The sequence below is a fragment of the Guptibacillus spartinae genome (assembly GCF_028610625.1).
Taxonomy (GTDB): domain Bacteria; phylum Bacillota; class Bacilli; order Bacillales; family Guptibacillaceae; genus Guptibacillus; species Guptibacillus spartinae.
The window spans coordinates 1-57,671 of the sequence record NZ_JAQQWU010000014.1; the positions used below are offsets into that span (position 1 = coordinate 1).

At 40.2% G+C, this 57,671-nt stretch carries 54 protein-coding genes and 1 other RNA gene (1 of these 55 running past the window's edge); 47 read left to right on the top strand and 8 right to left on the bottom strand.

The window, feature by feature from the left end; genetic code table 11:
* Window positions 1-285: 285 nt before the first annotated feature.
* Together PQ511_RS19160 and PQ511_RS19165 are read left to right on the top strand one after the other, a co-directional pair.
* The gene (locus PQ511_RS19160; RefSeq protein ID WP_273853555.1) at window positions 286-633 is read left to right on the top strand and encodes a VOC family protein; all 348 of its coding nucleotides are present in this window, start codon (window positions 286-288) and stop codon (window positions 631-633) included.
* A gap of 32 nt (window positions 634-665) precedes the next feature.
* Complete coding sequence (locus PQ511_RS19165; RefSeq protein WP_273853556.1) at window positions 666-1,715, top strand: PQQ-dependent sugar dehydrogenase; 1,050 nt, start codon at window positions 666-668, stop codon at window positions 1,713-1,715.
* Between the two features lie 67 nt (window positions 1,716-1,782).
* Here the strand turns inward: PQ511_RS19165 and PQ511_RS19170 are convergent, their stop codons facing one another.
* On the bottom strand, window positions 1,783-2,964 hold the full coding sequence (locus PQ511_RS19170; protein ID WP_273853557.1) for an NAD(P)/FAD-dependent oxidoreductase: 1,182 nt from the start codon (window positions 2,962-2,964) through the stop codon (window positions 1,783-1,785).
* Window positions 2,965-2,994: 30 nt separating this feature from the next.
* Window positions 2,995-3,426 (bottom strand): helical membrane plugin domain-containing protein, encoded by a 432-nt coding sequence (locus PQ511_RS19175; RefSeq protein WP_159782750.1) that lies wholly within the window; start codon window positions 3,424-3,426, stop codon window positions 2,995-2,997.
* 334 nt (window positions 3,427-3,760) lie between these two features.
* On the opposite strand from PQ511_RS19175, the gene PQ511_RS19180 reads away from it, so the two are divergent.
* Window positions 3,761-4,111, top strand: a complete 351-nt coding sequence (locus PQ511_RS19180; protein WP_273853558.1) for a nuclear transport factor 2 family protein — start codon at window positions 3,761-3,763, stop codon at window positions 4,109-4,111.
* A 259-nt stretch (window positions 4,112-4,370) separates the two neighbouring features.
* Here PQ511_RS19180 and PQ511_RS19185 read toward each other — a convergent pair whose 3' ends face one another.
* A complete protein-coding gene (locus PQ511_RS19185; RefSeq protein ID WP_420541739.1) occupies window positions 4,371-4,988 on the bottom strand; it encodes an acetate uptake transporter in 618 nt (205 codons plus the stop codon).
* Between the two features lie 346 nt (window positions 4,989-5,334).
* Here PQ511_RS19185 and PQ511_RS19190 point away from each other — a divergent pair, with 346 nt between their 5' ends.
* Complete coding sequence (locus tag PQ511_RS19190) at window positions 5,335-6,402, top strand: branched-chain amino acid aminotransferase (RefSeq protein WP_273853559.1); 1,068 nt, start codon at window positions 5,335-5,337, stop codon at window positions 6,400-6,402.
* A gap of 39 nt (window positions 6,403-6,441) precedes the next feature.
* On the opposite strand, the gene PQ511_RS19195 is transcribed toward PQ511_RS19190, so the two are convergent.
* Window positions 6,442-8,826 carry a penicillin acylase family protein gene (locus tag PQ511_RS19195; protein ID WP_273853560.1) on the bottom strand — a complete coding sequence of 795 codons (2,385 nt, stop codon included), beginning with the start codon at window positions 8,824-8,826 and terminating at the stop codon, window positions 6,442-6,444.
* A 304-nt stretch (window positions 8,827-9,130) separates the two neighbouring features.
* Here PQ511_RS19195 and PQ511_RS19200 point away from each other — a divergent pair, with 304 nt between their 5' ends.
* The 4 genes from PQ511_RS19200 (at window position 9,131) to PQ511_RS19215 (ending at window position 12,632) form a co-directional block, all read left to right on the top strand.
* Entirely contained in the window at window positions 9,131-9,817 is a 687-nt protein-coding gene (locus PQ511_RS19200) for a MerR family transcriptional regulator (protein ID WP_273853561.1), read from the top strand.
* A gap of 39 nt (window positions 9,818-9,856) precedes the next feature.
* Entirely contained in the window at window positions 9,857-10,345 is a 489-nt protein-coding gene (locus PQ511_RS19205; RefSeq protein ID WP_273853562.1) for a hypothetical protein, read from the top strand.
* 111 nt (window positions 10,346-10,456) lie between these two features.
* Window positions 10,457-10,990 carry a hypothetical protein gene (locus PQ511_RS19210; protein ID WP_273853563.1) on the top strand — a complete coding sequence of 178 codons (534 nt, stop codon included), beginning with the start codon at window positions 10,457-10,459 and terminating at the stop codon, window positions 10,988-10,990.
* Window positions 10,991-11,174: 184 nt separating this feature from the next.
* Complete coding sequence (locus tag PQ511_RS19215; RefSeq protein WP_273853564.1) at window positions 11,175-12,632, top strand: helix-turn-helix domain-containing protein; 1,458 nt, start codon at window positions 11,175-11,177, stop codon at window positions 12,630-12,632.
* Window positions 12,633-12,693: 61 nt separating this feature from the next.
* Here the strand turns inward: PQ511_RS19215 and PQ511_RS19220 are convergent, their stop codons facing one another.
* On the bottom strand, window positions 12,694-13,584 hold the full coding sequence (locus PQ511_RS19220; protein WP_273853565.1) for a fructose bisphosphate aldolase: 891 nt from the start codon (window positions 13,582-13,584) through the stop codon (window positions 12,694-12,696).
* A gap of 396 nt (window positions 13,585-13,980) precedes the next feature.
* Between PQ511_RS19220 and hutU the strand changes: the two genes are divergently transcribed.
* From hutU to PQ511_RS19305, 17 genes are all read left to right on the top strand, one after another.
* A complete protein-coding gene (hutU, locus tag PQ511_RS19225) occupies window positions 13,981-15,648 on the top strand; it encodes a urocanate hydratase (RefSeq protein ID WP_273853566.1) in 1,668 nt (555 codons plus the stop codon).
* A gap of 13 nt (window positions 15,649-15,661) precedes the next feature.
* The gene (gene hutI, locus PQ511_RS19230; RefSeq protein WP_273853567.1) at window positions 15,662-16,936 is read left to right on the top strand and encodes an imidazolonepropionase; all 1,275 of its coding nucleotides are present in this window, start codon (window positions 15,662-15,664) and stop codon (window positions 16,934-16,936) included.
* The gene (locus PQ511_RS19235) at window positions 16,933-17,931 is read left to right on the top strand and encodes an agmatinase family protein (RefSeq protein WP_273853568.1); all 999 of its coding nucleotides are present in this window, start codon (window positions 16,933-16,935) and stop codon (window positions 17,929-17,931) included. Before hutI ends, PQ511_RS19235 begins: the two co-directional genes overlap by 4 nt.
* Window positions 17,932-18,003: 72 nt before the next feature.
* The gene (gene hutP / locus PQ511_RS19240) at window positions 18,004-18,444 is read left to right on the top strand and encodes a histidine utilization transcription antiterminator HutP (RefSeq protein ID WP_273853569.1); all 441 of its coding nucleotides are present in this window, start codon (window positions 18,004-18,006) and stop codon (window positions 18,442-18,444) included.
* Window positions 18,445-18,553: 109 nt separating this feature from the next.
* Window positions 18,554-20,071 (top strand): histidine ammonia-lyase, encoded by a 1,518-nt coding sequence (hutH, locus tag PQ511_RS19245; protein WP_273853570.1) that lies wholly within the window; start codon window positions 18,554-18,556, stop codon window positions 20,069-20,071.
* A gap of 548 nt (window positions 20,072-20,619) precedes the next feature.
* Window positions 20,620-21,159 carry a DUF6241 domain-containing protein gene (locus tag PQ511_RS19250; protein WP_273853571.1) on the top strand — a complete coding sequence of 180 codons (540 nt, stop codon included), beginning with the start codon at window positions 20,620-20,622 and terminating at the stop codon, window positions 21,157-21,159.
* 85 nt (window positions 21,160-21,244) lie between these two features.
* Window positions 21,245-23,305, top strand: a complete 2,061-nt coding sequence (locus PQ511_RS19255) for a thioredoxin domain-containing protein (protein ID WP_273853572.1) — start codon at window positions 21,245-21,247, stop codon at window positions 23,303-23,305.
* Between the two features lie 54 nt (window positions 23,306-23,359).
* Entirely contained in the window at window positions 23,360-24,085 is a 726-nt protein-coding gene (locus PQ511_RS19260; RefSeq protein WP_273853573.1) for a nucleotidyltransferase domain-containing protein, read from the top strand.
* An 87-nt stretch (window positions 24,086-24,172) separates the two neighbouring features.
* Complete coding sequence (locus PQ511_RS19265) at window positions 24,173-26,470, top strand: DEAD/DEAH box helicase (RefSeq protein WP_273853574.1); 2,298 nt, start codon at window positions 24,173-24,175, stop codon at window positions 26,468-26,470.
* A complete protein-coding gene (locus tag PQ511_RS19270; protein WP_273853575.1) occupies window positions 26,454-27,695 on the top strand; it encodes a ribonuclease H-like domain-containing protein in 1,242 nt (413 codons plus the stop codon). The genes PQ511_RS19265 and PQ511_RS19270 overlap by 17 nt, the downstream gene beginning before the upstream one ends.
* Before the next feature lie 15 nt (window positions 27,696-27,710).
* Window positions 27,711-29,615 (top strand): DUF294 nucleotidyltransferase-like domain-containing protein, encoded by a 1,905-nt coding sequence (locus PQ511_RS19275; protein WP_273853576.1) that lies wholly within the window; start codon window positions 27,711-27,713, stop codon window positions 29,613-29,615.
* Window positions 29,616-29,617: 2 nt separating this feature from the next.
* A complete protein-coding gene (locus PQ511_RS19280) occupies window positions 29,618-30,340 on the top strand; it encodes a 3'-5' exonuclease (protein WP_273853577.1) in 723 nt (240 codons plus the stop codon).
* Between the two features lie 418 nt (window positions 30,341-30,758).
* Entirely contained in the window at window positions 30,759-31,283 is a 525-nt protein-coding gene (locus PQ511_RS19285) for a CotD family spore coat protein (protein ID WP_273853578.1), read from the top strand.
* Window positions 31,284-31,338: 55 nt separating this feature from the next.
* The gene (locus PQ511_RS19290) at window positions 31,339-31,914 is read left to right on the top strand and encodes an SLOG family protein (protein ID WP_273853579.1); all 576 of its coding nucleotides are present in this window, start codon (window positions 31,339-31,341) and stop codon (window positions 31,912-31,914) included.
* Window positions 31,915-32,004: 90 nt separating this feature from the next.
* Window positions 32,005-32,325, top strand: coding sequence for a cell division regulator GpsB (gene gpsB, locus PQ511_RS19295; protein ID WP_048309322.1), 321 nt, complete (start codon window positions 32,005-32,007; stop codon window positions 32,323-32,325).
* 152 nt (window positions 32,326-32,477) lie between these two features.
* Window positions 32,478-32,875: RNase P RNA component class B (gene rnpB, locus PQ511_RS19300), an RNA gene on the top strand.
* A gap of 193 nt (window positions 32,876-33,068) precedes the next feature.
* Window positions 33,069-34,208, top strand: coding sequence for a THUMP domain-containing class I SAM-dependent RNA methyltransferase (locus PQ511_RS19305; RefSeq protein ID WP_273853580.1), 1,140 nt, complete (start codon window positions 33,069-33,071; stop codon window positions 34,206-34,208).
* 66 nt (window positions 34,209-34,274) lie between these two features.
* Here PQ511_RS19305 and PQ511_RS19310 read toward each other — a convergent pair whose 3' ends face one another.
* Window positions 34,275-34,514, bottom strand: a complete 240-nt coding sequence (locus PQ511_RS19310; protein ID WP_273853581.1) for a hypothetical protein — start codon at window positions 34,512-34,514, stop codon at window positions 34,275-34,277.
* 157 nt (window positions 34,515-34,671) lie between these two features.
* Here PQ511_RS19310 and PQ511_RS19315 point away from each other — a divergent pair, with 157 nt between their 5' ends.
* Window positions 34,672-34,980: a hypothetical protein gene (locus PQ511_RS19315; protein WP_273853582.1), complete on the top strand. Its 309-nt coding sequence runs from the start codon at window positions 34,672-34,674 to the stop codon at window positions 34,978-34,980.
* A gap of 82 nt (window positions 34,981-35,062) precedes the next feature.
* Here the strand turns inward: PQ511_RS19315 and yppF are convergent, their stop codons facing one another.
* A complete protein-coding gene (yppF, locus tag PQ511_RS19320) occupies window positions 35,063-35,269 on the bottom strand; it encodes a YppF family protein (RefSeq protein ID WP_224880550.1) in 207 nt (68 codons plus the stop codon).
* Between the two features lie 163 nt (window positions 35,270-35,432).
* Here yppF and PQ511_RS19325 point away from each other — a divergent pair, with 163 nt between their 5' ends.
* Complete coding sequence (locus PQ511_RS19325; RefSeq protein ID WP_273853584.1) at window positions 35,433-36,959, top strand: carboxypeptidase M32; 1,527 nt, start codon at window positions 35,433-35,435, stop codon at window positions 36,957-36,959.
* Window positions 36,960-36,993: 34 nt separating this feature from the next.
* On the opposite strand, the gene PQ511_RS19330 is transcribed toward PQ511_RS19325, so the two are convergent.
* Window positions 36,994-37,440 carry a hypothetical protein gene (locus PQ511_RS19330; RefSeq protein ID WP_273853585.1) on the bottom strand — a complete coding sequence of 149 codons (447 nt, stop codon included), beginning with the start codon at window positions 37,438-37,440 and terminating at the stop codon, window positions 36,994-36,996.
* A 144-nt stretch (window positions 37,441-37,584) separates the two neighbouring features.
* On the opposite strand from PQ511_RS19330, the gene PQ511_RS19335 reads away from it, so the two are divergent.
* From PQ511_RS19335 to PQ511_RS19430, 20 genes are all read left to right on the top strand, one after another.
* Window positions 37,585-39,216 (top strand): class I adenylate-forming enzyme family protein, encoded by a 1,632-nt coding sequence (locus PQ511_RS19335; protein ID WP_273853586.1) that lies wholly within the window; start codon window positions 37,585-37,587, stop codon window positions 39,214-39,216.
* A gap of 14 nt (window positions 39,217-39,230) precedes the next feature.
* A complete protein-coding gene (locus tag PQ511_RS19340) occupies window positions 39,231-40,769 on the top strand; it encodes an acyl-CoA carboxylase subunit beta (RefSeq protein WP_273853587.1) in 1,539 nt (512 codons plus the stop codon).
* A gap of 103 nt (window positions 40,770-40,872) precedes the next feature.
* Complete coding sequence (locus tag PQ511_RS19345) at window positions 40,873-42,081, top strand: acyl-CoA dehydrogenase (protein ID WP_273853588.1); 1,209 nt, start codon at window positions 40,873-40,875, stop codon at window positions 42,079-42,081.
* 15 nt (window positions 42,082-42,096) lie between these two features.
* A complete protein-coding gene (locus tag PQ511_RS19350) occupies window positions 42,097-42,870 on the top strand; it encodes an SDR family oxidoreductase (RefSeq protein ID WP_273853589.1) in 774 nt (257 codons plus the stop codon).
* Window positions 42,871-42,887: 17 nt separating this feature from the next.
* Entirely contained in the window at window positions 42,888-44,057 is a 1,170-nt protein-coding gene (locus PQ511_RS19355) for a thiolase family protein (RefSeq protein WP_273853590.1), read from the top strand.
* Window positions 44,058-44,068: 11 nt separating this feature from the next.
* A complete protein-coding gene (locus PQ511_RS19360) occupies window positions 44,069-44,821 on the top strand; it encodes an SDR family NAD(P)-dependent oxidoreductase (protein WP_273853592.1) in 753 nt (250 codons plus the stop codon).
* 18 nt (window positions 44,822-44,839) lie between these two features.
* A complete protein-coding gene (locus tag PQ511_RS19365) occupies window positions 44,840-46,456 on the top strand; it encodes a long-chain-fatty-acid--CoA ligase (protein WP_273853594.1) in 1,617 nt (538 codons plus the stop codon).
* Between the two features lie 75 nt (window positions 46,457-46,531).
* Window positions 46,532-47,101 (top strand): TetR/AcrR family transcriptional regulator, encoded by a 570-nt coding sequence (locus PQ511_RS19370; protein ID WP_098443799.1) that lies wholly within the window; start codon window positions 46,532-46,534, stop codon window positions 47,099-47,101.
* A gap of 79 nt (window positions 47,102-47,180) precedes the next feature.
* A complete protein-coding gene (locus PQ511_RS19375) occupies window positions 47,181-48,065 on the top strand; it encodes a 3-hydroxyacyl-CoA dehydrogenase family protein (protein ID WP_273853597.1) in 885 nt (294 codons plus the stop codon).
* On the top strand, window positions 48,065-48,841 hold the full coding sequence (locus tag PQ511_RS19380; protein ID WP_273853599.1) for an enoyl-CoA hydratase: 777 nt from the start codon (window positions 48,065-48,067) through the stop codon (window positions 48,839-48,841). Before PQ511_RS19375 ends, PQ511_RS19380 begins: the two co-directional genes overlap by 1 nt.
* Window positions 48,842-48,859: 18 nt before the next feature.
* Window positions 48,860-49,264, top strand: a complete 405-nt coding sequence (locus tag PQ511_RS19385; RefSeq protein WP_224594064.1) for an acyl-CoA thioesterase — start codon at window positions 48,860-48,862, stop codon at window positions 49,262-49,264.
* A gap of 50 nt (window positions 49,265-49,314) precedes the next feature.
* A complete protein-coding gene (locus tag PQ511_RS19390) occupies window positions 49,315-50,376 on the top strand; it encodes a phosphotransferase family protein (protein ID WP_273853601.1) in 1,062 nt (353 codons plus the stop codon).
* Between the two features lie 8 nt (window positions 50,377-50,384).
* A complete protein-coding gene (locus tag PQ511_RS19395) occupies window positions 50,385-51,140 on the top strand; it encodes a 2-phosphosulfolactate phosphatase (RefSeq protein ID WP_273853603.1) in 756 nt (251 codons plus the stop codon).
* The gene (locus PQ511_RS19400; protein WP_273853606.1) at window positions 51,121-52,869 is read left to right on the top strand and encodes an acyl-CoA dehydrogenase FadE; all 1,749 of its coding nucleotides are present in this window, start codon (window positions 51,121-51,123) and stop codon (window positions 52,867-52,869) included. The genes PQ511_RS19395 and PQ511_RS19400 overlap by 20 nt, the downstream gene beginning before the upstream one ends.
* A gap of 15 nt (window positions 52,870-52,884) precedes the next feature.
* Window positions 52,885-53,652 carry an SDR family NAD(P)-dependent oxidoreductase gene (locus PQ511_RS19405; RefSeq protein ID WP_273853608.1) on the top strand — a complete coding sequence of 256 codons (768 nt, stop codon included), beginning with the start codon at window positions 52,885-52,887 and terminating at the stop codon, window positions 53,650-53,652.
* A gap of 19 nt (window positions 53,653-53,671) precedes the next feature.
* On the top strand, window positions 53,672-54,463 hold the full coding sequence (locus PQ511_RS19410; protein WP_273853610.1) for an enoyl-CoA hydratase/isomerase family protein: 792 nt from the start codon (window positions 53,672-53,674) through the stop codon (window positions 54,461-54,463).
* A 112-nt stretch (window positions 54,464-54,575) separates the two neighbouring features.
* On the top strand, window positions 54,576-55,439 hold the full coding sequence (locus tag PQ511_RS19415) for a branched-chain amino acid ABC transporter permease (protein ID WP_273853612.1): 864 nt from the start codon (window positions 54,576-54,578) through the stop codon (window positions 55,437-55,439).
* Window positions 55,439-56,446, top strand: coding sequence for a branched-chain amino acid ABC transporter permease (locus tag PQ511_RS19420; RefSeq protein ID WP_273853614.1), 1,008 nt, complete (start codon window positions 55,439-55,441; stop codon window positions 56,444-56,446). The genes PQ511_RS19415 and PQ511_RS19420 overlap by 1 nt, the downstream gene beginning before the upstream one ends.
* Entirely contained in the window at window positions 56,446-57,225 is a 780-nt protein-coding gene (locus PQ511_RS19425; RefSeq protein ID WP_273853616.1) for an ABC transporter ATP-binding protein, read from the top strand. The genes PQ511_RS19420 and PQ511_RS19425 overlap by 1 nt, the downstream gene beginning before the upstream one ends.
* On the top strand, window positions 57,203-57,671 hold the 5' portion of the coding sequence (locus tag PQ511_RS19430) for an ABC transporter ATP-binding protein (protein WP_273853618.1). It continues 239 nt past the right edge of the window; only the first 469 of its 708 coding nucleotides appear in the window; the start codon lies at window positions 57,203-57,205; its stop codon lies off the right edge, out of view. The genes PQ511_RS19425 and PQ511_RS19430 overlap by 23 nt, the downstream gene beginning before the upstream one ends.

A 57,671-nucleotide genomic window follows, 5' to 3' on the forward strand; every position in this document is an offset into this window, starting at 1 on the left:
CTTAGCCATTTACTCACTCCGTTCCTCTGCTTTGTTTCATTATAAACGGGTTTTATTTCTAGAAACAGAAATAACCCGAATAACGGGGCACTTTTTTATAAGTGTCCATTATTCGGGTTACAGTTCAACGTAGATAGGCTTTTTCTTTATTTAGAACCATTTCCACATCCATTTAAAAACAAATGTGTCATCTTTCGATTTTATTCTTCCTGAGCAGGATCTACATAATGAATCAAGAAGAGATATCATTGATGAGATATTTATATTGAAAGGAAGGTAAGTCAATTGACCCCAATCTTAAATCAAATTAGTGCGGTCTTTATTCCTGTAAAAAACATTGAGGATGCAAAAGAATGGTACTGTGATTTACTAGGTCTAGAGGCAGATGGCGACATTATCGCTGGACATCTTTATATTGTCCCTATGAATGGTACTGGACTTGTTCTTGACAGTAAAATATATTCAGATGAAACCATATTCCAAACACCTGCATTTCATTTTGATACGAAAGACATTGAAACTGCCTATACTTTTATGAAAGAAAAAGGGATTGAACTTGTGACAGAGATTGAAAACGGGCATTGGTTTAATTTTAAAGACCCCGACGGAAATGTATTAATGATTTGTGAGTGATATTAATTATAGTGAGAGAAGAGGCGTACACCGTGAGAAAAAGGGGAGTGATCGGAGCATTTCTTCTTTTGGTAGCATGCTCTAGCAATGAACCTAACGATCGTTCTAATGAGCGTGTAGCAGAGGAGAATCTTGCCGGGGAATTTATAGAAAATTTGGATGTTCCGTGGGAAATCACACGATCTGAAGGAACATTTTATCTAACTGAACGTTCTGGCATGATGGCAAACGTTACGAATCGTTTGGAACGGCAGTCTCTACAACTTTCAAAAGCGATTCATAGCGAAGGAGAGGGAGGTCTATTAGGTCTTGCCCTATCAGAAGACTTTCAAGAATCGCAAACAGCTTTTCTCTATTACACTTATCTAGAAGATGGCAAAACACTGAATAGGGTAGTTAAGGTTCAATTAAAAGAAGGCGTGTGGACAGAAACTGCTGCGCTTCTTGATAAAATACCAGGGTCACAATTTCATAATGGTGGCAGAGTGAAATTAGGACCTGATGGCATGCTTTATATTACAACTGGCGATGCTGGTGAACCAGAACTAGCTCAAAATAAAGAAAGTTTGGCGGGTAAAATTCTTCGTATGGATGTACAGGGGAACGTTCCAGAAGACAACCCATTTAAAGGCTCCTATGTGTACTCGTATGGACATCGAAATCCGCAAGGGCTTACCTGGAATGATGAAGGACAGCTTTTTAGCTCTGAGCATGGGCAGTCTGGACATGATGAAATTAATCAAATTGATGCAGGCAATAATTATGGCTGGCCTGTGATTGAAGGTGATGAAGTTGCAGATGGGATGACGCAGCCTCTTTATCATTCTGGTACCGACACATGGGCTCCATCAGGAATGGTTTTTTTGAATGATCAGTTGTATGTCGCTTGCTTACGAGGTGAGGCGATTCGATCGTTTCAGCTTAGAGGACAGGGGACAACAATTGTGAAAGATGGAATTGGACGAGTTCGATCTTTATTTTTAGATGAGGAATACTTATATGCGATCACGAATAATAAAGATGGTCGAGGAGAACCGGTTAAGGAGGATGATCGGATAATAAAGCTTATTATCGATAATTAATCCCTGTATAGCTTGAAAAGGAAAGGCCCTGTGAAATTGTTCTCACAGGACCTTTATTTATATTCATTTAGTATGCTAAGGCAAACAAACCTTTAATGTGTGAAAGGTAACGAACGTTACTTGCTTCTTTCATCACAGATGCAGGAAGTCCTTTAAGAGAGGTTGAGTTACCTCCGATTTGAGCAACTGCATCCTTACGACCAAGACTTGCTAATGTACCTGAGTTAACAGGTTCAAATTCTTTGTAGTCTTTATCATAAAGGTAAGCATATAAGTTATACCCGATAAGGTCACCCATCTGCCATGCGATTTGAGCCGTAGGTGGTTGTGGGCGCTCATCTCCTGGTTTGAAGTAAACCGCACTGTCTCCAGCTACGAACACATTCTCATGTGAAGTGGATTGAAGGTAATTGTTCACCGTTGCACGGCCGCGATTGACTTCAATACCGCTTTCGCCAACGAGCGGGTTACCTTGAACGCCACCTGTCCAAACGAATGTGTTTGTTACGATCTTTTGACCGTCTTTTAATTCAACGACGTTACCTTCAACATTTGTAACAGGAAGGTTTGTTAGGAACTCAACGCCGCGCTTTTCAAGACTCGTCATTGCACGGTTAATCAATTCGTCTGGAAGCATTGGAAGAATTTTAGGCATTGCTTCAACAAGCTTCAATTTAATTTTAGCAGGATCTACGCCGTATTTACGAGCAAGCTTCGGTGTTTCATCCGCTAGTTCGCCTACGAGCTCAGTTCCAGTCAAACCGCCACCGCCAATAAGAATGGTAGCGTCCGCTTTGTCACCTGATGCTGCAAAGCTCTTAATGCGTTCTTCCACATGAGCGTGGATACGGTTTGCATCTTCAGCAGACTTCAACACCATGCTGTTTTCTTCAAGTCCTGGAATGCCGAAGTAAGCTGTTTTACTTCCAAGTGCTACGACCAATGCATCGTAAGAAAGGGTAGAGCCATCAGAAAGCTTCACTTCTTTGTTATCAACAGAAAATGAATCAACCGTTGCAACTTTAAGGTTGATGTCGTTTCCTTTTAATAACTTATCGAGTGGAAGTGCTGCAGCATCAGTAGAGATGTTACCAGCAGCTAGACGGTGCAATTCTGTAATGATTTGGTGTGTTGGTGTTTTGTTGATTAATGTAACAGTTGCTTCTGATTCATTTAAGTATTGACGTACGGATAAAGCAGAAAGAAGCCCACCATAACCTGCGCCCAAAATGACTATTTGTTTTGACATGATTGTTCCTCCATTTCTAGCAGATCAGTATTATTTTTGGTTACTTTTTTCGCCTGAAACTTTAAGATAGGCATTTACAAATCTGAAAAGTTTTTGAGCTTGTGGATCTTTGAGCATTTTCAAAAGTCCGAAAAGGCCAATCACTTCAGAGCTTTTTTCTGCTTCATCCTTGGCTTCAATGGCATTTGCAGCAACGTCTTTAACAGAATTTTTGACAGGGTGTAGAATTTCAGACATGAATTCGACAGTGTCATTCTTTAATACATCATCTGTTGCGAGCGCTTGTACGGTATCATATGATTTAGACATCATGTTGACAAGTTCTGTTACTTTAGGTAGTTCCTTTACAAGTACGCTTAGTGACTCCTGAACTTTAGGATCTAAAAGCTGATCAAGCAGTTCGCGCTCGTCTTGAGTTGGAACACGTTTTTCGCCTGTTTCGGTTGTGATTGATTCTGACATAGTCACTTCTCCTTCTTTTAAGCAATTACGCTTGTTTGTTCTATCATAAGGCAAAACCATGTTAAGGTATTCAAAAGCCTGATTATATGTAAAAGGCACTAATCAAGCGACAGAAGAAAATTGGGACGTAACTCATTGTGTTTTTCTTTTTAAAGTGTCCATCATCCAGTTATCTTTTATACCTACTCTAATAGGTTAAATTATCCTTGAGTGAATTTCAATGCATAGCCTTTCACTTAACCGCTTACATCAATAAATTCGTTAAAATAATTGATAGTACTGGATTTTTCATGTGGATAAATGGAGGAAAAAGTAAGAAATGGGAGATGAAATTATGGAGATACAGGAAATTAAAAAGCAATTATTCAACTTAGAGAAGGAGTTACTTACACCTCAAGTGAGGAAAAACTCCGTTATGTTAAAGGAGGTACTTTCAGCTGATTTTTTTGAGTTCGGAAGTTCGGGGACGATTTGGAGTAAAAAGGATGTTGTGGAAGCAGGTCTTTCTCTAAGAGAAATGACGTTATCTGAATTTGCCATTCATCCTTTAGCAGAAGACGTGATGCTTGTTACATATCGCGTTCATGATAGAACAAGAAATCAACATACGCTACGAAGTTCAATTTGGAGAAAAAAAGAGCATCAATGGCAACTGTTCTTTCATCAGGGCACAATAGCTACCTAATGAACTTACTAAATTTATCTTTTTTCAATTATGAAGATAAATCTAATATTCTTTGAATAGTTTACAATAATATTATTATGTATCTTATGGATCGTATTATGAATAATTAAGCGCAAGTAGAGACTTCGAAAAAACAAAGGAAGCTTCCTATTTATGATGTTAAAGCTAGTAGCTTTGCTTAATTAAGCGCGTTTAAAAGCACCTTGTGATATAGAAAAGACAGATGAAAGTTAACTTTCATCTGTCTAATAAATGATGCCTACTTGAAAATACCAAAAGGTTTTCCAATAGGAAGTGTCACCTTGCCGAAATGGGTATTTAATACGCTAGCCGCTGAACCATAGAAGCTTAAGATGGCAATGCAGAACTCAGCAATGGCAGCTAAGAAGTGCATGCCTTCAGGGAAGATTCCTAAAGTAGAGAATGTAAGTCCGATAAATAAAAAATCAATAAAAACAAAAATAAAGAAAAGAACTTTATGTGTTTCCATCGCACCTACTGTCATAAAGATGCTGAAGATCAAATATCCGATATATGCAATGCCTAATTGTTTTGGATCAACCGCGGCCGCTGCTGCATCGCCAAAGACACCAAATTGTATTAACCAGGATGTACCGACACCTAGCCAAAATAGTCCAAATGCTGCAAAGGCAGTGGTTCCAAACGTGTTATTGTGTTTCGCATCGAGGAAACTTGCAATAAGCTGAGCAATTCCTCCGAGAAAAATCGCCCATGGTAGAACAAAGGATACGCCATCTGTCCAACCTAGTTTCGCTGATGATGCTACGAGCGTAACCATTGCCAGACCAAACAGTCCAATAGCTGATGGATCTGCTGTTACCATTTGCACGTGCTTTGTGTTTTGTGTTTGATTCATGATGAGACCTCCTATTAAACATACTTGATCAATTTACGTGAAAATGAGACCACTTGCAATAGGAAAATGGATCATCGAGATAAGAAACCACCTACTCTTGAAAAGAAAACCGTTGTGAGTATTCGTTTGATATCGTTTCCAAAAGAAATAGAAAACTTTTTATTGCGAACGGTTAAAGCGTGAAGCAAACTGATTGAAAGTATCTTTTACTGAATTTTTTCATCTTTCTGTACTATAATGCTTTAATTCAATACTGTTTGGCAGTACAATAGATAAATAGTGAGCTGCCTTCAAGTGGAAGGAGCGAAAGTTGTCTTAATTATTTTAATCGTAAGGAGTCCTGGCCATGAGTACTGACTTAGAAATTGTGAAAAGTACGAATTTAAAAGCGAAACCTGAAAAGGATCAAATCCCATTTGGAAGAACATTCACTGATCACATGTTTGTAATGGATTATGAAACCGATAAAGGGTGGTTTGAACCACGCATCATCCCATACGAGCCGGTTACACTAGATCCCGCTGCAATGATTTTTCATTATGGTCAAACTGTTTTTGAAGGATTAAAAGCCTACCGTACTGACGATCGAATCCTTTTGTTTAGACCTGAGAAAAATTTGCAACGTTTGAATCTGTCAAGTGATCGATTGAGCATTCCTCCAATTGACGAGGAACGTGTGATGGGTTACTTAAAAGAATTGATTCACCTTGAGCAAGATTGGGTTCCATCAACGCCGGGAACATCGCTTTATGTCCGCCCGTATATTATTGCAACGGAGCCAAATTTATCTGTTGCACCTTCCAATACGTACAAATTAATGATCATTCTTTCACCAGTTGGCTCTTATTTTTCTGGTGGCTTAACACCGGTGAAAATCAGCGTTGAAGATAAATTCACTAGAGCCGTCAAAGGCGGAACTGGAATGGCGAAAACGGCTGGAAACTATTCTTCCGCTTACCAGGCACAAGCCAAAGCCTATAAAGATGGAAATGCAGATGTTCTTTGGCTTGACGGCGTAGAAAAGCGTTATATTGAAGAAGTGGGAAGTATGAATATCTTCTTTAAGATAAATGGAGAAGTGATCACCCCTGAATTAAACGGTAGCATTTTACACGGCATTACACGAATGTCAGTTATTGAGTTGTTAAAGAAGTGGGATATCCCTGTAACTGAGCGAAAAGTGTCAATCGAAGAACTTTATGAGCTATCTCAAAAAGGACAGCTTGAAGAAGCGTTTGGAACTGGAACCGCAGCCGTCATCTCACCGGTAGGAGAACTGAACTGGCAAGGTAAGAAAATGGTCATCAATGATCATGAAATTGGAGAACTTTCTCAGAAGTTGTATGACACCATTACAGGGATCCAAACAGGAAAATTAGAAGATACACAAAATTGGACAGTATCTGTAAAATAGCAAAAAAAAGGCTCTCTCATTTATTTGAGAGAGCTTTTTCTATGGTTTAAGAAGGAGATGCTCTGCGTTTTCTTTATATCCGCTCATGTTTGTTTCGTGATAACGTCCATTTACCCAATCATCAATTTGGTTATCGTACCATTTGCTCCATACGTAGCCGGATTGACCGGGGGATATGACATTATAGCTTGTTTCCATATGAGCTAAATCCGTGATACCTCTCCACGGGGCCCCGTGATTAACCGTGCCGGTTGATGAGTTCCAACCTGCAGCGCCAACCGTTACGCGACTACCGCCCATGGCATTCACTTCAGGATTGAAGAGAAGATTTAAGGGCTTGATCGCACCGAGAGGATGTTCAAAAGGCACAGAGTGGAACGTGCCCCACACCCATTTTTCTGGTGCATGTCCTTGTAAGGAAACAGCGCGTTCAACGGCAGCTTGGTAAGATTTTGTTACGACAGATTGAAATCCTCCAGAATTCTCCATCCAGGGTCCTTTTTCCCCATTGGCTGCTCTTCTAATTAGCTGATCAATCACTTGACTTTTCCCATCAAAAAGCGGCATCATTTCTTTGTCAATTTTTCCATCAAATAGCACTTTATCCATTTCTACTAACCATAAATGAAAGAGAAGAGGAGCGGCTTCATCTCTACCATCCATATAGTTCCACTCTTGAAGAAGCGAGAGTGCGTCTTTTTCAATAGAGGTTAAGTTCTCACTGTTGAGTTCCTTCGTTAACAGAGGAGTAAGCTCTTTTCCTTGCAAATTCATGAAATCATTTTGAAGATTCATCATATCCTTGGCCACTAGGTTATCACCGGCAATCAATACTTCTCGAATGCGATTCTGACGATAAGGTTGGGCCCACGTATGGGTAATGTGGTAAGGGTAGTCATCTGTGGTGATTTTATTATTTGCGGTAGAAATGAACCCTTCATCCGGATTGACGATTGTCGGAAGTTCTTCCCAGGGAATATAACCTTCCCATTCATAGTCATCGTTCCAGCCTGGAACTGGGACCATGCTATCTCCATTTTTACGAATCGGAATGAGTCCATTTGCTCGGTAAGCAATTGTTCCGTCAGTGGAAGCAAATACAAAATTTTGAGCTGGCGTGTGAAAAGAAGTTAGCGCTTCCTTAAATTCTTCCCAGTTCGACGCTTGATCAAATTTAAGAACCGCTTCTAATTCGGTTGAAGGATCTAGGGCAGTCCATCTAAGGGATAAAGCCGTATCCGGTTGTTCGTCATGGGCAAATTCAGAGAGAATAGGACCATGTCGTGTAATGACAACTTCATATGGTATCGGTTCACTGTCTTTTACAGGAATGCTTTCATCAAGAACTTCTGCTTCTTCCCACTGATCATTGTACTGAAATTCAGTAGGGTTATCAGGATTTCGTTTTTCAATATAGAGGTCCTGAACATCAGGTCCTACATTTGTAACTCCCCAGGCGATCGAGTCGTTTCTTCCCACGATAATACCAGGAACGCCGGCAAAAATAACCCCGCTGACATGAAAGTCAGGAGAATTTAAATGTGTTTCGTACCAGATAGGAGGTGTACCAAGCCCAAGATGTGGATCGTTGGCTAAAAGTGGCTTTCCAGAAGCGGTTTTTTCGCCAGATACGACCCAGTTATTACTTCCGTTAAATGGATCTGGGATGACCGCATTAGCAAAACTTTTTGAGATATCTAACTGACTTTCTTTTATTTCTTGAATAACAGTGGACCCATCTTCAGGGTAACTAGGGAACAAATCCATTGCCTCTTCTTCAGAGAAGTTCTGAAGTAGATAGTAACGAAAAGCTTGACCTTCCCAATGTCCGCCTAAATCAAATGCCATGTACTTACCAATGGTGAGAGAATCAATAGGTGTCCATTCATTTGGTTCATATCCAGCAAGTGTAAATTCAATCGGCAGTGTATTTTTCGATTTTGCTTGAGATATATAAGCATTAACCCCGTCTGCATACCATTCTAATAGTTGCTTCGCCTCATCAGAGTAGGCAGAATAGGAATTTTCTGCTGCCCTTCTTAAGCCAAGCGTCCGAAAAAACTTATCTTTGTCAATTGTTGACTCACCAATCACTTCACTAAGTGTGCCGGATGCTTGACGACGACTTAGGTCCATTTGAAACATACGATCCTGAGCTGTTACAAATCCTTGAGCCATAAATAAATCCTTTGTTGAGTTAGCCTCAATATGGGGGGTACCTGACTGATCCCGATAAATGGAAACAGAACCTTCTAATCCTGATAAAGTGATTTCCCCATTTGTTTCAGGAGCTGTTCTTTGAACAAACCAAAAGCTAATGGCTAACGCGAGAATGATTAGCAATAAAGTAATGCTAGTAGCGTAATAGGGCCATTTTTTCTTTTTCAACTTAGGGTGTTTTACAGGTGTGACAACCGTGCTCATAACTTCCCCCATTTCTTTTTAACTATATATTACCATAATTATCTTTTTTGGTAGCGCTTTCTTAAGGTGCTTTTATCCGCAAAGAAGCTGTCGGCATAAATGACTTTTGAATGATCTAAACACGCCAAGATTCGAGAAATGCACAAATTCCATTTCAAAACATTACATCAAACGAGTGCTTTTGTAGATTAGCACGATTTCCTGAGAATCTCTGACTCTTTTTAAGAACCTTTGTCATCTTGCAGGAAAATAGATAGCTCGCCATGGAATAACTTTATTAAATCAACGGGGAGGAATGATGAAAATGAATAATACAATGATGATCTCCAGGGTGGCTTCCATGTTGAATGTGTCTCGTCATACATTGAAATTATGGGAAGAGCAGTTTGCACCATTTCTAACGATTCCACGTGATGAAAACAACGCTCGTACGTATACAATTGGCGATATTGAAGTCCTTCAGTTAATTAAAAACATGAAAGAAAGTCATGCGGCCGATGAAGTGATTATTAATACGTTAGAACTTCAGGGAAAAGAAGCAGAAAAAACGCCGCCTAGCGAGCCTATTGATCAGGTGGATATTCAAACTTCCTTATCTAAAATCGTTTCTTTTGTTGAATCAGAAGAAGTAAAAAAACTTCTTAGCATGGATGAAACCGTTAAGCGATTAGAAAAGGATATCGTTCATCAAGTTCATGAAATTGTTCATGAAGAAATTGCCACTGCATCCGATGCACATGCATCCATTAACCAAATGGAGCTTAGTGCTATTGGTAAAAAAATCGATCACCTTGCTGAAGTTTCAGTCGACGAACGTGAATTTTATCAATTTGAAGTAACCAAAGAAAGACAAATTGCAGATGAACAGATGTCAGCTCGAGAAGAAAGGTTAATGGCCGTTGTGCAAGATCGTTTCAGGGATGAAAGCAGAGCACATGATCCGAAGTGGGGGGTTACGAAAATCAAAAATATTTTCGGGTTTGCTAAATAATGAAGTAGAGTAGAGAGAAATTCGAATGGGGGAAGATGAATGGATCAAGCGAAAGTGATGTTTTCCATAATCAGTCTCCTCGTTGCTGCAACATTCGCGGCTCTCTATATTTATATTTTCTCACTACACACCGAAGTAAATGGAACTAAGGTGAAGGGGGAAGAACATCTCGTATCTGCCGCTACTTTTCCAGCAGAGTACGAGCATGTAGAAGATTTTGTTGCGGATTTTCATGAATTTTACAATCGAACAACGGGCTACGGTATGATTGACCGTCCAATGGATTTAGAAGCACAAGAGCGTCAAGCAACTGCTGCTGTAGCCTATATTGATGTGTTTATAGAAAATGGGGTAGTGCATGAAGATCTCAAAAAAGATTTATTATCGATAAAGGAACTTTCTAACCAATCCCTCACGAAAACGGAGATTCGTGCACTTCATCGGTACTTTCATGATCTCGACAAAGCCCTGAATCACTATGACCATGAGGATACGTTTGGGGTTACCGAAACCTATGGGGAGCAATAAGGTGGAAACGTTCTTTGGTTTCGCATAAACAAAAGCGATATCTACAGTGATGAGATATCGCTTTTGTGACGTTAAAACAACGTTTCTTTCTATATGAATGGGGAGGGGATTGTGATTAAGACAAAAACAAAATTCGTCCTGCTTGCTCTAGCAACGGCTGGTAGTCTTGCCATTACTATTTATGTCCTTGTTTCCATTAACGAACGTGCTATTTCAACAAGTAGCGATTGGATTACTCCAGTTTTAGTGGAACGGCATGTTTACACAAAAGAAGAAATAGATGAAATTGAATCTAGAGTATCGGCGAATCCTGAAAATGTAAATGCGTTTGTTGCTTCGACCCATGCTTTTTACAATCAAACGACTGGTTTTGGTGAAATCTCAAAGCTTAATCATAATGATCAAACCGAAAAAGCGATTGAAATTGTATCAGTTGTAAATGTATATAAAGAAGAGGAAAAAGGGAAGATCAACGAAGATTTGCGAGATATCAAGGCCATTGCCTTACAATATATTGAGGATGGTAAGACAGGAGATGTTCAAAAGTTGCATCGTTATTTCCACGACCTGGATATTGGATTGAATGGATATGATGCATACGATAAGGTGTGGGGCGTTACAGCTGTTCTTGGTAATGGTGAATAACGAAAACTAATGATCGTGATAAGGATCATTGCTACTTAGCAAGTCCTTTTTTTGTTTTTAAAAAAGGGTGACAAAGATAAATATTGAGGTTTTAAATACATTTTGACAAAATGAAAGAGGATAACAATCAAAAAACTAAGAGTGGAAACAAATAAGAAATAGAGGAAGTCGAGGCAAATGGCTCATGTATAAACTAGTTATTGGAGATCGTGACACTCAGGAGCTGACCGGATTAAGATGGTTAATTTCAAAGTATTCCTTTCCTATTTCTATAGTAGAAACGGTTAGTGAGTTAGCAGAGATTATGAGGGTTTTAGAAAAAGAATTACCTGATATCCTTTTCATTGAATTGGACATGATCCCACGGGATAAATGGACTCTTATGAAAACATTTATTGATCGTTACTCTACAGAAGTGATTGCAGTAACAGCTGAGCCAACTTTTGAAAGAGCCACAGAAGCAATTGAGATAGGGGCTTTAGACTTAATGGTGAAACCGTTATCACCACTTAAAATAAAAAACTCTCTTCAAAAAGCATGCAGAAATGTGTCAGATTTCAAAAGGAGAGAGAAAGGAGAAGAATCACGCCAAACATTGTGGTATAAATCCTTATTTATTGACGATGAACTAGCTTACCATGCTCCGGTCTACTTAATGAAAACGGAAGAAAGAGACGTTCTCAATGAGTTACGACACTTTATTGGTCAGTTTAATTTTTCATCTACTCCACTTGTTTTTTCAACAACAGATCGGATTGTAGTTGTTTTTGAGAAACAGATACCTGAACCAATACAACAGGCACGGCGGTTTTTACGAGAGTGGGAGCATATAAGTGAAGAGTCGATGGTTATTGCCGTTCATCAAGGGACGACGGATCATTCATTGCATCAAATTTATATGAAACTAAGAAAGGTAATGGAAGTCTCTTTTTTTACTGGATATCAACAAGTTCTTCAATCAAATAATGAAGAAGAATGGTATGACATCGATCCCTTTTTAACGTTAACGGAACAGCGTCACTGGATTTATATGCTAGAAGAAAGTCGAATGGATGAATTGAAAGGTTGGATGTATGAGCATTTTTACGGGATGAAACCCCCTTATCCAGAACCTGGGCTATTGCGAACGCGCTTAACGAGTATCCTGGCCCAAATAAGAAGATTTATGATTCGCAAAGGAAGGACTGATAAACATAGTGAAGTCTTATATAAAGAAGTGTTTGAATCGATTTTATACAGTCCCATTCTTTATCGGATCGTTCAGGATCTCATCTTATTCCTTACCCATCTTCTTAAGGTATCAGTCGACTTTCGTTCTGTTTCCAAAAGAAACGTCATTGAAGAAACCTTAACTTATATTGATGAGCATTATAGTGACCCGGCACTTAATTTAAAAGAAGTAGCTGACTATGTGTTACGCAATCCAGCTTACTTAAGTCACACGTTGACTCAAAATTACGGTCAATCATTTCGTGAAATAGTAGGTGAAACCCGGATCTATAAAGCAAAAGAGCTCCTCACCTCAACGGAAGAATCCATTCAAGCTATTGCAAGTCATGTAGGATTTAAAAGTCCGAATTACTTTAGTCGGGTTTTTAAAAAATCCACTGGTAAAACCCCCGGTGAATATCGAAAAGAGTGATAATGCAAATAAAATGGGTGAGGATAGACGGTAGTATCCTCACCCATTTATATAATGTTTCTTATTTTTTATTTACGGAAGCGTCGTAAATAGAATCCACCGCGCTCTGTAAAGCGTCATTAAATTCTTGCTCAGTCTGATTGGCATTTAGATCTGCCGCAAGCGCTCTTGAAAAGCTTGCAATAAGACCATGGTTTTCTTTTAGTTTCTCATTTGCTTCATCACGAGAATATCCACCTGACAGTGCTACGACACGCAACACGCGTGGATGCTCAATCAGTTCTTTATACGCATTTGCTCTTGTCGGAATCGTCAATTTAAGCATTACGTTTTGATCTTCTGATAAATCATTTAGCTGTTTAAGGATTTCTTCTCGTAAAATTTCTTCTGATTTTTCTTTGTTTTCACTATGAATGTTGACTTCAGGTTCAATAATTGGCATTAGATCAGCAGCAAGTATTCGCTTACCGATATCAAATTGCTGCTCAACAACCTTCTTAATACTGCTTTCATTTGGTTCATGAATCACTGAGCGCATTTTCGTACCGAAAATTTTTCGTTCACTTGCGCGACCAAGGGTTTCATCTAAATCGTGAATTGGTTTCATAAGCTGAACACCATTTTCTTGATCAGCTAGTCCTTTATCAACTTTTAGGAAAGGAACAATTCCCTTATCTGCTAAATAGTCGGCTGTATACTTGCCTTCTATTTCGCGATCCATAGTTTGTTCAAATAGAATAGCACCGAGTATTTTTTCACCACTAAACGCAGGTGAAGTAATGATTCTTGTTCGCATCTGATGAACGCGATCGAACATTTCGTCTTCGTTAGAGTAGGAATCTTCAGGAACACCATATTCTGCAAGAGCCTTTGGTGTACTACCACCACTCTGATCTAGCGCTGCAATAAATCCTGTTCCGTTTTTGATTTTGTCGAATTGATTGTTGTTCATGTTTTTCCACTCCTTTTGATTCTAATCTTCATTTTGGAACCATCTATACTCTTCCCATTATTCCATCAAAATTAACAACAAATTTTGTTTCGTTTCATAAATGAACTGCTCTTATTTATGAAAATGATCTCATCTATTCCCTTATTAAGTTTTAAAGAGTATGGATGTTCCTTTCTTTATCCCATCATATATACGCATTACCCATGTTCCTCTTCCTTCAATCATAAAATAGTTTGATTTTCTTTTCTAAAATAAAGACTATGAAAATTTTAGGTTTTATCAAGATAATCTTCTTATTTATCAATAAAATGCTATTATTCGAAATTCGGTAGTCTATATCGTTTCAGGATCAAATGCTACGCTTTTAATAAGAAATGATTGGAAAGGGTGACGTTGATGGCTGGTACAAAGGCAAACAAAGTAGAGCAGTATAGAGGCACCGTTCTGCATACGAAAGGATGGATACAGGAAGCGGCTTTACGAATGCTTAGTAATAATTTGCATCCTGATGTCGCGGAGAATCCAGAGGAACTTGTTGTCTATGGTGGAATTGGAAAAGCGGCGCGAAATTGGGAGTGCTATGAAGCCATTGTTCGTTCATTAAAGGAGCTTGAGGATGATGAAACGCTGTTGATTCAATCTGGAAAGCCTGTAGCGGTTTTCAAGACTCACAGAGACGCCCCCAAAGTACTGATTGCTAATTCGAATTTGGTGCCTGCCTGGGCAAATTGGGAGCACTTTCATGAACTGGATCGAAAAGGATTGATGATGTATGGACAAATGACGGCTGGGAGCTGGATTTACATTGGCAGTCAAGGAATTGTCCAGGGGACGTATGAGACTTTTGCTGAATGTGGGAAGCAGCATTTCAACGGTAGTTTAAGAAATACGATTACGTTAACAGCAGGCTTAGGAGGAATGGGCGGAGCACAACCACTCGCCGTGACGCTTAACGGCGGGGTATGTATTGCGATTGAAATGGATGAAAAAAGGATACAGCGTCGAATCGATACAAAGTATCTTGATACGTCAACTGATAGTCTTGAGCATGCAATTGAGTTGGCAAAGAAAGCTCGAAATAAAGGAAAAGCTCTTTCTATTGGTTTACTAGGTAATGCGGCAGAAATTTTACCTAAAATGATCGATTATCATTTTATCCCTGACATTTTGACGGATCAAACTTCTGCTCATGACCCTTTAAACGGCTATTATCCTATAAACCTGGATATAAAAGCGGCAGAAGAACTCCGTAGGGAGAAGCCGGATCAGTATACTAAATTAGCAAAACAAAGTATTGCCATACACGTTCAGGCAATGCTTGTGATGCAAAAGCAAGGAGCCGTGACATTTGATTACGGAAATAACATTCGGCAAGTTGCGAAAGATGAAGGTGTTCAAAACGCTTTTCATTTCCCTGGATTTGTACCGGCATATATCCGTCCACAGTTTTGCGAAGGAAAAGGTCCTTTTCGTTGGGTAGCTTTGTCAGGAGACCCAAAAGATATATATAAAACAGATGAAGTGATCTTAAATGAGTTTAGTGAAAACGAACACCTCTGTCATTGGATTCGTATGGCGCGCGAGAAAATTAGTTTTCAAGGACTTCCTTCTCGTATTTGTTGGCTTGGATATGGGGAGCGAGCAAAGTTTGGGAAAATCATAAATAACATGGTCGCAAACGGGGAATTAAGTGCTCCGATTGTGATTGGACGTGATCATCTTGACTCTGGCTCTGTCGCTTCGCCGAATCGAGAGACGGAAGCCATGAAAGATGGAAGCGATGCAGTTGCTGATTGGCCAATTCTAAATGCCCTGATTAATAGTGTCGGTGGGGCAAGTTGGGTAAGCGTTCACCATGGGGGTGGCGTTGGCATGGGTTACTCACTTCATGCAGGGATGGTTATTGTAGCTGACGGAACGAAAGAGGCGGAGCGTCGAATTGAGCGTGTGCTAACAACAGACCCTGGAATGGGTGTGGTGCGTCATGTTGACGCAGACTATGATTTAGCGAAGAAAACGGCAGAGGAGAAAGGCATTCATGTTCCGATGCTACGAAAGAAATAGGAGGTAGAGCGAGATGACTGCACGCTTATTAATCAAAAATGCGGCTCAGCTAATCACGATGTCGGGTTACTCGGAACGTCCAGCGATAAAAGAGGAAATGTCGCAAATAGGATTAATTGAGAATGGTGCTCTCTATATAGAAGACGGGATCATCATTGAAGTAGGATCATCAAAAAGAATAGTAGAAAAATACAAAGAGTTAACAGCGTCAACTGAACAAATGGATGCTACTGGTAAAGTAGTAGCTCCGGGCCTAATTGATCCCCATACGCACCTTGTTCATGCTGGAACGAGAGAAAATGAATACGCCATGCGGTTACAAGGGAAGACATATATGGAAATCATGGAAGCGGGCGGGGGTATTCATGCTACGACGCGTGCGACACAAGAAGCGAGTCATGAAGAGTTGTTCGAACAGTCGAGAAAACGTCTGAACCAATTTTTGTTGCACGGAGTAACAACAGTGGAAGCGAAAAGCGGTTACGGTCTCACGTTAGAACATGAAATAAAACAATTAGAAGTTGCCAAACAACTAAATGAATCGCATCCGATAGATGTAATTTCCACATTTATGGGTGCGCACGCTATTCCTTTATCAGAAAAGAGTAATCCCGAAGCGTTCGTGTCAAGAGTGATTTCAGACATGATTCCAGAAGTAGCCAATCGGAAGCTGGCAACATTTAACGACGTTTTTTGTGAACGAGGTGTTTTTACTCCGGATCAATCAAGGCGCATACTAGAAGCTGGAAAAGAATACGGACTTATTCCTAAACTTCACGCTGATGAGATTGAACCTTATGCAGGAGCGGAGTTGGCTGCGGAGGTTGGAGCCATCTCGGCTGATCACCTCCTTAGAGCATCAGAGCAGGGAATAAAAGACATGGCTGAAGCAGGTGTAATGGGAGTATTACTTCCAGGAACGGCATTTTTCCTAATGGCTGATTTTGCTCAAGGAAGAAAGATGATTGATGCTGGAGTGGGTGTTGCGCTATCTACGGATGCAAATCCTGGTTCATCTCCTACCCTTTCTCTTCCTTTTATCATGAACCTTGGATGCTTGAAAATGGGGATGACACCTGAAGAGGTATTAACTGCGACAACCATTAATGCTGCACATGCGATTGGCTGTGCGGATACTACAGGGAGTCTTGAAACTGGTAAAAAAGCGGACATTACAATATTTGATGTACCTAATTACCTTACTCTTTCCTATCAATATGGAATGAATCATGTCGACACTGTGATTAAAGGAGGAGTGACGCTGGTCGTAGGAGGACACCTTTTATGAGCGTATATCCATACCCAATGTTAAATCGCCCAACCATGATTTGGTCAAAGCAAACGGATGAACAACTTGATCTCACGGTGAATGAATGGATTGAAACGATAGGAGAATTAACGCCAAATTGGAAAGACTACGACATTACAATACTTGGCGTTCCCTTATCAAAGTCATCGATTAGTACATCCGCAGCAAGTGAGAATCCTGATGCGATGCGAAGAGCATGGCGTTCATTTCGTACGTATAATCTTGATGAAGACGTTGATTTAGCTCGTTTAAAAGCGATCGATCTTGGTGACGTGAAACAACATGTAACGGATATCGGGTTTACTCATGACCAAATTCAGCAGGCTATGGTCGCGATGAGAGAACATCATCCACATACCATACCTTTAACGCTTGGTGGAGATCATTCCATTACAGCAATGTTAATTAAAGGATGGAAGCAAGCGCATCGCAATGAGACGATTGGAATCTTGCAATTGGATACCCATTTTGATTTACGAAACTTTGCGGAAATAGGACCAGCAAATGGCACGCCAATACGACAAGTAATCGAAAGCCATATAGTTGAAGGAAACCATGTCCATAATATTGGGCTTCACGGTTTTTTTAATAGCTTAGCGTTGAAAAACTATGCTGATGAACACGGTGTTCATTACACGACGATGAAAACTGTAAGAACAAAAGGTATCCATCAGATCGTTCACGATGCGTTAGCTCAGCTTGAAGTTGCGGTTGACACGATATACTTAACGGTGGATATGGACGTTCTTGATATTTCTTGTAATCCTGCAGCACCAGCAGCGACTCCTGGCGGTATGAGAACAGAAGAGTTGTTTGAGGCTGTCCAGATAGCCGGGGAACATCCAAAAGTAAAAGCAATGGACCTCGTTTGCCTCGATCCTAGAAAAGATGTCGGTGAGCTTGGGGTGAAGAGTGCCGTTCATACGATGCTCTCATTTTTAACCGGAGTGTGTAAACGGAAAGAACGATCTTGACCAGAGACTTTGATAGCGCTTACAATAGAAAAAGATATTAGTTACGAGTTGATATGTGGACAGGGGAGAGAAATGACACAAAAGATACAGATTGGTAAATTAGCGATGCTCATCGCATCATTAACCCCTGATGAATTAGAACCATTTTCGCAACAGCTGGAAGATGTGGATTACTGTCAGGGGAAGACTGGGTCAATGAGTATGCAGAAAGTTATCTCAGCTGTTGAAACATCTGCAAAAAGGAATAATATTATTTCAGAAGAGCTTTATCGAGAGACTCATGCCTTATATCATGCCATACTAGAAGCGTTAGAAGGGGTTATGCGTGGCCAGATCGGCGCCGGAGATATGATGCGAACCGTGGGCTTACGGTTTGCGATTGTTCGAGGCTCACCCTACGAGCATTTTGATGAAGGCGAATGGATTGCTGTTGCTTTTTATGGAACAATTGGCGCACCAGTAAAAGGACTTGAACACGAAACGTTTGGACTTGGTATTAATCATATAGGATAAAAGCTGCCTAAAGCGATTAGTGATAAGGAGGCGGCAAAGGAAACGTATGTTCCCTTGGCCCCATCGTTTGTTGTTAGATAATTAATTTCATAGAGAGAAGGCGATAGGTATGGTTTCTTTAAATGGTTCTACCTTAACTGTAAAAGAAATGAAAAGGGTCATTTATGAAGGAGAAGAAGTGACGATTGACCCGCTCAGTATGAAGAAAGTTATAAAAAGCAGGTTAGCAGTAGAGGAAATCGTGGCAAGTGGGGAGACAGTCTATGGAATAAACACGGGTTTCGGTAAATTCAGCGACGTTCGGATTCAGGACAAAGATGTCGATACACTTCAACTTCATCTTATCCGTTCACATGCCTGCGGGGTAGGCGAGTACTTTCCTGAACACGTAAGTAAAGCCATGGTTGTGTTAAGACTGAATGCGTTACTAAAAGGTTACTCGGGTGTGCGCCCATGTGTTGTCGAACGTCTTTGCGATCTTGCAAACGAAGAAATGATTCCCGTTATTCCAAGTCAGGGATCACTTGGAGCTTCCGGTGATTTAGCGCCGCTCTCTCATCTTGCATTAGTTCTTGTTGGAGAAGGAAAAGTTCATTATCGAGGGAGAATTTTACCGACAAAAGGTGTGTATGAGGAACTAGGAATTTCTCCTCTTACTTTAAAAGCAAAAGAAGGTCTTGCCCTTATTAATGGTACGCAAGCGATGACAGCAATGGGGATAATCAACTTCATTGAAGCAGAACGTTTAATGGATCAGTGTGATTGGATCGGCGCGATGACGCTTGAAGCGCTCGAAGGCGTTATCGATGCATTTCATCCTGCGATACACAAAGCGCGAGGGTACCCAGAGCAAATGGAAGTAGCAGAACGAATAAGAGTTCTAACAAGTAATAGCAAGCTGGTGACTCATCAAGGGGAAAAACGTGTTCAGGATGCCTATTCCCTCCGATGCATTCCTCAAGTCCATGGTGCTTCAAGACAAAGTCTAGCTTATGTAAAAGAAAAGCTTGAGATTGAAATGAACGCTGCAACAGATAATCCTCTTATTTTAGAAAATGGTCAAACGGTCGTCTCGGGTGGGAATTTTCACGGTCAGCCCATTGCAATCGCGATGGACTTTCTCAAAATTGGCGTAGCTGAAATGGCCAATATTTCAGAACGGAGAGTGGAACGACTTGTTAATCCGCAGCTAAATGATCTGCCAGCATTTTTAAGCCCTGATCCTGGTCTCCAGTCTGGTGCTATGATTATGCAGTATGCGGCAGCGTCACTTGTATCAGAGAACAAAACACTTGCCCATCCAGCAAGTGTGGATAGCATTCCTTCATCTGGGAATCAAGAAGATCATGTCAGTATGGGCACAATTGGTGCTCGCCATGCTTATCAAATCATACTAAATGCTCAGAAGGTAGTGGCCATTGAAATGATATGTGCGATGCAGGCATTAGAAATTAGAGGCATATCTTTAGCCTCGACTTTCTCACAGAGCTTATATGAAGAAGGAAGAAAAATCGTCTCTTCAATTGAAGAAGACCGCGTTTTTTCAGAGGATATTGTAGCTCTTTCGTTGTGGTTACGTAAAGATCAATTTGAATGGAGCATTCATAGTCAATATGTACTTGACTAGTAAGGTGAAAAGGACAATCCTCATAAAAACAGGATTGTCCTTTTCGGCTGTACGCTTAATCTTCGTAAAATTCGTGATCTGTTTCAAAAACCACATCTTGCTGACACGATACACAATCGTTAAAGCAACGTGTAAAGTCTAAAGGAAATAAACGGCGACAAACATTGGAACAGTATCTTGAACAGCTAGGCGATGTAGCACGACCAGCAGTTTCATTATTTTTGCACCCACAGCCACGGTTTCTAGAACCTCGAGATTCACCTTCCGATCGATGACTCTTTTTCACATATGATCTTTGGTTACCTGCGCTTCGACGGTTTCCCATTTTTCCACCTCCTGTCTTTCAATACTTTATGCATCAGGTGTTGGACATGCTTATCCATTTACCTAAATAAATGTTAAATCGTTCTTTTTTTCTCATGATAATGAGAGAATATGGCGATTCCTCTTGTTTTTATTGAAATGTATGTAAAAATAGTTATAAATATCCTTTCTGTTTCGTATTGTAGCGATTTGAGTGGAATCGATTGATTTAAGGAGCTGTTGTAATGCCTTCAACAAAAACGTTAGTTATTTCAATTACTTCAATGGTAGTCCTGATCCTTGGACTTACGTACTGGTTTATCTCAGATCTAGACTGGAGCTTAAAAGAAAAAACGCAACAAGCTGAAGCGGTAAGTGGTGAAAAGGGTTCATCTGTGGATCCAGAACGTTACGTGGATGAAGGTGAAGAATCCATTACGGCAGATGGTATACCAAGTGAAAGTAAGTTTCAGGATTATATACATGGAATGACGCATCAAAAAGTCATAGCTGAAGATAAGTGGGGAATTTATCAAATTTCTGAGGAACGGATTGATAATATGCTCGAGGTCCTAGATCAAGTAAAAGGAACGCCAGAAGAGTATAAGTACCAGGATTTTTATAAGGAAGCTTTAACAGAATGGGACAAAGGAAACTTTAACAATGCCGTGGACGTCCATAACTACATATGGAATTTAAATGGTGGAACGGTTGGAAAAGCGAAAAGATTAATGACAACAGAAGAAGAACAAGCCTATATTGATAAAACTTACGATAAGCGGTGATTCCGCTTATTTTTGTGTTTAGGATTATACCCTACAATTTGGTACACTGAAGAAAGACTAATACCAAAAAACGGAGGGTGACAAAGTGAACAATATCGATCAACCGCACGAAAATAAGTTAATTCATGAAAAATCGCCCTATTTGCTCCAGCACGCCCACAATCCAGTCGACTGGTATCCGTGGGGAGAAGAAGCGTTTGAGAAAGCGAAACGAGAGAACAAACCAGTGCTTGTTTCGATCGGGTATTCGACATGTCATTGGTGTCATGTGATGGAAAGAGAAAGCTTTGAAGATGAGGAGACGGCGAAGCTTCTGAACGATCGCTTTGTAGCGATTAAGGTCGATCGTGAAGAGCGTCCGGATATTGATTCCATTTACATGAAGGTGTGTCAGGGATTAACCGGTCAGGGAGGATGGCCGTTGAACGTTTTTGTTACGCCTGATCAAAAGCCATTTTATGCCGGAACCTATTTTCCGAAAGAAAGCCGATACAATTTACCGGGATTTAAAGATGCCATCATGCAGCTTTATCAGCAATACAATGAAAAACCTGAACGCATTACAGGAATTGGGGATAAAATCACCGCGTCCTTGCAAGAACGGATGAATGCGGAAGGTGGAGAACTAACAGAAGAGCCGTTACATAAGGCATTTAGTCAGATGCAAAATTCCTTTGATACAATATTTGGTGGTTTTGGCAAATCTCCAAAATTTCCATCCCCTCATATGTTGATGTATTTGCTACGGTATTATCGCCAATATAATCAGGATCTTGCTTTAACGATGGTGACGAAAACGCTTGATGCTATGGCAAATGGCGGCATTTATGATCACGTAGGGTTTGGTTTTGCGAGGTATGCCGTCGATCAGGAATGGCTTGTGCCTCATTTTGAAAAAATGCTGTATGATAACGCCATGCTTGCGCTTACCTATACCGAAGCATTTCAAGTCACTGGTAACGAACGCTACAAACGAGTTGCTTGTGAGATACTCGCATACGTACAACGTGACATGACAAGGAATGATGGAGGGTTTTATTCCGCAGAAGATGCTGATTCTGAAGGGGAAGAAGGCAAGTTTTATGTGTGGACAAAAGAAGAAGTTCACACAATCTTGGGTGAAGAACTTGGCTCTCTGTATTCTGAATTATATGACATCACAACGAGAGGGAATTTCGAAGGCAAAAACATTCCTAACTTAATCAAAACGGATCTTTCAAAGATTGCTAAATCATTCAACCTGACAGAAGAAGACGTCCAAACTCAATTGGAGACAGCAAGAAAGAAACTTTATGCCGAGAGAGAAAAGCGAGTTCATCCGTATAAAGATGATAAAATTTTAACAAGCTGGAACATGTTAATGATAGCGGCATTTGCGAAAGCGGGAAGGGTGTTTCAAAACGTTGAATACACTCAATTAGCTGAAAAATCGTATCAGTTTATTGAAGAATACATGGTGATCGATGGGCGTTTAATGGCTCGTTATCGCGATGGAGAAGTGAAATTCAAAGCGTATCATGACGACTATGCCTATGGACTATGGGCATTAAATGAACTGTATGAGTCTACGTATAACCCTCACTATCTTATTAAAGCGAAAAAGCTCACTGATGATATGTACGAATTGTTTTGGGACGAAAGTTCTGGAGGATTCTACTTATATGGCCATGATGCTGATCGATTGATCGCAAGACCAAAAGATGTTCACGATGGGGCACTACCATCTGGAAATAGCGTCGCTGTACTTCAGCTGCTTCGGTTATCAAAGTTAACTGGCGAAATGAAATATGATGAGTGGGCTAATCGAATGTTTACCGCTTTTTCAGGTGATGTTTCGTCGTATTCAAGTGGCCATGCATACTTCTTAATGAGCAAACTCTATGCACAATCTTCTTCTAAAGAAGTGATAGTTGTTGGTTCAAACGGTGATAAAAATAAAGAAAGATTGATCGAGTATTTACAACAGAGGTTTTTACCTGAACTAACGGTCATTAGCGTGGAAGATCCGACAACCCTAAAAGAAGCAGCCCCATTCGCTGCTAATTTTCTTAAGACAAACGAAACGACCATTTACATTTGTGAGAATTTCAGCTGTTCGCTTCCTGAGACAGACGTAGATAAAGTTATGAAAGAGCTGCAAAAATAAACGAAAAGCTACCGGGCTGAACCTGGTAGCTTTTTGTGATAAAGAGGTGATGTGATGAACGCAATCACAGCAAAGCTTAAGGAGTTAGAAGAAGAGAATAACGTTACGATTTTATTTGCATGTGAAGCAGGGAGTCGCGCTTTTGGTTATGAGCATGAGAACAGTGATCGTGATATCCGGTTTATCTACAAACATGATCTAGATTGGTATTTAACGGTGTTTCCTGAGGCTGATGTTTTGGAAATGAACAGCGAAAAGGTTGAATTCCATGGATGGGATATAAAAAAGACGATTTATTTAATAGGTAAATCGAATCCTTCGATTCTTGAGTGGTTTATTTCACCAACTATTTATAAGGAAGCTGAAGTAGTGAAGATGCTTAGGGAGTTAAGTACCGACTGTTTTTCGGTAAAATCGTTGATGTTTCATTATATTAATCTCGGAAGAACAAATTTAAAACATCAGGCTAATCGATCCGATCATAAAAGGTTGCTGTATGCTTTGAAATCAATCCTGTTTGGAAGGTGGGTACTGGAGAATGAAAGCCTTCCAAAGGGAACTCTCCCTAAGCTTCTCCAAGAATCGGCGGTTCACGATCATATAAAATTGCAGGGAATAACGTTATTCAGAAGAGAGACGCTTCGTGAACCAGAACGCTTAATAGGAAATCTTGAAGAAGAGTTATTTCAATTAGAGAAAAAAGCTCGGCTCTTAAAAGAAAAGCGTGTTATGGATCAAAATAAAATGAATTGTATCTTTCAATCGATCGTTAGAAGGTAATGGAAAAGGGGACTTTCCAATCAAAACGGTATCCATTCGAACGCGTATTCGCTACAATAGACGTACAATAATTTTTGAGGTGATCGGATGGAAAGAAAAAAGAAACTACCCGAGCTTCTGGAGATGTTTCAACAGGAGGAAAAGTATCGGTCGAATATCGTAACCTGGAAAACGATTGACCCGAAAGAACCAAAAACAGCACCCTTTCCAGAAGGACTTCAATCAGAGCTTCAGAAAGCTCTCGAAGAAAGAGGCGTGCAACAATTATATACCCACCAGGCGACGGCATATGATGAGGCTAGAAAAGGAAATAGTTTCGTAGCTGTTACACCAACCGCTTCAGGAAAAACGTTATGCTATAATTTGCCCGTTTTAGATACGATATTGAAAGATCCTTCGAGTCGTGCTCTTTATTTGTTCCCAACAAAAGCCCTTGCACAAGATCAAAAGAGTGAAATCAATGAGTTAATTGATGAGATGGAAGTGGATTTAAAAGGGTATACGTACGATGGCGATACGTCTCCAACGATTAGACAAATCGTCCGTAAAGCTGGACATATTGTCATGACAAATCCTGATATGCTCCATTCAGCCATTCTTCCACACCATACAAAGTGGGTCTCACTGTTTGAAAATCTTAAAGTGATTGTGATTGATGAGCTTCATACGTATCGTGGTGTGTTTGGAAGTCATGTAGCGAACGTGATTAGACGATTGAAGCGTATTTGTGAATTTTATGGAAGTAACCCGATTTTTATATGCACATCAGCAACCATTGCGAATCCGAAAGAGCTTGCTGAGGAATTAACAGGAGAACAGATTACGTTAATTAATAACAACGGAGCGCCTACCGGTCGGAAACACTTTGTTTTATATAACCCGCCTGTTGTCAATCAGGCACTAAATATTAGGCGTTCTGCAACACTTGAAGCAAGAAATTTAGCTGTAGAGCTTTTGAAAAATAACATTCAAACAATTGTTTTTGCCCGTAGTCGCGTTCGTGTTGAAATTCTTCTCACTTATTTGCAGCAATTAGAGCAGCGAGAATTAGGGCCACGTTCCATTATGGGTTATCGAGGAGGGTATTTACCGAAACAAAGGAGAGAAATTGAAAGAGGTCTTCGGAACGGAGATATTAAAGGTGTCGTTAGTACAAATGCTCTCGAGCTCGGTGTTGATATTGGCCAACTTCAGGCATGTGTTTTAACAGGATATCCGGGTACGATTGCAAGCACCTGGCAGCAAGCCGGTCGTGCAGGGCGTCGCCAGGATGAATCTGTCGTGTTTGTTGTGGCGAGCTCAAGTCCTCTTGATCAATATATGATTACTCATCCGGATTACTTTTTTGAACGAAACCCAGAAGAAGCTCGAGTAAACCCAAATAATTTAATTATTCTTGTTGATCACGTAAAATGTGCTGCATATGAGCTTCCTTTTCAGCAAGGAGATACATTTGGTGGAGAAAACATTGAAGACGTGCTGGAGTTTTTAACGGATGAACAACTCCTCCACCATCGGGCAAATCGGTGGTTTTGGATGAACGATGCTTTCCCAGCTCACAACGTAAGCCTTCGTTCTGCGTCGCAAGAAAATGTAGTCATTATTGATCAAACGACAGCTTCGAATGTAAAAGTGATTGGAGAAATGGATCGGTTTAGTGCCATGACATTGCTTCATGAAGAAGCGATTTATCTTCATCAGGGTGTGCAATATCAAGTGGAACTGCTCGACTATGATGAAAAAAAGGCATGGGTCCGAGAAGTGGATGTCGATTACTATACAGATGCAAATCTTGCTGTGCAGCTGAAGGTGTTAGAAGAAGACAAACATGAACCACTGCCACATACCACAGCTACTTATGGAGAAGTGATGGTCAATGCAATGGCAACGATATTTAAGAAAATCAAATTTGAGACGCATGAAAATATCGGATCTGGTCCGATTCATCTCCCTGAAGAAGAGCTTCATACGAATGCATGCTGGTTTGATTTCCCGGAAAGCTTTGTCCAGACAATGGGAGAGAATCGGTTGGAGGAAGGCTTACTCGGTTTAGGGAATGTTCTTCGAAACGTTGCGCCTCTCTTCGTCATGTGCGATGTGTCGGATCTTCATGTAACACCTCAAATTAAAGCGGTGCATTCGAATAAGCCGACTGTCTTTTTCTATGATCGTTATCCAGGAGGAATCGGATTATCGGAAAGAGTCTATAAAGAACTTGGTTTTATTTTAAAGGAAGCGGAGTCGATTGTCGTAAATTGCGAATGTGAGAGCGGCTGCCCATCATGCGTTGGTGTATCAGGAGAAACAGGCGAAAATAGTAAGCAAACTGCCATCTATTTACTTGAATATTTAAGAGGTGAACATTCTCATGTCGATGAAAGCTAAATTAAATCGCATGAAAAAGCATATGAACCTGAAAGAAGGGGATGACGTTAAAGCGAAAGTGGAGCAGCCAACTGTCGAGGTTCCTCACCTTCAAAAATGGAAAGAGCTCCATGCAAGTCCTTATTTTCTAGACGGAGACTATGCGCTTGTGAGAAAAAAGCACTATCCAACTAACTTTCAACATGGTCGTTATGTGTTTCAGGAGCTTGAAAACGTAGTGGAGCGCTGGAATAAGCACCATCGTGCACATCCGCTTTCATCTAAGCACCTTTCTCCTTCTGATTTACTGTTTTTTGATACAGAAACGACAGGTCTTGGTGGTGGCGTTGGCAATACGATCTTTTTACTCGGATATAGTCAGTATACAGAAAATGGAATATCTGTTAATCAGTATTTTCTGCCTGGACCAGGTGCGGAGGTACCGATGTATAAGGCTTTTCTTGATGATGTGAACGAATTGAAGAACCTAGTAACGTACAACGGCAAAGCGTTTGATTGGCCACAGGTAAAAACGCGTCATACATTAATTCGTGAGCAAGTACCGAAGTTACCTCAATTTGGCCACTTTGATCTTTTGCATGGAGCCAGACGGTTTTGGAAAAATGAAATGGAATCTGTTAGACTCGCGAATGTAGAAGAACAGCAATTAGGTTTTGAACGAAAGGAAGACATTCCAGGCTATTTAGCTCCAATGCTTTATTTCGAATTCGTGAAGGATCCTGATCCAGAGCTCATTGAAGGTGTGTTGAAGCACAACGAGGAAGATATTTTATCATTAATTACGCTTTATATTCGTCTGTCTCACCTCTTGCTCGACATGGAGGGGAAGTCATTAACCGCTGGAGAACAGTACCAATCTGCTCGTTGGTGGGAAGCTGTAGGCGAAGAAGATCACGCAGCGTTGCTTTATGAAAAAACAACTGGCCGGCACGAGAAAGAAGCGAAAAAAGCCATTGCACGTATCTACAAAAAGCAAGGTCAGATTCATAAATCGATTGAGATCTGGCTTTCTTTATCACAAGAAACGAATGATGAAGACTGTGATATTGAACTGGCAAAATATTATGAGCATAAAGTGAAAGACTATGAAAAAGCATTACATTATGCTTTATCCGCCTATCAAAAATGGAAAGAAAAGAAGAGGATACTAAAAGAAAAAGAAGAGAATGAGCGATTGTTATTTATGAAAAGAATTGAACGTCTTGAACAAAAAGAGGCGCGTTAATGATTGGAGGTTGTTATGCAGGATTTCTATGATGTACTAAAGAAAAAAGAACCATTCCATTCACTCAGTGATGAGGAAATTGAGAATTTAATGGCATCTGCCAAATTTTCTACTTATCAAAAAGGTGAATTTTTATATCATGAAGATGAAGATGCAAATACCCTTTACCTCCTCGTATCAGGTATTGCAAAAAATATCGTTCATAAAGCCAACGGTCAGCAGGCTACAATGCGATTTTATTACCCTGGTGATCTGGTAGGACTAATGATTATGCTTACAGATGAGTCAATGACATTTTCAGTTCAGGCAAACGAAGACTGTCAAGTGATTCAAATAAAAAAAGAAGTGATGTTAAAGATTATGACGGAAAATCCTGCTTTTTCGCATAATGTTCTTGATACAATTGGGGAACGGATGCGCAGTCTTTATGACGAAATCAAGCAGGAACGTGATCGTGAATCAGATGGAGAAAATATTGCGCTTTATCGAACAAGGGTTAGTTCCATTATGGATTCCAAAGTAACGATCCCTCCAACTTATACTGTACTGGAAACAGCCGATCTTTTTCGAACGAAGAATTATGACGGTGTTATCGTAAGTGAAGACCGAGAGAGTGTATTAGGGACAGTGACTCCTCTTGAAATCATCAATGCGCTGACGATGGGACAATTTCAAGATCCTATTCATAAATGGATGTATCAAAAACCAAATCTCGTTGAAGAAGATGCTTTTAGTTATGAAGCACTTGCTTATTTGAAATTTCACAAGGTATCATTACTACCGGTAGTGAAGCGAGATCGAATCGTGGGGATGGTATCTGCGAAATCTTTCCTCGGTATTCAAGAATCAGCTTATCTTGATTTATCTTATCGTCTCTCAAGAGCAAAAGAGCTAACTGAAATCATGAATCTTTCTCCTCCTATTCATGAAGAGTTTCGTTCATTTATTCAAGAATTACTAGATGCGAATACATTGGGATATGAAATATGTGAAATGATGTCCAATTATAACGATGAAATGCACCGCCGCATCATTTTACTTGCCGAAAAGGAAATGATGAAAGAAGGATACGGAAGAGCCCCTGTGAACTATTGCTTTATTGTGATGGGGAGTGAAGGAAGAAAAGAACAGGCTTTTAGTACGGATCAGGATAACGGTTTAATTATAGATGATTTTGAACATCTTGAGCACAAGTCGGAGATTGAAACGTTTTTTAGAGTGTTTGCAGAAAAAATTAATACAATGCTAACAGCGTGCGGCTTGCCAGAATGTGATGGAGGAATTATGGCCAAAAATGAGAAATGGAGGCGGTCTCTTTCAAATTGGCAAACAGAAGTGAATCGTTGGATTACAGAAACGGACGCTGAAGAAATTCGTAACTTTACGATCTTTATGGACTTTCGACCTGTTTACGGCGATTTTGATTTGGCAAGAGCGCTCAGAAGTCGCATAACAGAACGAATTCGAAAAGCTCATACCTTACAAATGCTGTTAATGAAAGACACCATTCGATTTCGGGTGCCGCTTAACCCCCTAGGGAAATTGCAGCTTCGGGGTAAAGAAAAAACGCTCGATCTAAAAAAGGCTGCGATCATGCAGATCGTTAACGGGATACGGATTTTTGCCATGAAATACGGCGTGGAAGAAGTGAACACAATCAAACGTTTACACGAGTTAAAGAAGAAAGAAGTCTTTCATCATCGTGACGTCATTAACATTGAAACCTCCCTTCATTATTTGTATACCTTTCGAGTAAGACAGAACCTTTATCAATTAGATAAAGGAACGGAAATTTCCAATTTAGTTAGACCGATTGAATGGGAGAAAGAAGAAAGAAGGAAAATGAGGGAAGCCCTCCTTGTTGCGAAAAGAATGCAACAGGTAAGTGAGTTAAGCTTTCGTAGGAATCGGAGTATTTAAAAATGTCGTCCATAGGGTTTAAATTATTGCGTTACTATCTTTATGACCGCTTAAAGTGGCAAAAAAAAATAAAAACAGACAAAACGTTACCAGTATATGAACGTTTGTATGATTCATTGTTGTTTTATCAGGAATCGAGTAGTCGATATTTTACTGTTTTTGATCTTGAAACAACAGGTTTTTATCCTGCGATTGGAGATGAAGTCATTTCAATTGGAGCAGTAAAAGTTGATTTAATTGAAGGGCGTATTCTTGATGAGTCATTTTATCGTATTGTCCGTCCTGTTCAAAAAGTTCCAAGATTTGTTCGACAACTAACTGGTTTGTCTATTGATGAAATTCGAGCGGGTTGGACTTTTATCGAGGCATTTGAAGAATTTCTATCTTTTAGTAAAGGTACAACGCTTGTGGCTCACCCTGTAAAATTTGACGTTTATTTTCTACAAAATTTAATTCAACGATGGGGATTGCCAGACTATTTGCCTCCTTATTTAGATTCTGAAGCACTTGCAAAGGAGTTATTTCCACGGAGCAATCCGCAGCTGGACTCTTTAATAAGGAAATTTAATATTGAACGTCATGAACGCCATCATGCATTGAACGATGCCAAAATGACGGCTGAGCTGCTTTTAAAAATGTTTCACAAATTGGACATGGACCATGGACACGATGAGGAAATAAGACAGCGAATCGCAAGGGATAATCTCGTATTTGGTAGGAAATAGCTTTATTTCTTTAAATTATTCCCCGGGTAAGCGCACAAAGTGCTTTTTTTCGACGCTTTCTTTTAGAAAACTTGTTGAATCACCGTTTACAATTGTCGTCTCTTGTTGTAACTTTGAGTAGTATATTGAAGTTTCTGAGTTTTTTTAGAAATATTTCAGATTGAATGTAATGGAGAGATGGAAATTGAAGCAGGTTATTATGGTCTTATTTTTTATGGTAATCGCGTTAACAGTTGTTGTAATGAGTCAAATTAGTGATTCGGCTCAAATCTATAGTGACAATGAGGTCATTGTTCAAAAATAGGCTTGAAAATATGGTGAGGATTAGGAAAATAAGGACAAAAACACAGTACATGTACAACGGAGTGAACATAGGCTAGTAGGGAAATCACCAAATTAAGAAGGGGGAACCTACACTATGTTTCAAAGACATCATCGAATGGGACCAAATGGAAATATGCCAAATCAGGTGAGTCCAGCCATGCAGGGTCCGAATGCGAATATGCCGAATCAAGTGAGTCCAGCTATGCAGGGTCCGAATGCAAATATGCCAAATCAAGTGAGCCCAGCTATGAAAGGTGGCATGCCTGGCCAAGTGAGTCCGGCCATGCAAGGCCCAGGAGGTCCATGTCCGACAAGTCCTGTTGTTTATCCGACAAAATGTTGTGTGAAGAATCATTACTATAAGCACAATGTGGATCATATTCATCCTACTCATATAAAAAATGTTCATCATCACATGTATGAGCACAATCATAGCTATCCTTTAACTGAGTCAGACGAAGTGTTAGCATCACATATGAATAACTATCCACCACCACGTCCTACAGGTGCTATGCCGGCTGGATACGCACCTACAAATCCATCTCAAGTAGCAGGGGCTATGCAGTGGCCAAATGGAATGAATGGTCAAGTAAGTCCAGCTCAAAAGAGAAGAAAATAATGATTTAATGAAACGAACTGGGCTACCAGTTCGTTTTTACATAGGAGGTGCGGAAGTGGCAAACGTTTTGCTAGTTACGGGTTATAAAGCACACGAGCTGGGAATCTTTAATGATGATCACCCCGGACTACCTATTATTAAAGCAGCACTTAAAGGAAGAATGGTACAGTTGATTGAAGAAAAAGAGGTAGAATGGATTTTAATTAGTGGGCAGACAGGAGTGGAACTGTGGGCAGGGGAAGTTGCTCTTGATTTAAGGGAGCTTTATCCTAATCTTAAGCTTGCTATATTGACGCCGTTTTTGGAACAGGAGAGCAAGTGGAAAGAACCGACTCAAGACTTTTATAACATGATCCTGGCTGAGGCTGACTTTGTTGAGTCCATTACGAACCGTCCTTATGAAAACCCAGGACAGTTGAAAGCAAAGAACGAATTTTTAGTCCGTAAAAGTCACGCTATGCTTGTTTTATATGACGAAGAAACGCCAGGTTCTCCAGATTATTACTTAAAAGAAGCAAAGAACAGACAAAGAACGGATGCTGCATACGAAATTTTTACCATCACGCCGATTGATCTCGATTTATTGGAACAGGATATACGGGAGAGTGATCCTGATTTCTACAAGCAATGAGGCGTTTTAAAGAGATTCCGATTGACAAGAGGGAGCTCTTTTGGAAGAATAAAATAAAGACAATAATTGTATACATACAGAGGTGATAAAATGGCCGAGCAACAACCGACTCAACTAACAGCTAAAGATATTCTTGAAAAAGATTTTAAAAGCGGGTTTCGCGGATATGATCAGGATGATGTTGATAAGTTTTTAGATGTTGTGATTAAAGATTATGAGCGTTTCGAGAATGATATTGAGCAGCTACGTCAAGAAAATACACGGTTACGAAGAGAAATGGATCGCATGTCTGAACAGCAAAAAAGACAGCAGACGCGTTCACAAACGCAACCAGGCAATACGAACTACGACATTTTAAAACGATTATCCAATCTAGAAAAACATGTGTTTGGGAGTAAGTTGTACGAATAAGCCGCCGAATGGTGGTTTATTTTTTATATTCTTTATAAATTTCATTCACCGTACTATAATAATTTTAGGGAAACACCAATACATTTTATTAAGCCAACTTGCATCAATGCGGATTATAAGATATAATTGCTTTTGCTGTCCTAATAATGATAACGTTCGGGTGATCGCTGTATGTTACACATAAGTAACATATAGAGGAAAGTCCATGCTCGCACGATCTGAGATGATCGTAGTGTTCGTGCCTGATGAAACAATAAGTCAGGGTAGTCCAATTTTGGACTAACGGCGAGGAAACGGCCTAAGTTCTTAACGGATACGGCCTGAATACTCTGAAAGTGCCACAGTGACGAAGTCTTAATGGAAACATTAAGAGTGGAACGAGGTAAACCCCACGAGCGAGAAACCCAAATTATGGTAGGGGAGCTTTCTCGAAGGAATTGAACGGAGAGAAAGCCAGGCGGTGAGGACGCGTCTGGAGATAGATGATGACCACTTGAGTACGAGGGGAGACCCGTTCGCAGTACGATAGAACAGAACATGGCTTACAGAACGTTATCATCTTTGATGAAAAGCCCTTATGGGGCTTTTTTGTACGTTAAGGCTATAAACGTGTTTGACTGGAAAACCTAAGAGGAATTCGTGATAAGTAGTGCCTCATTAATTTCAAATAGGATAAACATAACAGTATTAATGACTAAAACAACGATTATTACATAGAGAGCGAAAAGATTGGAGTGGAAAAGATGGCGAAATATGAATTAATTGCAACGGCCACCATGGGGCTCGAATCATTGGTTGCTCGTGAAGTAAAGGATCTAGGTTTTGAAAATGTACGCGTAGAAAATGGCAAGGTTACTTATGAGAGTGATGAAATCGGGATTTGTCGTTCGAATTATTGGCTAAGAACAGCAGACCGTGTAAAACTAAAAGTTGGCGAATTTAAAGTTACCTCGTTTGATGAGCTGTTTGAAGCAACAAAAGCTCTTCCGTGGGGAGAGTTGTTACCTGAGAATGCTGAATTTCCTGTTAGCGGACGATCGGTAAAGTCAACGCTGTACAGTGTTCCAGACTGCCAGGCGATTGTAAAAAAAGCAATCGTTGAAAGTTTAAAGGAAAAATACAATGTTTCCTGGTTTGAAGAAGATGGGCCGCTGTTTAAGATCGAAGTTGCGATTCATAAGGATACAGCTATTCTTACCATTGATACAAGTGGTAAAGGACTCCACCGCAGAGGCTATCGTTACCTTCATAGTGCAGCGCCTCTAAAAGAAACAATGGCGGCTGCTATGGTGATGCTAACAAATTGGAATGCTGATAAACCTTTTATGGATCCGTTTTGCGGTTCCGGTACACTTCCAATTGAAGCTGCGATGATTGGCCAAAATATCGCACCAGGATTTAATCGAGAATTTGCATCCGAAGACTGGTCATGGATCGGAAAGAAACGCTGGGAAGAAGCCATGATTGAAGCGGAAGATTTAGCAAAATATGATCAGCCTCTTCATATCTTTGGTAGCGATCTTGACCCCAAAATGGTTGATCTTTCAAAAAATAATGCTCTGGAAGCTGGATTCGGAGATATGATTCAATTCAAGCAAATGCAAGTAACGGACGTTAGCTCAAGGTTTGAGTATGGGACCCTTATTGGTAACCCACCGTATGGCGAGCGACTCGGTGAGCGGGAAGAAGTAGAAGACATGTATCGAAAAATGGGGAAAGCGTTCCGTGAGCGACTTGATACCTGGTCAGTGTACATTTTAACTTCTCATCCTCGTTTCCAGGAAGTTTATGGTAAACGAGCGACAAAGAATCGTAAGCTATACAATGGTGATATCAAAACGCATTACTATCAATTCTTTGGACCAAGACCGCCAAAAAATTAACTTTAGACAAAAGCACCTCTCCATGAAAGGAGAGGTGCTTTTTGACTTTATTTATAAAACATCTTATTAAACTTTTTCAACGACATACGCACGCTTATTACGGAAATATTTATCGCCATCGTCAGCCGAGTGTTCAAAAAACCCTTCAACTTCATGAACCACTTTATATTCTCGCTCTGGATCAGAAAAAAGTTGCGAAGCGTTACTTGCTAGCAGCACAATATCAGTGGTCGATACAAAGCTATCGAGTTCTTTTGCTTTATAGTGCTCACCAGGTTTTAACGTATTGATTTGATGCTGTCTCATGAAGAAATCCCCTTTCCAAAATTTGATTTACTTTTGTGTTTCCACGTGACTATCGCTTTTAAACGGAATAATGCGGATGGAACATCATGAGTCTGAATCATTTGAGGGAAGTTTGTTTCATAGAGTAAGAAGAGTTGGACAATGAAGGGGTGCATTTATGAAAAAAATGATTTTGGGTATGATTATTTCAATAGCCGTCATAATGTTCCTTACGAATCCAAGCCAGGAAGATTACAGTAGATGGGTTGGGAAGCAGTTAAAGAAAGATCAAAATGCACTGATTGAGTTAGGCATCGATCTTGCAGTTGTTCCCTATGTAAGAGATCAAACATCACGAACGGAAGCATATGTTTTTTCGATTTATCGAACAAAATTATGGAATAATAAAGAAATAGTAGCGATTGGAATGTTTGATTCATTCTACATTAATAAGAAAAACATTGAAAAAATAAAAGAGGTTGATTGAAATGGAAAACGTATAGGAAAAGACATGTATGCCTTTTCCTATACGTATCATACGTAACTTATGGTAGGATAGAACAGAGGGATTAAAAGGCTTTCATCTCTTCATGCGTGAAGTATTCAGGTTTCTTAGCACCCTGAGCATGAAGTTCTTTAAAGTAGATTTGATACTCATTTAAAGAGAGCGACCCTTGTAAATAATTCACCTGGATAAAGTCTAGTAATTCGTCTGCGGTAGCTGGCTTTCTTCCTTTTACCTGATCGAATGTGTGAATCAGATTCTGAATAGACATCTAAATCCCTCCTTGAACTATTTGCTTACCAAAAGGATAACATGAGAACGTTCAGATCGATTATTTTAGAATTTTTTAACTTCCGACAAATCCTTACATAATGAAACGAGATGTGTCGAATTTACTTTGAAGCAACATATTATTAAAAAAGGGGAATGTGAATATGACGACCGAACTGAAGCAAGTAGAAGAACAATTTTTAACATATGTTAAAAAAATGATGAGCTTTAATGAAGCCATTGGCGTTATGTATTGGGACCTACGTACTGGCGCACCAAAAAAAGGCGCTGAACAGCGTTCTGAAGTTATTGGCATGATGTCTTCCGAAGTTTTTGAAATGTCGGTTTCCTCTGAAATGAAGGGATATCTCGATCAACTTACAAAAGAAGATATCCAAGAAAGTTTAAACGAAATCACGCGTAAAACAGTTGAAGAATGTCGCAAAGATTATGAGCGTAATATTAAAATTCCAGCAGAAGAATATTCGGAATACGTGGTTTTAAGTTCGAAAGCAGAAACAATTTGGGAGGAAGCGAAAGAAAAAGCTGACTTTGAGTTGTTTCGACCGTATCTTGAAAAATTAGTGGCATTCAATCAAAAATTTGTCGAATATTGGGGTTATAATGAAAATAAATATGATACACTCCTTGATATGTATGAGCCCGGGGTAACGGTTAAAGTCATTGATCGCGTCTTTAACCAACTTAGAGAGCATATTGTCCCTCTCGTGCAACACGTTGTTCAAGCAAGTGATCAGCCGAAAACCGACTTTTTGTTCGAACATTTTCCAGAAGATAAGCAACAAGCATTTAGTATGGATATATTGAAAAAAATGGGTTATGATTTCGAGGCAGGTCGCCTTGATAAAACGGTTCATCCATTCGCAACAGGGTTGAACCCAGGTGATGTTCGTGTCACAACTAAGTATGACGAAAAGGACTTCCGCACAGCCGTGTTCGGTACAATTCACGAAGGCGGACATGCGCTTTACGAACAAAACTTATCACCGAAATTAATTGGGACGCCTTTATGTACCGGTACGTCAATGGGCATTCATGAATCCCAGTCACTTTTCTGGGAAAACTTTGTTGGCCGCCATTATTCATTTTGGGAAAATAATTACGAAAAGCTTAAAAGCTATTCAACCGGCCAGTTTGATGATGTCTCGATAGAAGATTACTACCGTGCCATTAACGTTGCTGGACCTTCTCTCATTCGCATTGAAGCAGACGAAATGACGTATGCGCTTCATATTATGGTCCGTTATGAAATTGAAAAAGGGTTAATAAATGGCGAAATTGAAGTGAAAGACTTGCCAACCATCTGGAATGAGAAGATGGAAGAGTATTTAGGAATTACGCCAGACAACGATGCAGTTGGCGTTCTTCAGGATGTTCACTGGTCAGGCGGCTCATTTGGTTACTTCCCATCCTATGCGCTTGGCTACATTTATGCAGCACAATTGAAGAATGCTATGCTGAAAGATCTGCCTCAGTTTGATCAACTTTTAGAAAAAGGTGATTTAATACCTATTAAAGAGTGGCTGACAGAAAACATTCATCAGTATGGTAAACTTAAAGATCCAATTGAAATTATTAAGGATATAACCGGAGAGGGCTTGAATGCTGAATATTTAATTCAATACCTTGAAGAGAAGTATTCAAGCGTTTACCGTTTACAAAGTAAATAATTCAAAAATCCTGCCCATGGCAGGATTTTTATTTTTAGTCTGTAGATAACGTATCATATTCATTTTCATTAATACCCACAAATCCATTAAGAATAATGGCAGCAAATAGAGGGGTTCGTTCCTTTAAATCTTCAACTGAATAGAGTCCAGAAAAGTACTGTACAATTAATCCATCGATCATCGCAACAAAGGCGCTAACTCCTTCACGGTAATGTAACGGCCAATATTCTTTGTCCGGGTCGAGCGCAACAAAGCGATCTCTAAGATAAAGAAGCATTTCATCAAATGCTTTTTTGAAAGTTTCTGGGTCTTGTCCTTGGGCCTGTTTACCCATTTCTTCAGTCAGTTTAGGTAGATTTTCCTCATTATAATCCATCGATCCATAAATGAAATTCTCTACGAATTCAGGTACACTTTCTCCTTCACATTCATCCGTAAATGTTTCATATTCACGTGTCAATTGGTATAAGTTTTGATTCATGTTGATCTTCCTTTCTAATATGAATAAAAAATATATTCCCAATTTATATGAGGTAAAACATGAAATTTTTATTGAACTAGGAGAATCAAAAATTGTATGATAGAAGAGAAACATACTAAACGGTTAGTATGAAAGGGTGATAAAGTGGAAAAGCTAACATCATTTTGGCCAGATGGAGTTCCTTCTACATTAACTTATCGATATGGAAAAAGACCCCTCCATGAGTATCTTTCCATTCACGCGGATCAAAAACCAAGCGAAGTTGCCATTGATTACTATGGCTATCAATTAACCTGGGAGAAATGGAATCAACATTCAAATCAGCTTGCAAACTATTTAGAACGGATTGGTGTCAGACAAGGGGATCATATTGCCTTGTTTATGCAGAATTGTCCACAATATCTTATTGCTCACTATGCTATTCAAAAGATTGGAGCAGTTGTTGTTCCGTTAAATCCTATGTATAAAACTTCTGAACTTACTTACTCAATTAAAGAAGCAAACATAAAAGGAATCATATGTGGGATCGAACTTCTACCGATGTTAGAAAAAATTGAGGAAGCTCTTTCCTTTATCGTAACGGTTTCTTATCCATCATTTCTTTCCCCAAAGCAGTCCAAAAGCGTGCCATCTGAATTAGAATCCACTAGTAAATCTTCAAGATTTACGACTTTAGAGTCTCTCTTTGTTACTGAAGAAGTTTCCTTTCAACCTGCCCCCGTCAAATTAGATGATGTGTGTTTAATGGTATTCACATCAGGAACAACCGGCAGACCTAAAGCAGCAATGCTCACTTATGAAAACGCTTTATTTAAAACTGCTGCTACGGTGACATGCAATCAAATTAAACAGGACGACAAATTGTTAGCGATCGCTCCATTGTGTCATATTGCTGGAATGGTAATGGGCGTTAATTTACCTGTATACAGCGGTAATGAAACGGTGCTGCTCAGTCGGTTTAATGCAGAAACGGTCGTATCAGCAATTGAGAATCATCGGATTACAATGTGGTATAGTATCGCCCCGATGAATGGAGCAATCTTGCAAATGCCTGATCTCATCGATCGAGATTTATCTTCGCTTCGACTTAATCTAGCAACAAGTTTTGGTGTGCAAGTAACTCAAGATCTAGCTGAGCAATGGAGAGATGCAACGAATGGATGCCTACTATACGAAGCGTCTTATGGTTTAAGTGAGACACATACATGTGACACATTTATGCCTATCGAAAATATTAAATACGGAAGCTGCGGCATTCCAATTCATGAAACGAAAATAAAAATTATTGATGTGAAGAGTGGAGAAGAAGAAGGTCCACTTGGCGAAGGAGAAATTATTATTAAAAGTCCAGGGGTTTTTAAGGGATATTATAATCGACCTGAAGAAACTGCTGCAACTCTTAATAATGGATGGGTTTATACAGGAGATATCGGCTATCTTGATGAAGATGGATATTTATATTTTCGAGGTCGTCTGAAAGAGATGATTAAAAGTTCTGGTTATAGCGTGTTTCCAGAGGATGTTGAAGCCTTAATGAATGAACATCCAGCTATTAAGCAAACAGCGATTATAGGCATACCCGATCAACAAAAGGGTGAAATCATTAAAGCAGTGGTTGTTTTATACCCTAATCATTCAACCGTATCACCAGAAACATTAATAGATTGGTGTAAAGATCATATGGCTGCTTATAAAGCACCAAAAATAATCGAAATTCGTGAAAGTCTACCTGCTACATCTTCGGGTAAAGTCTTAAGAAGGTTATTAAAGAAGTAAAAAGGAGTGGAATGATGGAATCATATGTAGAAGATTTGAAGAATCGTAGACTTCGTGCGGAACGAATGGGTGGTCAACACAAGATTGATGCGCTTCATGCATTAGGAAAAAAGACCGCTCGTGAACGAATAGCGATTCTTGTTGATGAAGGATCTTTTCTTGAGTTTGGCAAATTAAACACCTCTGAGATTCCTGGACAAGAAGAAAAGAGTTCAGGTGATGGGGTTATTTGTGGGGTAGGGCGTGTAGATGGCCGTCCAGTCGTTGTGCAGGCAGGCGATAAAACGGTGTTTGCCGGTACAGAGGGCGCCGTTCATATTCGAAAAACGAAAGCTGCACATGCTTATGCATTAAAAAGAGGTTTGCCTTTAGTTAATTTAAGTGAAGGAGGAGGGCTACGAATGCCAGATGGAATGGGGTCTGATGGCATTAGCGATAAGCTTTTTCCTCAAGAAATGTTAACCCATCATCGTGAAGTTCCAATGGTAACGGCCATTCTTGGTGATAGCTTTGGAGGACCCACGTGGCTTGCAGTATCTTCTGATTTTGTAACCCAATTAAATGGAACGTGTATGGGAGTTGCTGGACCTAGAATGCTTGAAATGGCGACTGGTGAAAAAATAGAAGAAGAACAATTAGGCGGCGTTGAAGTCCATCATCACTATACAGGACAAATTGATCAATCTTCTGAAACCGAAGAAGAATGCATTGCTCAAATAAAGAGATTCTTAAGCTTTCTTCCATCACATAGCGAAGAAGAACCGCCACTTTTTCTAAATGATGATTCTGTAGAAAGAAGGGTTGATCAGTTGCTATCACTTGTTCCTGAAAAGCGAAATCGCGCTTACAATATGAAAAAAGTCATCGCTGCGTTAGTTGACGATGGGAATTTTTTTGAGATAAAGCCAGAATTCGGCCCTGCACTTCTAACTGTTCTAGCAAGAATCGAAGGGAGATCAGTAGGGATTATTGCAAATCAACCGATGAAATATGCTGGTGCGGCAGGTGTTCAAGAATGCGAGAAGGCTACAGATTTTATTTGCATGTGCGATTCGTTTCATATTCCCTTAATCTTTCTTCACGATATTCCTGGTTTTCGAGTCAGCTCTGAAGCAGAAAAAGGAAAAATTCCAACAAAGATTATGATGTGGAATCAAGCTCTTGCACAATCAACAGTTCCTAAAGTATCAGTGGTAATAAGGAAAAGCGTGGGAGCGGCTTACGGAAATATGTGTGGTCCAACAATGGGAGCCGACTTTGTCGTTGCCTGGCCATCTGCTGAGATTAATTTTACTGGCCCAGAAGTTGGGATCAATGTCGTCTATGGAAGAGAATTGATGCAATCTGAAAATCCAAAAGAGGATCGAGAGAAGCTCTTAGAAAAATGGAGTTTTGATAGTTCACCTTATAAAGCAGCGGCAAAACATTTAATTGATGATGTAATTGAGCCGGGAGAAACGAGGAAGTTTCTTGCTAAAACGCTAGAACTGGCATGTTATAAAAAAGGTTCACTCAGTGAAAGAAAGCTAGCAAATTGGCCAACTGGTTTTTAATTTTTGTTAAAATGTATTGAATATTAAGAATAATAAATTTATACTGGTTGTAAGAACATACCAACCGGTTAGTTAGATATCGGTTAAAAGGAGCGAACAATAGATGAATTTCGATTATTCCGAGCGTTGCCAATCCTACCTTGAAAAATTAACGACATTTATGGATGAATATGTATACCCAAATGAAAAAGTGTATGAAGAACAGCTTTCAGAACAGCACAGTAGGTGGTCAAGCATTCCTCCAATTATGGAAGAATTGAAACAGAAAGCAAAAGATGCTGGATTATGGAATCTTTTTCTTCCCGAAAGTGACTATGGCGCTGGATTAACAAATGCTGAGTATGCACCTCTTTGCGAAGTAATGGGACGATCTATGATTGGACCTGAAGTATTTAACTGTGCTGCCCCTGATACTGGAAATATGGAAGTATTAGTACGTTACGGGACAGACGAACAAAAGAAACAGTGGCTAGAGCCCCTCCTTTCTGGAGACATACGCTCTTGTTTCTCAATGACAGAACCGGATGTTGCTTCTTCTGATGCTACAAACATTCAAGCCCGCATTGAACGTGATGGGGATGAATACGTCATCAATGGAACGAAATGGTGGTCTTCTGGCGCAGGAGATCCAAGATGTAAAATCGCAATTGTCATGGGTAAGAATGATCCAAATGCAGCAAAACACGAACAGCAGTCCATGATTCTCGTTCCACTTGATACGAAAGGTGTTACGATCAAGCGTGTGCTTCCTGTTTTTGGTTATGATCACGCACCGCATGGACATGCAGAAATCGAGTACAAAGATGTCAGAGTGCCAGCTTCGAATATGCTTTGGGAAGAAGGAAAAGGCTTTGCAATTGCTCAAGGAAGGCTTGGACCTGGACGAATTCACCACTGCATGAGGTTAATCGGCACGGCAGAACGAGCGCTTGAAGACTTATGTAAGCGCGTACAAAGTCGCGAAGCTTTTGGTAAGAAAATTTCGGAGCAAGGCGTCGTTCGCGAGTGGATTGCCGATTCTCGTATTGAGATTGAACAGGCGAGATTACTTACACTAAAAGCAGCACACATGATGGATACGGTTGGTAATAAAGAAGCTAAAGCAGAAATTGCCATGATTAAAGTAGTAGCCCCAAATATGGCTCTCCGCGTGATTGACCGAGCCATTCAAGCATTTGGAGGTGCGGGTGTAAGCGATGATTATACGTTAGCAGCTCACTGGGCTAACGCTAGAACGCTTCGACTAGCTGACGGTCCTGACGAAGTCCATCGCAGTGCAGTCGCGAGACAGGAATTGAAGAAATATCGTTGATAAGGGGGATAAGATATGAACGTGATGCAATTATTTGACTTAACAGGAAAGACAGCCATTGTAACAGGAGGAGGAAGAGGGCTTGGCAAGCAAATCGCTGAAGGATTTGCAGAGGCAGGTGCAAACGTCGTGATTTGCTCAAGGAAACGAGAAGCTTGTGAAGCTGTTAGCGAGGAGCTAAAAGCAGCTGGAGTAAAATCACTAGCGTTTGAATGTGATGTAACAAACCAAGAACAGGTTCAGGATGTCGTTGATGCGACCATAAAAGAATTTGGTCGTATTGATATTCTCGTTAATAATAGCGGCGCTTCATGGGGGGCACCTGTAGTAGAAATGCCACTTCAAGCCTGGCACAAAGTAATGGAGGTTAACGTTACTGGTACTTTCTTATTTGCACAGGCAGTTGGGAAAGAAATGATTAAACAAAAAAGTGGAAAGATCATTAACATCGCTTCTGTTGCAGGCCTTGGAGGTGCTGACCCTCGCTATATGGATGCAATCGGTTATAACACGAGTAAAGGTGCAGTGATTACCTTTACGAAAGACCTTGCTGTAAAGTGGGGGAGCTACAATATTAATGTTAATGCAATAGCACCAGGCTTTTTCCCTACAAAAATGTCAAAAGGGTTAATTGAAGCCGGTGGTGAGAGGATGCTAGAAACAACGCCGCTCAATCGGTTTGGGACAGACGATGACCTTAAAGGGGCAGCGCTATTTCTTGCATCGAATGCTTCGAATTATGTAACAGGAGATATCTTAATTGTTGATGGTGGACAACATGCAATGTAGTGAAGGGGGTAATCTAAATGAATCGTGAAGCAGTTATTGTCTCTAGTGTACGAACACCGATTGGAAGACAAGGAGGTGCGTTTGCAACTATTCCAGCACATGAGCTGGGTGCAATCGCGCTTAAGGAAGCAGTAGCACGTATCAATTTAGATGTTGAATCAATCGATGACGTGATCTTCGGAAACGTAATTGGCGGAGGAGGAAATATTGCGAGGCTAACCGCACTGCAGGCCGGTCTTCCTCTATCAATTCCAGGTCTAACGATTGATCGTCAGTGTGGATCGGGATTAAATGCGATAAATCTTGCTGCACAAGCCATTAAATCGGGAGATGGCGACGTTTATGTTGTAGGCGGAGCAGAAAGCATGAGCCTGGCCCCATACTTAATGGAAAAACCGTCTAAGCCATATAGTACGATGCCTCCTCGTTTTATGAAGTCACGCCTTTCTCCTGACGAAATTGGCGATCCTCCAATGGGCATTACGGCGGAAAATTTAGCTGAGAAGTATGAGATTACGCGAGAAGAACAGGATGTTTTTGCTCAAAGAAGTCAAGAGCGAATGGGCAAAGCCATGGCTGAAGGTTATTTTGACTCTCAAATTGCGCCTGTTCACGTACCTGTCCGAAAAGGAGATCCGATTACAGTAACAAAGGATGAACATCCAAGACCTGAAACAACGATCGAACGCCTTGCTTCATTACCTCCCGTATTTAAAAAAGGAGGAAGTGTTACAGCGGGGTCTAGCTCTGGCTTAAATGACGCTGCATCCGCTTTAATTGTAATGTCGCGCGAAAAAGCTGAAAGCATTGGGTTAAAACCACTTGCAGTTGTGAGAGGGTATGCGGTTAGCGGTGTTGATCCGAATATAATGGGAATCGGACCAGTTCCAGCTACGCAAAAATTGATGAAACAAACAGGATTATCTCTTGACGAAATGGATCTAATTGAAATAAATGAAGCGTTTGCCGCTCAGGTACTTGCTTGTGATCGAGAATTGAAAATGAATGAAAATATTGTGAATGTTAACGGTGGAGCGATTGCTCATGGTCATCCATTAGGGGCAACGGGAGCTATTTTAGCAACAAAAGCGATTTATGAGCTTGATCGTCGAGAAGGAAGATATGCGCTGATCACTGCTTGTATTGGTGGGGGTCAAGGAATTGCAACTGTTTTAGAACGCGAATAAGGAGGGATGAAATGAGGCTACAGGATAAGATCGCAATTGTAACTGGAGGCGGTGGAGGTATCGGGCGAGCAACTGCAATTCGCTTTGCCGATGAAGGGGCAAAGGTAGTCGTCTCTGATATTCACGCGGAATCTGGAGAAGAAACGGTCGAACAAGTTCGAAAAATGGGAGGAGATGCCATTTTTTTAAAAACGGACACGGCAAATGAAGGAGAAATGAAAGCGCTTGTAGAAGAGTGTGAACAGCACTATGGTGGCCTCGACATTCTTTTTAATAATGCAGGTGTTAGTAATGAAGAAGTGAAATTAGCTGATATGTCGGTGGATGAATGGGACCGTGTTTTGTCGATTAATTTGAGAGGTGTATTTCTAGGAATGAAATTCAGCATTCCATTAATGGAAAAAAGTAATGGTGGGGCAATTGTTAACACGTCAAGCCTTTTAGGATTCAAAGGAAAAAAATATATGGCTCCTTATAACGCTTCTAAAGGCGGAGTAATTACGTTAACTAAAAATGCAGCACTTGAATACGGAAGTAAAAATATTAGAGTGAATGCTGTGTGCCCTGGTGTAATTGATACGAACATCGTCACACCATGGAAAGAAGATGAACGTAAATGGCCCATTATATCAAAAGCCAATGCGCTTAAACGGATCGGACAACCAGAGGAAATTGCAAACGCCGTGCTATTCCTAGTCTCGGATGAAGCTTCCTATGTTACAGGAACTAGTCTTCTTGTTGACGGAGGCGGATTAACGTTTTAATTACTCGGAGGTGTAAGGATGAACGAGCAAAAAAGTTGGATAAAACATTACCCCGATTCCATTTCCAGCACGATTGATATCCCGAATATTTCTCTACAAGACATGTTAACGAAAACAGTAAAGGATTATCCAGACCAAGTCGCTCTCTCTTTTTATAATAAAAAAATAACGTATCGGGAACTTGGACATCTTTCAACCCTTTTCGGATCAGCTCTTCAACATAATTGTGACATGCAACCAAAGGATCGAGTAGCGCTTATGTTACCAAATTGTCCTCAGTTTGCAATTAGTTATTATGGCGTGTTAAAAGCGGGAGGTACGATTACCCAGATCAATCCAATGCTTGTAGAACGTGAGCTTCAGTACATATTAGCCGATTCTGGGGCGGAAACAATCGTCATTTATGATGCGCTTTATCCAAGGTTGAAAGCTATACAGAACGAAACAAATGTGAAGAATGTCATTGTTGTTTCTCTTCAGCCTACTGAAGCGACTTTCGCTCCTGACCTTACTTTCGATGAATTTTTGCAAAGTTCGTCTAAGGCGTTAGAAGAAGTTTCAATCGATCCTAAAGAAGAGATTGCTGTTCTGCAGTACACAGGTGGAACGACTGGAAGATCGAAAGGAGCTATGCTAACGCACCGTAATTTGATGGCAAACGTAGAGCAGTGCCTCGAATTTTTTAAAGATGAATTCATATTTGGTGAAGAAAAATGTTTAACGGTTATTCCTTTGTTCCACGTTTTTGGGATGACATCTTGCATGAATTTATCAATTCGAATCGGAGCAGAGAGCATCATTTTGCCGAAATTCGACGTTAATGAAGTTTTAAAAACGATTGAAACAGAGAAACCAACTATGTTTCCTGGTGTTCCAACAATGTATGTCGCTTTAACGAATCATCCAGACGCAGAAAAATATAATCTTGGAAGCATCCGAACGTGTAATAGTGGTAGCGCACCGATGCCGGTTGGATTAATGAAAGAGTTTGAACGAAAAACTGGAGCTAAAATTCTTGAAGGATACGGGCTAAGTGAAGCCTCTCCAACTACTCATGTTAATCCTCCTTTTGGTGAGCGTAAGCCCGGGAGTGTCGGGATTGGCTTTCCTTCGACAGAATACAGGATCGTAGATTTGGGGGAAGGAAGTACAGAGGTACCTGTCGGTGAATCAGGTGAGCTGGTAATTAAAGGGCCGCAAGTGATGAAGGGGTATTGGAATATGCCGGAAGAAACGGCAAATACGTTACGGGACGGCTGGTTATACACTGGAGATATTGCGAAAATGGATGCTGATGGGTATGTCTCCATCATAGATCGAAAAAAGGATTTGATAATAGCTAGCGGCTATAATATTTACCCTCGTGATATTGAAGAAGTTCTTTATGAGCATCCAGGCATTATGGAAGCAGTGATTGTCGGTGTGCCTGATCCTTATCGGGGAGAGACAGTTAAGGCGGTGATCGTGAAGAAACCTGGAGCGAGTTTAACTGAGGAAGAAGTCATTTCTTATTGTCAAGACGAAATGGCTCCTTACAAAGTGCCTAAAATCGTAGAGTTTCGTCATGAGCTTCCTAAAACGAGTGTAGGGAAAATTTTAAGACGTTCGATCCGTGATGAAGCCCGACAGGTATAGGTTGGATGCTTCCAAGTAACCTCCATATGATATAATCTAAATCAATGTAGATTGATAGATTGAGAGGGTACTAGCATGAAACACAAACTAACTGTTAAAAGTATTGAACTGTTTGAAAAAAATGGATTTAGTGAAACGTCGATTCAGGATATTGTGGATGCAATCGGTGTAACAAAAGGAACGTTCTATTATTATTTTAAGAGTAAAGAAGCATTGTTAATGGACATCCATTCTTCTTATATCGATGGCATGATTAAGCAACAGAAAGATATTTTAGAAGACGTGTCTAAAAGTTGTAAAGAAAAACTCTACGATATGGTTTATATGCTCATCCATAACGTTGAATTAGAAGGACACAGTGCGCGAGTTTTCTTTCGAGAAATGAAGAATTTAAAAGAAGAAAATCTCGCTGAAATCCTTCCAAAGCGTGATCAAATCCGCTATTACTTTCAGGATTTACTAAAACAAGGTGTCAAAAATGGCGAGTTTAGAAAAGATCTCAATATTGATATCGTCACGTTTGCCATTCTAGGTATTACAAATTGGACCTATCAATGGTACAAGCCGAACGGTCCAGTGTCAGATAAAGAAGTAGCAAGTATTTTTGTTGATATGGTTTTAAATGGGATTGAGGAGAGCAGATAAGCTTTCCTTTTCCCAAAAACATGAAAGCGCTTGCGAATTTTACATCCTAACCGGTTAGTTACTTTGAGGAGGAAATAGAATGAAACTAGAAGAAATCAAAACGATAACAGTACTCGGAGCTGGCTCTATGGGGCACCAGATTGGTATGCTTTGTGCGCTTGGTGGGTATGAAACTATGATTCAGGATATAAATGAAGCTGCTCTAAAAGATGCAGGTGAAAAGCTTGAAGGAATTATGGCAAAGTGGGTTAAGAAAGGCAAAATCACTGAAGATCAAAAGACAGCAGCATTTGGAAGACTTCAATTTTCAACAAATCTTGAAGAAGCAGCGGTAAGAGCTGACTTCATTATTGAAGCCATAGTTGAGAAATTAGATGTAAAGCGTGAAGTGTTTGAAAAGCTCGATCAATTAGCAGATCCCAATACGATTCTGGCAACTAATAGTTCTACAATCGTGAACTCATTAATTGCTTCCGCAACAAATCGTAAAGAAAAAGTCGTTAACATGCATTTCTTCTTCCCACCTCTTGTGATGGACTGTGTAGAAGTGGTCATGAGTGAAGCGACTTCCGAAGAAACAGCCCAGCTTACGATGGCGGTTTGCGAGCGTATTAATCGAACAGGGGTGTTACTAAAAAAAGAAATTTCAGGATTCGTTGCGAATCGGATTTTAGGTGCATTGCAAAAAGAAGCGATGTATCTGTACGAAGAAGGAATTGCAGATTTCCAAGATATCGACTTGATTTGTCGCAAAGCTCTTAATCACCCAATTGGGCCATTCGAATTAATGGATCTATCTGGAATAGATGTTGGGTATTACGTGATGCAGCAACGTTATAACGAAACTGGAAATCCAGAAGACAAGCCCTCAAAATCCATTGAGGATAAAGTGAAAGCTGGAACACTTGGAAGAAAAACAGGAAAAGGCTGGTATGACTATACAAAAGAAGGAGTGAAAAATTAATGAAAATGGTGACGTATGAAATTCATGAAAAGACGGCTATCGTGACGATTAATAATCCCCCTTTAAATGTGATGAGCAAACAAGTATCAACTGAACTTTTTGAGGTTTTTACAGAGTTAGAAGCGAATCAAGATGCTGTAGCTGTGATTCTAACCGGTGCTGGAAACAAAGCATTCATGGCCGGAGCCGATATTAAAGAGTTTCCAGATTGGATTGGACAGACTGGCTTTAAGAATATCGTGATGGAAACTCACCAGGTATTAAATTATTTAGATGATTTTCCAAAACCGACCATTGCTGTGCTTAATGGATTAACATTTGGTGGAGGTTGTGAACTTGCAATGACGTGTGATATGCGAATTGCTGAGGAACATGCTCAGCTTGGACTTCCTGAAATAAAGCTAGGACTTTTCCCAGGTGGTGGAGGCACACAGCGTCTTCCTAGACTTATTGGAGAAGCGAAAGCAAAGGAAATGATGTTCACAGGTGAACCAATTTCAGCTGAAGAGGCAGATCGATACGGTCTTGTCAATCACGTGGTACCATCCGGACAAGGCATGACTTATGCTCAGGGACTCGCTTCAAAAATAACTGGTCAATCTCTGCAGGCTTTATCACGAATCAAAAAAGCAGTGAACAATGGTGCGCACCTGCCTATTGAATCTGCCGTTGAACTTGAAGCAGAATTGTTTGAAGAAGTTTTTCAAACAGAAGATATTAAAGAAGGCGTACAAGCATTTATGGAAAAAAGAAAGCCTGCCTTTACTCACAGGTAATAGAAAAGAGGAAGTTAAATGAGTGTCCATACTAATGTTAGAGTACGATTTTGTGAGACGGATGCGCTCGGCCATGTGAACAATACTAGTTATTTTATTTATCTGGAAGAAGCGCGCGTTCAGTTTTTCGATTATTTGGGTAAGCGAACTGGCACAGACGATTGGCCGTTCATTCTCGTTTCTACGAAATGTGATTTTTTGAAACAGGCCTATTTTAATCAGTCTCTACAGGTTGAGACAACCGTGAAGCGGATAGGGTCAAAAAGTTTCACCCTTATGCATTATATAAAAGATACGGAAAGTAATGCGGTCGTAGCTGAAGGAGAGGCAACAGTCGTTTATTTTGATTTCAAGAAACAAGCGAGTGAAGTGATCCCAGATGATTTACGCTTAAAGCTGGAGGAATCTTATCAGCTCCTCTAACTATTTTTTGAGATTAATGACTGAATATTATGTAATCAGGAGTGTGGCATATGGCTTATTCACACGATACGATCCCTGTCCGAGACGGAGAGGAGCTCGATAAACAGAAACTTGAGCAATTTATCAAGAAAAACATTGATGATCTGAGTGATGATCCTTTACTCGTTGAACAGTTCGGTACTGGGCACTCCAATTTAACTTATCAGCTATCAATTGGTGATTGGGAAGCGGTGCTACGTAGACCACCGCTTGGACCAGTAGCACCGAAAGCTCATGACATGCAGCGAGAGTTTACAATATTAAAAGAATTAAATCCCATTTTTCCACTAGCACCAAAACCGTATCTCTACAATGAGACTTTGCTTGATGCTCCATTCTTTCTTATGGAAAGAAGAAGAGGCATTGTTCTTGATACATCATTTCCTGAAGGCGTTCAACCGACTGAGGATTTGTGTCGAAGCCTTTCCGAAACGATGGTAGATACGTTAGTTGACCTGCACAGCATTGATTACAAAAAGACGAACTTAGCGGAAGTTACTCATCCAGATGGGTTTATGGAACGGCAAGTACACGGCTGGATTAAACGATACAATCGATCAAAAACAGACGATCTTCCAGGTATTGATGAACTTACAAACTGGATGGCGTCAAATATCCCTCAATCTCAAAGTCCTACCGTTATTCATTATGATTACAAATTAAACAATGCGATGTTTGCTCATGACTACAGTGAAATTGTTGGATTATTTGATTGGGAAATGACCACGGTAGGAGACCCGCTTGCAGATTTAGGGGCAGCGATGGGCTACTGGTTACAAAAAGATGACCCAGAGATATTAAAAGCTGGTATGGGGAAAGCACCAGTTACAGTTATGCCTGGTTTTATAACGAGGGATGAATTTATCCAGTCATATGCGAAGAAATCGGGGCGTGACGTGTCTCAAATGAATTTTTACTTAACATTTGCCTACTTTAAACTCGCTGTCATTTGCCAGCAAATCTATTATCGATGGAAAATGGGCCAAACACAAGACGAGCGCTTCCGTCATCTTAATCAATTTGTCGCTAGTTTAATTGCCCATGCACGTGATAATGCCGGAGTAAAGCGTTAGGAGTTCATATGGGAAAAATACATGTGGTTTTGAAAAAGGAAGATATTGATCAAGCAAAAATAAGTGAAGAAAAAATTGCTGTAGTCCTTGATGTTCTTTTAGCAACTTCAACGATTACGGCCGCTCTAGAATTTGGAGCAGAGCAGGTTATTCCTGTGCTCGATCAACATGAGGCGATGCATGTAGCTAAAGCTTTACCTGAAGGAAGTTATTTGTTATCCGGAGAATATGAAGGTCGAACGATAGAAGGATTCCTTGACCCCAATCCATTGCAATTAAAGAAATCGGTTAAAGGAAAAACACTCATTTTATCAACTACGAATGGAACCGTAGCAATTAAGCGAACAAGTGAAGCAAAAAGAGTCTATGTCGCTTCATTACTAAATGGTCATGCTGTTGCAAAGAAGCTTAATGATCATCATTTTAATGAAACGATCGTGATGGTTTGTTCAGGTTCCTCTGGAGAGTTCGCGTTGGAAGACTTCTATGGAGCTGGATATCTCATTGATCAAATGCTTTCTTCAAATCCTAACTGGGAGTTAACCGATTCGTCGCGCGCAGCTCTTTCTTTCTATTCAGGTAGCGCTAATAGTGGTGAGGATGTTTTGCTTTCATCACGTGTCGGTCAAATGATTCAAAAATATGGTTTTGAAGAGGAAATCAGTTTCGTTGCTTCAGAAGGAATTTTTTCGATTATTCCTTTCGTAAAAGGTCAAAAAACAGTCGTTCGAGAGGAGGTTCATCATGACACAAACCAGATCTAGTCGATCGGGAGCCGATTTCTTGTATCAGCATTCTGGTTCTAAAGATATTTTTACACCAGAAGATTTTACGGATGAGCATAAGATGATCGCAAAAACAGCTCATCAGTTTGTGACAAAGGAAGTTGAAGCTCATCGAGAAACAATTGAAAATCAAGATTTTGATCAGGTTGTCACTTTATTAAAAAAGGCAGGGGAACTTGGTCTGCTTGGACACAGTATTCCAGAAAAGTACGGTGGTCTTGGGCTAGATAAGATATCAAAAGGGATTGTAGGAGAAGTTGTTGGGAGGACGAGTGGATACGGCGTTGCCCAATCCAATCATACGTGTATCGCAACGCTTCCAATCACGCACTTTGGAACAAATGAACAAAAGGAAAAATACCTACCTAAACTTGCTTCAGGTGAATATCTGGGCGCTTATTGTTTAACAGAGCCGAATGCAGGATCTGATGCGCTAGCCTCTCAAACAACAGCAGTATTAAATAGCGAAGGCACTCATTATGTTTTAAACGGAACGAAGCTGTATATTACGAATGCAGTATTTTCTGATACGTTTATCATTTATGCCAAAGTTGATGGAAAACATTTTTCAGCTTTTATTGTAGAAAAGAACTTTCCAGGGTTATCTCTAGGACCGGAAGAAAAAAAGATGGGAATCAAAGGATCATCTACACGATCGGTTATTTTAGAAGATTGCCAGGTTCCAATTGATCATCTTCTAGGTGAGGTAGGAAAAGGTCACGTCATTGCCCTTAATGTTTTGAATCTGGGACGATTCAACCTGGGCTCTGCTTGTACTGGTGGAGCAAAGCACGCGCTAAAATTAGCGTTACAACACACAAATGAACGGAAGCAATTCGGCCAAATCATTGCAAGTTTTACGGCTACTCAAGAAAAGGTAGCAGTCATGATGGCTCGAATCTATGCTTCAGAATCGCTCCAATATCGCACAGCATCCCTTCTAGAAGAGGCGATGAAAGATTTGTACAATGAAGAGGACCATCGAATCGTAGGGAAGCAAATGATGGAATATGCAGTCGAATGTGCGATTTGTAAAGTGTTTGGATCTGAAACACTCGATGAGGTTGTTGATGAGTCACTACAGTTACATGGTGGTGCAGGTTTTATTCAAGAATATCCGATTGAACAAATGTACCGTGATTCAAGGATTAATCGCATTTTTGAAGGAACGAATGAGGTGAATCGCTTATTAATCCCAGGTAATTTACTTAAAAAGGCGATGAAAGGTGAAATTCCTTTAGAAGAACTAGTTGAAAAAGCGAAAAGAGAGTTATCTTCGAAGGAAAATCATTCTTTATCTGAAAATGATGCGATTCGAAGCATGCGAAATGTGCTTTTAGTTTGTACAGGACTGGCGTATGAAAAGCACGGTAAGGGCATCATGAATCATCAAGAATCTGTGATGAAACTTGCCAATATAGCCATTACGTTATATGCAGCTGAATCCTCCGTTTTGCGTGCCATAAAGGGAGGATTACAAGAAAATGATGTCAAAACGCTATTAGCACGTACGTTTCTCGAGGATTCGCTATTAAAAGTGGAAGCGTCAGCTCGAAAGTTGATCATGAGTGTCCTTCCTGCTCATGAAAAACGGGAAGTTCTGGATCTGATCATACGTGAACTATCAAGTTATGATTTTGGAAATTCACTTGAACGAAATCGGGAAATTGCAAAGCATAGCTACAATCATTTGAAGTATGAAGTTTAGGAAGCGGTGAGAAAAATGGGTAGATTTTCAGGAAAAACAGCAGTCATAACCGGTGGAGGAAGTGGAATCGGTGCTATGACAGCTAAACGAATAGCATCAGAAGGAGGAACTGTTATTCTTGTTGGTCGGACGGAAGCAAAGTTATTGCAAACAAAAGATGACCTTAAAGGATTAGAAGGAAATGTTCTTACTTTTGTTGCTGACGTAACGAGTCAAAATCAAATCGATCAATTGTCCTCTTTTATTAAAGAAAACACAGGAACAGTTCATGTCTTAATTAATAATGCTGGCGGATCACAAGGATCTCCGATTCTTGAGATGACAGAAGAAAACTGGGATCATGCGCAAAACGCAAATTTAAAAAGTGTTTTTCTCGTTTCAAAAACACTTGGGAAAATGATGTTAGAAAGTGCCAAAGAAGAAGAGAAAATGGACTTCTCGATTGTAAATGTTGCTTCTCTGTCTGGTCATAAAGCAGGGGCGCAAATCCCTCACTATAGTGCAGCCAAAGCAGCAGTTATCAATTTTACAAGAGCACTTGCAGTTGAATTATCACCATATGTTCGGGTGAACTCAGTCTCACCAGGATTTGTTGAGACGCCATTAACAGAAGACGGTTTGAAGAATGAAAGATTTGAAGCTTCTATTAAACGAAATACAGCATTAAAACGAGTGGGACAAGCTGATGAAATCGCAAATGTGATTTCGTTTGCGGCTTCATCTGAAGCGAGTTATATGACTGGTTCAGATTTATTAGTCGACGGCGGTTGGCTCATCGTATAAAAAAGGAGAGTGTTGAATAATGGAAACAACAGTGAAAACGGAACATTTAAAAGTCAATGTACATGGTGCAGTGCTTCACTTGACACTTAATCGTCCTGAGGCGCTTAACGCGTTTAGTCCCGAAATGATTTTAGGATTAACAAAAGCTATTCAAGATGCTAAGGAAAACGATGAAATCCGAGTAGTCATGCTATCAGGAGCCGGACGTTCCTTTAGTGCCGGGGGAGATGTTAAAACAATGGGGGATACGACCTCAACTGAAGTATATGAACACATCGGTAAATTAAATGAGTTGGTCCTCGCCATGAAAGATCTAGAGAAACCTATTATTTCTGTTATTCATGGTTTTGCAGCTGGTGCAGGCTTTAACTTAGCACTAGCTAGTGACATTATTCTAGCAGCTGAAGATAGTAGCTTTGTATTAAGCTTTTCTCAAGTAGGCTTAATTTCAGATGGTGGAGGGCTTTCATTCCTTCCTCGCTTAATCGGTCCATACAAAGCGAAAGAGTTGTTTTTCTCAGCTCAACCAATTTCAGCAAAAGAAGCGAAAGAACTAAATATCGTAAACCAAACTTATCCACTATCCAACCTTGAAGAAGAAGCGATGGCATATGCTGAGAAGCTTTCAAAAGGTCCTGGTAAAGCATATGGTTTCATTAAAAAAATTGCAGATTCTTCGCTAACCTCTTCCTTGGCTGAAGTACTCGAACAAGAGCGGATTACACAGGCATTAATGGTTACGACAGAAGACCACAAAGAAGGAGCAACTGCATTTAAGGAAAAACGCGCGCCACAATTTAAAGGTAAATAAATTTCATGATCTGGATTGAATTTTCAATCCAGATTCTTTTCTACATCTTGAATCCCCTTCATAAGTCCGCCGTCCCCTTTGCCTGGATCTTATTAAATAGAGGAGGAATATGATGGAGCTCCTTTTCCAGCAGATTTTTAACGGACTTACAATTGGAAGCGTTTACACGCTTGTTGCCCTTGGATTAACCCTCGTTTTTGGTATCTTACATGTACCCAACTTCGCTCATGGTGCTTTTTATATGGTTGGAGCCTATATTACGCTGATGATGATGGTCGGATTTGGTTTTCATTATTGGATTGCGATTATAGCATCGATAGCTGTGGTCGCCTTACTTGGGGTTGTTACTCAGCAGCTTATATTCAAAAAGCTTGAAGGCGCTGATGGAATGAGAATGATGGTTGCAGCTATTGGGATCCTTCTCTTTCTAGAAGCATTTGGTCAGTTTATGTGGGGCACTGAATATTACAGAATGGACACTCCATATGGATCGGTCGTAAATTTATTCGGATTAACTGTAACGCTACAACGCCTCTTAATTATTGTAGCTGCAGTAATTCTTATGCTAGCGCTTCATTTTTTCTTAACGAAAACCATGATAGGCGCAGCAATCGTTGCAATGGCACAAAATCGAGAAGGTGCTTTTCTTGTAGGAATTAATGCAAACCAGGTTGCTTGGCTTACCTTTGCGATCGCTGGTGGATTAGCAGCTGCAGCTGCCTCATTAGCTTCTCCAATTAATCTTGTCTTTCCTACTATGGGTAACCTGGTTATTATGAAAGCTTTCGTTATCATCATCATTGGTGGGATGGGAAGCATTCCTGGAGCAATTCTTGGTGGTTATTTGCTTGGCCTAACAGAAAGTATTGGAGCAACGTACATATCTTCTGATTATAAAGACGTTATTGCGTTTCTCTTACTCGTAGTTATTCTTACAGCGAAGCCAACCGGGTTATTCACGAAGGGGGTTCAGTAATGCTGAATGTCTTATCGAAGCGTGTACTGCTCATTATCGTAGCTTTGGCTGCTGTGTTATTCCCTCTGGTATTCCCTAATATGTATGTCCTTCAATTGCTTACGCTGGTCTTTATTTGGTCCATCGCGGTCTATGGCTACAATATTATTTCAGGTTATGTAGGCTATTTGTCACTCGCACACGCAGGATTTTTTGCAATTGGAGCCTATGGCCTTGGTCTTTTGACAACGAAGGCAGGTTTTTCATATTGGCTATCCTTACTATTAGCAGTACTTATTACATCCATTGCGGGCGCTTTAGTTGGGGTTATCGCTCTACGAACGAAATCTCATTTCTTTGCAATTTATACCATGTGCGTAGGCGTCATTGTTTATCTTTTAATTGACAAATGGGATAGCTTAACGGGTGGTGTAAGAGGTTTAATTGGGATTCCCGCTCCAGGAAACTTAGGACCGATAACGTTTGATACGTTAACATCTCAATATTACCTAGCTTTGTTCTTTCTAACTTTTACGATTTTCCTTTGTTATCGTATTGTTCATTCTCTTCTTGGAAGGACGTTTATAGCGATAAGAAACAGTGAAGAACTTGCCAAAACGATTGGGATATCCATTATGAAAAACCAGCTATTGGCATTTACTCTGTCAGCCTTGTTTGCTGGACTTTCAGGTGCGTTATATGCTTCGTTTATCCGTTTTATCGGTCCACAAATCTCAGCGATTACCGTTACGTTTGAAATGCTGATGTATCTTCTAGTTGGGGGCATTGGAACACTTGCAGGACCTATTGTCGGAACGCTTATTGTGATTTCACTTACTCAATCATTACAATTTCTTGAAGAATATCGCATGCTTATTTTTGGACCGGTTGTTGTTTTATTAGTTCTATACTATCCGCGTGGGATTACTGGAAGTATAAATGGCTATTTTCAAAAAAAGAAACAGCAAAGAGTTAAGGTAGCGAATGAAGAACATGATGTGAAAAGGAAAGTAGGTGAGGCAGGGTAATGTTCTTTTCGACAGAAGGAATTACAAAACGTTTTGGGGGACTAGCAGCCGTTGAAGATGTGAGTGTATCGGTTGAAAAAGGAACGATTACAGCCATAATTGGCCCAAATGGTGCAGGCAAATCTACTTTTTTTAATCTCATTAGTGGAATTCATCCACTTTCATCAGGGAAAATTTTATTTAAAGATCACGATATAACAAAAATGCCTCCCCAACAAATTGCGCGGCTTGGAATTGGGAGGACCTTTCAAACAACTAATTTATTTGAGCAATCAACCGTCCTGGATAATGTTTTGATCGGACATAGATTACGAACAAAGTCAGGAATTTGGGATGCGATATTTCGAACGAAAAGAGAAAAAGAGGAAGAAAAACGCTCTTATCAAAAAGCACTTGAGGCGCTAGAGTTTGTTGAAATGATGCATGTGGTAGAACACCCTGTCTCTCTTATTTCGCAGGAAGAAAAGAAAAGACTTGCCTTTGCGCTTGCCTTAGCCACAGACCCAGAAATGGTTCTTCTTGATGAACCTGCTGCAGGAGTGAATCCGGATGAAACGGATGGGCTCGCATATTTAATGAGGAAAATGGCGGACCACGGAATTACAGTTTGTTTAATCGAACATAAAATGCCAATGATTATGAGCCTTGCTGATCAAATTGTTGTTTTAAATCATGGGAAGAAAATTGCAGAAGGCCGACCTGAAGAAATTCGTCAAAATGAAGCTGTGATTCAAGCCTATCTCGGAGGTGAAGCGCATGCTCCAGTTAAACAATATTAACGTTAACTATGGTGCTTCTACTGTACTTCAGAATATTTCACTCGAAGTAAAAAAAGGTGAAACGGTTGTCTTACTTGGAGCTAACGGCGCAGGTAAAAGTACGATCTTTCGTACGATCAGTGGATTGATGAAACCAGTTTCTGGTGATGTGGTTTTTATGGATCGTAAGTTAACTGGGAAAGCACCCCACTCTTTAGTAAAAGAAGGGATTGTGCAATGTCCTGAAGGTAGAAAGTTGTTTCCACAAATGTCCGTATACGAAAATTTGAAAATGGGTAGCTTTGTTCATCGAAAACAACGAAAAGAAGTGGAACAGAGCTTAAAGGAGGTGTATTCCCTTTTTCCGATTTTACATGACAAACGTCATGAGGCAGCAGGATCTCTTAGTGGCGGGCAACAGCAGATGTTAGCGATTGGACGAGCCTTAATGGCAAAACCGAAAGTTC

What these genes read in the sequence shown, in the direction of transcription:
- gpsB (WP_048309322.1), top strand. Translation starts at nt 32,005, where the DNA reads ATGGCCGAGCAACAACCGACTCAACTAACAGCTAAAGATATTCTTGAA.
- PQ511_RS19390 (WP_273853601.1), top strand. Translation starts at nt 49,315, where the DNA reads ATGGCTTATTCACACGATACGATCCCTGTCCGAGACGGAGAGGAGCTC.
- PQ511_RS19270 (WP_273853575.1), top strand. Translation starts at nt 26,454, where the DNA reads ATGTCGATGAAAGCTAAATTAAATCGCATGAAAAAGCATATGAACCTG.
- PQ511_RS19315 (WP_273853582.1), top strand. Translation starts at nt 34,672, where the DNA reads ATGAAAAAAATGATTTTGGGTATGATTATTTCAATAGCCGTCATAATG.
- PQ511_RS19275 (WP_273853576.1), top strand. Translation starts at nt 27,711, where the DNA reads ATGCAGGATTTCTATGATGTACTAAAGAAAAAAGAACCATTCCATTCA.
- PQ511_RS19310 (WP_273853581.1), bottom strand. Translation starts at nt 34,514, where the DNA reads ATGAGACAGCATCAAATCAATACGTTAAAACCTGGTGAGCACTATAAA.
- PQ511_RS19265 (WP_273853574.1), top strand. Translation starts at nt 24,173, where the DNA reads ATGGAAAGAAAAAAGAAACTACCCGAGCTTCTGGAGATGTTTCAACAG.
- PQ511_RS19325 (WP_273853584.1), top strand. Translation starts at nt 35,433, where the DNA reads ATGACGACCGAACTGAAGCAAGTAGAAGAACAATTTTTAACATATGTT.
- hutH (WP_273853570.1), top strand. Translation starts at nt 18,554, where the DNA reads ATGGTTTCTTTAAATGGTTCTACCTTAACTGTAAAAGAAATGAAAAGG.
- PQ511_RS19330 (WP_273853585.1), bottom strand. Translation starts at nt 37,440, where the DNA reads ATGAATCAAAACTTATACCAATTGACACGTGAATATGAAACATTTACG.
- PQ511_RS19360 (WP_273853592.1), top strand. Translation starts at nt 44,069, where the DNA reads ATGAGGCTACAGGATAAGATCGCAATTGTAACTGGAGGCGGTGGAGGT.
- PQ511_RS19250 (WP_273853571.1), top strand. Translation starts at nt 20,620, where the DNA reads ATGCCTTCAACAAAAACGTTAGTTATTTCAATTACTTCAATGGTAGTC.
- PQ511_RS19190 (WP_273853559.1), top strand. Translation starts at nt 5,335, where the DNA reads ATGAGTACTGACTTAGAAATTGTGAAAAGTACGAATTTAAAAGCGAAA.
- PQ511_RS19405 (WP_273853608.1), top strand. Translation starts at nt 52,885, where the DNA reads ATGGGTAGATTTTCAGGAAAAACAGCAGTCATAACCGGTGGAGGAAGT.
- PQ511_RS19380 (WP_273853599.1), top strand. Translation starts at nt 48,065, where the DNA reads ATGAAAATGGTGACGTATGAAATTCATGAAAAGACGGCTATCGTGACG.
- PQ511_RS19195 (WP_273853560.1), bottom strand. Translation starts at nt 8,826, where the DNA reads ATGAGCACGGTTGTCACACCTGTAAAACACCCTAAGTTGAAAAAGAAA.
- hutP (WP_273853569.1), top strand. Translation starts at nt 18,004, where the DNA reads ATGACACAAAAGATACAGATTGGTAAATTAGCGATGCTCATCGCATCA.
- PQ511_RS19340 (WP_273853587.1), top strand. Translation starts at nt 39,231, where the DNA reads ATGGAATCATATGTAGAAGATTTGAAGAATCGTAGACTTCGTGCGGAA.
- PQ511_RS19200 (WP_273853561.1), top strand. Translation starts at nt 9,131, where the DNA reads ATGAATAATACAATGATGATCTCCAGGGTGGCTTCCATGTTGAATGTG.
- PQ511_RS19220 (WP_273853565.1), bottom strand. Translation starts at nt 13,584, where the DNA reads ATGAACAACAATCAATTCGACAAAATCAAAAACGGAACAGGATTTATT.
- PQ511_RS19345 (WP_273853588.1), top strand. Translation starts at nt 40,873, where the DNA reads ATGAATTTCGATTATTCCGAGCGTTGCCAATCCTACCTTGAAAAATTA.
- PQ511_RS19375 (WP_273853597.1), top strand. Translation starts at nt 47,181, where the DNA reads ATGAAACTAGAAGAAATCAAAACGATAACAGTACTCGGAGCTGGCTCT.
- hutU (WP_273853566.1), top strand. Translation starts at nt 13,981, where the DNA reads ATGGCTGGTACAAAGGCAAACAAAGTAGAGCAGTATAGAGGCACCGTT.
- PQ511_RS19170 (WP_273853557.1), bottom strand. Translation starts at nt 2,964, where the DNA reads ATGTCAAAACAAATAGTCATTTTGGGCGCAGGTTATGGTGGGCTTCTT.
- PQ511_RS19185 (WP_420541739.1), bottom strand. Translation starts at nt 4,988, where the DNA reads ATGAATCAAACACAAAACACAAAGCACGTGCAAATGGTAACAGCAGAT.
- PQ511_RS19205 (WP_273853562.1), top strand. Translation starts at nt 9,857, where the DNA reads ATGGATCAAGCGAAAGTGATGTTTTCCATAATCAGTCTCCTCGTTGCT.
- PQ511_RS19260 (WP_273853573.1), top strand. Translation starts at nt 23,360, where the DNA reads ATGAACGCAATCACAGCAAAGCTTAAGGAGTTAGAAGAAGAGAATAAC.
- PQ511_RS19400 (WP_273853606.1), top strand. Translation starts at nt 51,121, where the DNA reads ATGACACAAACCAGATCTAGTCGATCGGGAGCCGATTTCTTGTATCAG.
- PQ511_RS19420 (WP_273853614.1), top strand. Translation starts at nt 55,439, where the DNA reads ATGCTGAATGTCTTATCGAAGCGTGTACTGCTCATTATCGTAGCTTTG.
- PQ511_RS19355 (WP_273853590.1), top strand. Translation starts at nt 42,888, where the DNA reads ATGAATCGTGAAGCAGTTATTGTCTCTAGTGTACGAACACCGATTGGA.
- yppF (WP_224880550.1), bottom strand. Translation starts at nt 35,269, where the DNA reads ATGTCTATTCAGAATCTGATTCACACATTCGATCAGGTAAAAGGAAGA.
- PQ511_RS19280 (WP_273853577.1), top strand. Translation starts at nt 29,618, where the DNA reads ATGTCGTCCATAGGGTTTAAATTATTGCGTTACTATCTTTATGACCGC.
- PQ511_RS19180 (WP_273853558.1), top strand. Translation starts at nt 3,761, where the DNA reads ATGGAGATACAGGAAATTAAAAAGCAATTATTCAACTTAGAGAAGGAG.
- PQ511_RS19285 (WP_273853578.1), top strand. Translation starts at nt 30,759, where the DNA reads ATGTTTCAAAGACATCATCGAATGGGACCAAATGGAAATATGCCAAAT.
- PQ511_RS19370 (WP_098443799.1), top strand. Translation starts at nt 46,532, where the DNA reads ATGAAACACAAACTAACTGTTAAAAGTATTGAACTGTTTGAAAAAAAT.
- hutI (WP_273853567.1), top strand. Translation starts at nt 15,662, where the DNA reads ATGACTGCACGCTTATTAATCAAAAATGCGGCTCAGCTAATCACGATG.
- PQ511_RS19305 (WP_273853580.1), top strand. Translation starts at nt 33,069, where the DNA reads ATGGCGAAATATGAATTAATTGCAACGGCCACCATGGGGCTCGAATCA.
- PQ511_RS19410 (WP_273853610.1), top strand. Translation starts at nt 53,672, where the DNA reads ATGGAAACAACAGTGAAAACGGAACATTTAAAAGTCAATGTACATGGT.
- PQ511_RS19215 (WP_273853564.1), top strand. Translation starts at nt 11,175, where the DNA reads ATGTATAAACTAGTTATTGGAGATCGTGACACTCAGGAGCTGACCGGA.
- PQ511_RS19365 (WP_273853594.1), top strand. Translation starts at nt 44,840, where the DNA reads ATGAACGAGCAAAAAAGTTGGATAAAACATTACCCCGATTCCATTTCC.
- PQ511_RS19385 (WP_224594064.1), top strand. Translation starts at nt 48,860, where the DNA reads ATGAGTGTCCATACTAATGTTAGAGTACGATTTTGTGAGACGGATGCG.
- PQ511_RS19395 (WP_273853603.1), top strand. Translation starts at nt 50,385, where the DNA reads ATGGGAAAAATACATGTGGTTTTGAAAAAGGAAGATATTGATCAAGCA.
- PQ511_RS19235 (WP_273853568.1), top strand. Translation starts at nt 16,933, where the DNA reads ATGAGCGTATATCCATACCCAATGTTAAATCGCCCAACCATGATTTGG.
- PQ511_RS19425 (WP_273853616.1), top strand. Translation starts at nt 56,446, where the DNA reads ATGTTCTTTTCGACAGAAGGAATTACAAAACGTTTTGGGGGACTAGCA.
- PQ511_RS19415 (WP_273853612.1), top strand. Translation starts at nt 54,576, where the DNA reads ATGGAGCTCCTTTTCCAGCAGATTTTTAACGGACTTACAATTGGAAGC.
- PQ511_RS19175 (WP_159782750.1), bottom strand. Translation starts at nt 3,426, where the DNA reads ATGTCAGAATCAATCACAACCGAAACAGGCGAAAAACGTGTTCCAACT.
- PQ511_RS19350 (WP_273853589.1), top strand. Translation starts at nt 42,097, where the DNA reads ATGAACGTGATGCAATTATTTGACTTAACAGGAAAGACAGCCATTGTA.